Raw genomic sequence first — 50,081 nt, 5'->3', positions numbered from 1 at the left:
GTCTGGACCGGGGCGGGAGCGGCCGTGCGTACCGTGATGTCGGCGCTGACCGGGGCGGGCAGCCAGTCCTCGGGGCGGCGCAGCACCGTCTCCGCGTTCGCGGACCGGCACAGCTCGATGACCTCGGCGATCGACGGCCTGACCGCGGGATCCTTGTCGAGACAGCGGCCGACCAGCTCCCTCAGCCGCTCCGGGACGCGGCCGAGGTCGGGCTCCTCGTGGACGATCCGGTAGAGCACGCCGTGCGAGGTGCCCTCGCCGAAGGCGGGGGACCCCGTCGCCGCGTACACCGCCACCTGGCCGAGCGCGAAGACGTCGGTGGCCGGGGTCACCCGGTTCCCCGCGGCCTGCTCCGGCGCCATGAACGAGAGCGTGCCGATGGTGACGCCGCTGCCGGTGAGCGAGGTCGCGTCGGCGGCGTGGGCGATGCCGAAGTCGATGACCCGGGGACCGTCGGCCGCGAGCAGCACGTTGGACGGCTTGAGGTCGCGGTGCACGATGCCCGCCCCGTGGATGACGTGCAGCGCCTCGGCCATGCCCGCGATCAGCAGCACCACCGTCTCGACGGGCAGTGCTCCGTGCGCGACGACGGCGTCGGCGAGCGACGGTCCGGGCACGTAGGCGGTGGCCAGCCACGGCTGCGCGGCATCGGTGGATGCGTCGATGACCGGCGCCGTGAACAGGCCCTGCACACGCTGCGCGGAGCGCACCTCCTGGGCGAACCGGCGGCGGAACTCGGCGTCCTCCCCGAATTCGGGGCGGATCACCTTGATCGCGACGGGCCGTCCGCCCGGCGTGTACGACAGATACACCTTGCCCATGCCGCCGGCGCCCGGTCTGGCCGCCAACCGGTATCCGGCGATTGTGGTCGGGTCGTCTCCGGCGAGCGGCTGGAAGACCTGGGGGGTGCCTCCAGAGGCCGGTTGCTGACCACTCATCACTTACGTCTCCCCTGTGGAACACCGATATCGAACGGCACCCTGTACAAGGACGGGCCGTGGAAGCGTGTTCCGGTGCGGGGGACAACCACCGCGGGAGCGGGAGGCGCCGGGGGAGGGATCAGTCCCAGAGCTGGTGCGTCACGACCCGGCCGGTCCGGTCCGGAGTGCCGTCGGTGTAGACGAGTTCGAGCTGGGTGAACTGTTTCAGCTCCGGCTGTTTCTGCCAGGTCCTGGGATGGTCCAGTCGTACGACGACCGGATAGGAGTGGAACTTGCCTGCGGCGCAATAGGGCTGACAGTCGTTCACCACGTCGAGCGCACGGCCCACGGCGGACGTCGGACCCCAGGAGTACCAGTGGATGTCGATGAGCCGGTTGTTGCCGTCCCCGCAGGCGAGCAGGAATTCGCCGGGGCGCACCTGCGGGTTCCAGGTGCAGTCGACGGCCACCACGCGCGCGGACGGGCGGGGGGCCGCGGCGGGGGAGGTCGCCGCGGAGGCCGGTACCGGTGCGGCAGCCGCGAGGGCTGTGGCGGCACACAGCATGAGACCTGTCCTGAGCTTGCGTCTTTGCATGTCGGCTCCTCGGCCGCCTCGCTTCGGGACCGCGCCGTCGTCGTGCGTGCCCGAGGGCCCCGTGTGCTCCGGGACCGCCCGGCAGGAGCAGCCGTCGGTCGCGGCCCCCTTCTTCCAGCCGTCGTTCCTGAATCGACCATAGGGCCCCACCCGGGGATGCACCACCCGTATGGGTGATAAAAGAGTGAAACGGGTGTGAATGGCACTCGATCGGTGGAAGTAGGGGTGCCGCGCGTGGCGTGGCGGTGCCGGCGCACCCCTTCGCGGCCCCGGGGCGGGTTCAGCCGTGTTCCACCAGCCGTGCGGTCGCCGACAGGGCCGTGCGGAGCGCGCTCCCGCGGTCCGCGCCGTGCTGGCCCAGAACGACCCGGGTGCTCAACCCGTCGAGCAGGGCGAGGAGTTCGGAGGCGCGCGCCGCCGCGTCGAGGTCCGCGGCGAAGTGGCCCCGGCGCGCCCCCTCGGTGAGGAGCGTCGCCAGGTCCTCCTGCCAGCCGAGGTCGATCTCGGCCTGGGCCTGTCGCAGCGGTTCGTTCGACGCCGTGCGCGCCCACAGCTCGATCCACAGCGTCCAGCGGGGGTCGCGCGGCCCGCGGGGAAGGTAGAGCGCCAGGAAGAGTTCCAGTGCGCGCTCCGGGTCGGCCGGATCGGACAGCAGTTCCCGGCGCTCCTCGGCGAGCGCGTCCTCGCTCCAGCGCAGCACCTCCAGGAGCAGCCGGTCCTTGCTGCCGAAGTAGTAGAGGATGTGGCCGCCACTGGTGCCGAGGCGCTTGGCCAGCGCCGACATGGTGAGCGCGGCGAGGCCGTCCTCGGCGATGGCCGTCATCGCCTCCTCCAGCATGCGCTCCCGGGCCAGGTGTCCGTCACGTCGTCGCGCCGTCGCCGCCACGCCACGTCTCCTCTCGGGTCGGCCAGGTGACGACCTTAGCGGCCGATTTCGGCGGAGGTCTTGACGGGCTCCCGGAATCACATCTTGAATGCCGTTCTAAATTAGAACGCCATTCAAAGTACTGTTCCGATTCCCCCGGAGCACGCATGGACGAGGGGCAGAGCGCATGACGCGACAGGACACGGCCGCGAGAGCGCCCGGCGTGCCGGACGCCGCCGACCAGGTCTTCCAGGTCGAGACGCACGGGATCGACCCGATCCCCGACGAGGACCGCCACGGCAGCGCGAAAGACCTGTTCTGGCTCTGGTTCGGGTCCAACCTCACCTTCACCTACGTCATCAACGGAGCCCTGGCCGTCGCCTTCGGCCTGTCCTTCTGGCAGGCCACCGGCGTCGTCGTCATCGGCGGACTGGCGTTCTTCGCCATCAGCGCCGCAGGACTGAGCGGGGTCCGTACCGGCACCGCGACCCTGGTGATCTCCCGGGCCCCCTTCGGCGTACGGGGAAACTGGCCCGCCGGGATGCTGAACTGGGTGGTCAGCATCGGCTACACCATCCTCAACACCGTCGTCGGCACCCTCGCCCTCGAAGCGTTCTTCACCGACCTGGGCTGGGAGTCCGGCCGCACCGGACGGGCCCTCGCCCTGCTGGTCACGCTCACGCTGACCTTCGCCGTCGCCCTGTGGGGCCACGCCACCGTCCAGTTCGCCGAACGCTGGATCGCGTACGTCCTCGCCGTCGGGTTCGCCGCGCTCCTGGTGTTCCTGCTGCCGGGCGCCGACACGGGCGGGGGCGCCGCACATCCCGGGGCGTCCGGATGGAGCCTGGCCCTCGTCGTGATGCTGGCCGGCCCGTTCTCGTACGTCCCGATGCCCGCCGACTACACCCGCTACCTCCCCAGGACGACCTCGATGAAGTCGCTGACCTGGTACGGGGCCCTCGGCGGCTTCATCTCGTCGGTCGCCCTGGGGGTGGCCGGGGTGGCCGCGGCGACCCGGACGGACATGACCGACGCGGTGGCGGGCACCGAGCGGCTGCTGCCGGGATGGTTCCAGACGCTCTTCCTGGCCCTCGTCCTCGGCGGCTCGGTCACCAACTCGATCGTCACGCTCTACTCGTCGAGCCTGAACCTCCAGGTCCTCGGCGTCCCCTGGAGCCGCTCCAAGGCCATCGTCATCAGCGCGGCCGTCACCGCGGCGGGCTCGCTCTGCGCGCTCTTCCTCGCCGACTTCACCAGCTCGCTGCTGTCCTTCCTCTCCCTGCTGATCATCGTGTTCGCACCCTGGGGCGGTGTGTTCCTCACGGACATGCTGATGCGCCGCTGCCGCTACGACGCACCGTCGCTGCACGCCGGACCGGACGGCGCCTACTGGTACCGGTCCGGCTACCACCCCGCCGGCCTGGCCGCGCTGCTCGCCGGCATGCTCTTCGCCGCCCTCACCTGCGATTCCGAACTGTGGACCGGACCGCTGGTCGCCCCGCTGGGCGGCGCCGACCTGACCCTGCTCGGCTCCGTCGTCTCGGGGCTCGTCTACTGGCTGCTCGCCCGCCGCACCGTCGCACCGCACACCGGCCGCCCCGACGCGGCCTGAACGGCCGCGCCCCTCCCCGAAGACCCGCACCGACCGGGCGACGGAATCCGTCCGCCTCCCCACGCACCACCGATCCGACAGCACCACCGCACCAGGAGGAGCCACCTCACATGGCCGTCCCCGCACACCTCGTCCTGCGCAACGCCCGCATCCACACCGTCGACCCGGCACTTCCCGAGGCACAGGCCCTGGCGGTGGTGGACGGCCGCATCGCCTGGCTCGGACCCGACACGGACGCCGGGGAGTGGACCGGCCCGGACACCCGGGTGATCGACGCGGGCGGGAAGCTGGTCCTCCCGGGCTTCATCGACGCCCACAACCACGTCCGGCTCGGCTCCGACGACGCCTGCGTCCAGCTGTCCGGCGCCCATGCCCTGGACGAGGTCCACGCCCGCATCCGCGCCTGGCACGCCGCCCACCCCGACGCCGAATGGATCGAGGCCGAGGCATTCGACTACTCGGCGATCCCGGACGGCCGGATGCCGGCCGCCGCCGACCTCGACCCGGCCACCGGCGACGTGCCCGCCTTCGTCCTGAGCTACGACGTGCACACCGCCTGGGTCAACACCGCGGGGCTGCGCCGGCTCGGCATCGACCGCGACCACACCCACCTTCCCTTCGGACGGGCCGTCACCGACCCGGCCACCGGCGAACCCACCGGATTCATCAAGGACTTCGCGATCAAGGGGCTCTCCCGCGACGGCCACCGCGCCCTGCGGGAACTGGGCCTGCCGTGGGCCTCTCCCGACCGGCAGTACGGACGCCTCGCCAAGTCCCTGGACGACGCCATCGGCTTCGGCATCACCACGGTCGTCGAACCCCAGAACTCGCTCGACGACCTCGCCCTCTTCGACCGGGCACGCGCCGAGGGCCGGCTCAGGTCCCGGATCGTCGCCGCGCTCTTCCACCCGCGCGGCACCACGGACGCCGACCTCGACGACTTCGCCGCCGCCGCCCGTCGCCACGACGACGACCGCGTCCGGGTCGGACCGCTCAAGCTCTACATCGACGACGTCGTCGAGCCGCGCACCGCGGCCCTCCTCGAACCCTACGCGGGCTGCCGCCACCACCGGGGCGAGACCTTCTACCCGCCCGAGGAGTTCGCGGGCCTGCTGGCGAAGCTGGACGCCCGCGGCTTCCAGTGCTTCGTCCACGCGACCGGCGACCGCGGCATCCGCACCGTGCTCGACGCCGTCGAACACGCCCGCGCCGCCAACGGGCCCCGGGACGCCCGCCACCAGATCGTCCACGTCGAATGCCTCGACCCCGAGGACACCCCGCGCTTCGCCGAACTGGGCGTGGTGGCGTGCATGCAGCCCCGGCACAGCGCCCCGGAGGTCGCCGGCCCCGGCAAGGACTGGGCGCGGAACGTCGGGGCCGACCGCTGGCACAAGGCATGGCCCCTGCGCAGCCTGCACGCGGCCGGGGCCGTCCTCGCCCTCTCCAGCGACTGGAACGTGGCCGAGATGGACCCGATGATCGGCATTCACACCGCCGTCACCCGACGCCCGCTGGGCGGTGGCGAACCCTGGATGCCGCAGGAGACGATCAGCGTGGAGGCCGCGGTCCACGGCTACACGATGGGCTCGGCGTACGCCAACTTCCTGGAGGACGAACGCGGTTCGCTCACCGTGGGCAAGGCCGCCGACTTCGTGGTCCTCTCCCGCGACATCCTGCGCGCCGATCCCGAGGACATCCCCGGTACCGTCGCCCTGACCGTCGTGGTCGCGGGCGTCGTCGAGCACGAGGCCTGACCGTCCGGCCCCGTCCCTCTCCGCGCACCGGTGCGGGACGGGGCCGGACCGTACGAAACGGGTCGGTCCGCACGGCCCGGGGAGCCGCGCGGACCGCCCCGCAGGTCAGGCGGTCCGGATCTCGTAGACCGCGAAGTTGCCCCACTGGAGGTGGGCGTCACGGACCGTCAGGCGCAGGCGCTCGGTCGTCACCCGCTGCGGCAGGGTGATCGTGCGCTGCTCGACGGCCGAGGTGTTGCCGGACCAGGCCAGTTGCTGCCCGGCCGCCTGCGTCACCCATGACGAGCCGTTCCACGTCTGCACGTCGACCTGCCTGACGCCCTGGCCGGTGGCGAAGGCGGTGTGCAGGGTGACGGAACCGATGCTGACGGGCTGCCGGTAGTCCACGTCGATGGTGCCGGGGAAGGCGACCTTGTCGGCCACGCTGCTCCACGCGGTCGAGGTGTCGCCGTCGGTCATCCGGTAGGGGTGGCTGTTGCCGAGCGTGGCGTACGAGGTGGTGACGACCGGGAGGTACGGCGCCCCGGTGAACTGGTGGAAGCCGCGGTCGGGAGCGGTGCCCGGGACCGGGTTGCCGAAGTAGTCCTTCAGCCCCTGTGCCACCGCCGCGCCGCGCCCCCGCGCGGGGGAGTCGGCCCGGAGCGTGTAGCCCGCCGGGTCGGTGCCGACGGAGACCAGTTTCGGGTCGGCCTTGATCGCGTTGATGTCGCCGGAGGGGGCGACGGGCGCGTCGGTGCCCCAGTAGAGGTTGGAGTCGTAGACGGTGTTGTTGGCGGTGTCGTAGCCGGCTGTGGTCCGGTTGCGGAAGATGTTGTTGCGGACCTCGATGCCGCTCGCGTTGTTGTAGATGTGCACGATCCTGCCGAGCGGATAGTCACCGGCCCCGGCGTAGGGCGGGTGGACGGTGACGACCCGGCCGCTCGCGTCGACGGTGTTGTTGTGGATGACGGTGCCCGAGGTCTCGGTGGAGAGGCTGAAGACCTCGTAGCCGTCGTCCTTGCTCAGGTTGTACCGGACCACGGTGTCCTTGGTCGGCGCGCCCTTGAAGGAGACGGTGATGAAGAACCCGCCGTCGTTGTCGTGGCTGTAGTTGTACTGGACGACGCTGCGGTTGTTGTCGGCGTCCGCGTCGAAGCCGTGGCCGTCGGTGCCCGGTCCGTTGAAGCCGGTGCCCGACACCTCGTTGCGCTGCACGAGCAGGTCGTCGTTGCCCTGCCACCAGATGCCGACGTTGCCGCCCTTGAGGTTGAGCCGGCCGGTGGCGGCCCGGTGGACGCGGTTGCCCTCGACGACGGCCCCCCTGGTGTGCATGGGGGTGATGCCGCCGGCCGTCACGTCGTGGACGGAGTTGTCGCGGATCCGGACGCCGGTGCTGGGCGTCCAGGTGACGACCTCGCTGTCGGGGATGCCGGTCTCCACCGGGTACAGGCTCGTCATGCCGTTGCGCCGGGACCAGGTGGACCAGGTGATGATGCCGTACGAACGGACCTTGCTGACCTCGTTCTTCTCCACCACCAGGTTGTCGAAGTAGGTGGGCGTCAGGTTGCCGCGGATGGAGACCAGCAGCCCGGCCGAGCTGACGGTGCTGCCGCCGGGGCCGTCGATGTCATGGATGTTCAGGTTGCGCAGGGTGACGTTGGACAACTTGCCCGCGTCCTTGGCGAAGAGGTTCACACCGGAGCGGGGAGTGGTGCTGTCGCTCCAGTTGGTCACCTCCAGCCCGTCGAGGGTGAGGTCGTGGACGTTCTCGAGCCTGACCGCGACGTCGGTCGTGCCGCCGCCCTCGATCAGGGGCTTCGCGCCGCTGCCGTACGAGCCGACGAACGCGGGGTTGCCCACGGCGCCCGCCCCTCGCACGCCCAGCCGGCCCTTCCACCGCTGACCGGCCTTGAACAGCAGCCGGTCACCGGGGCCCAGCGTCAATCGGCTCGCCCTGGCCAGGGACTTCCAGGCGGCCGCCTCGTTCCGGCCCGACGCGTCGTCGTCGCCGGACGCGGCGTCCACGTAGTACGTGGTGCCCACCGCCCGGTCGCGGTGCGGGACGGGGGCCGCCTGCGCGGGCCCCGCAGCCACCGCGGGGAGCGGGAGCGCGAGAGCGGCCAGGAGCACCCCTATGAGGCTCCTGCGCCGGGTGCGCGGGGCACCCGGGACGTGCGGTGTGTGCGAAGTACGCAAGGCTCGGTCCTTCCGGATGGATTGCCGGTCTCTGTATCTGCGTCACTTGCCGATTCCCGCAGTCATGCCCTCGACGATGCGGCGGCCCAGCCAGAGGTAGAGCACGATCATGGGATAGACCAGGATCACGATTCCGGCGAACAGGGCGCCCCAGTCGGAGCTGTACTGCATGGAGCCGTAGAGGCTGAGGAGGGCCGCGGGCAGCGTGCGCTCCTCAGGGGTGGGGGTGATCAACAGGGCGAGCAGCGTCTCGTTCCACAGCCCGATGACGTTGAGGACCAGTACGGTCATCACGCCCGGCCTGGCCACCGGCAGCACGACCTGGACGAAGGCGCGCAGCGGGCCCGCGCCGTCCAGCTCGGCGGCCTCCTCGATCTCGTGCGGCAGCGAGCGCATGTAGCCGGTGAGGACGAACACGGCGAACGGGAGCGACAGCACCACCTGGAAGACCAGGAGCGTGATGCGGTTGTCCCACCAGCCGGTCACCCAGTCGATCATGAAGGTGGACACGGACAGTTTGATCACGACGATGGGGATCACGATCGTCTGGACCGGGATGCTCAGCCCCATCGCGAAGTACCCGGTGAGCCGGCCCGCGGCGCGCCGGTCGGAGCGGGCCAGGACGTATGCGGCGGGGGCCGACAGCGCGACGATCAGCAGGGCCCCGACCACCGTCAGGACGGTGCTGTTGAGCGCGGCGGCGGAGAATCCGGCCGCCTTCCACGCGGCGGAGTAGTTGCCCCATTCGAGACTGTCCGGCAGCGCGAACGGCGAGAGCCAGACCTGCCCGGGGTCCTTGAGCGACTGGACGCCGACCCAGGCGACCAGCGCGAGGTTGAAGGCGACCCAGGCCCAGAGCGCGACGGTCGTCGCACGCGGCACCAGGATGTCGCCGAACAGGCGCCTCATGACAGCTCCACACGTTCGCGGCGGGTGACACGCCGGGTCAGTACGATGAGGACCGCCGTGACGATCAGGATCACGACGCCCATGGCGGCGCCCGAGCCCAGTTCGGGCACGCCGTTGCCGGCCACGCTGGCGTACTGCTGGACCGCCACCGTGCGGGCCTGGATCGGCGGGCTGGCCGGGGTGCCGGCCGTGGTGAAGGCGATCACGATCTCGAACACCTTCAGGCTGTTGACCACCCACAGCACGGCCGACACCGCGAACACGTCCCAGGTCAGCGGCAGCGTGATGTGCCGGAACTGCTCCCACTTGGTGGCGCCGACCAGCTTGGCGTCCTCGTACAGGTGGGGCGGGATGGAGTCGGCGGCCGACATCATCAGCGCCACGTAGAAGCCCGTGCTCGACCAGACGAGACCGGCCACGATGCACTTGAACACCATGTCCGGGCCCAGCCACGGCCGGGCCTCGACGCCGACCCAGCCCAGGACCGTGTTGACCGCGCCGTCGGGGTTGAGGAGGAAGCCGATCGCGACCCCGACCGCGATCACCGAGATGATCATCGGCAGGAAGATCACGGACCGGATGAACGCCCGGCCCCTGGCCTGCCGCAGCACCATCATGGACAGGAAGGTGAAGCCGAAGACGAGGACCCCGCCCCCGAAGGCCAGCACGAAGGTGTTGACGAAGGAGGTGCGGAAGGCCTCGCTGCGCGCCAGCTCCAGGTAGTTGCCCAGACCGTGCCACGTCATCGCGGAACCGGGGCCCGCCCACTTGTTGAAGCTGACCCAGACGCCGAACAGCGACGGCAGGACGAAGAGCGCGGAGTAGGCGATCAGCGCGGGCAGCAGGAAGGGCCAGAAGGCCCGTTCGCGCGCCGGCCGCACCCGTTGCCCCGGCTGCTTGCCCGCGGCGGGCCGGGCCGCTGCCGCGGGTGGGGTGAGCGTTGCCGTTCCCACCGGATCAGCCCTTGTCCGCGAGGTAGTCGGTGACCTTCTTCTTGCCGTCCCGCACGAAGGTCTCCGCGTCGATCTTCCCGGAGAGCAGCTGGTCGTCCAGCGGCAGGAAGACGTTGTTCCACCAGTTCTTGTCCGCGGCCATGTCGTCGTAGGTCCGGTGGGTGTGCTTCGCCCCGGCGACGTCCTTCTGGACACCCGCCAGGTGGTCGGGGGCGGGGACGTCCGGGCGCGCGGGGATGTTGTGCGCGACGGTGGAGATCTTCTCCCCGTACTTCTTCTGCAGCGCGAACGCGAGGAACTTCTTGGCCGCCCCGGTGTTGCGGCCCTTGGCGTTGACGCCCCAGCCGAGCGCGCCGACCTCCACGGAGTCCTTGCCGCCGGCCGGCAGCTGGAACGAGGCGACCTCGGTGCCCTCGGCCAGCTTCGCCCCGGTCTCGGCGGCCAGCCAGGTGCCGTTGAGGTTCAGGTCGTACTTGCCCTGGGCCCAGGCGTCCTGCGCGGCCGGGTACTTGGTGGCCATGAAGTCCTTCTGGAAGTAGCCGCCGTCGGCCAGCTGCTCCACCTTCCGGGCCGCCTCCAGCACCGCCGGACGGTCCCAGGCCGCCGGGTCCTTCGCCAGGGCGTTCAGGCTGCCGGCGCCCTCGGAGCGGACCAGGGCCGAGTAGAACCAGTACGCGTTGTAGAAGTTGACGGTGCCGTCCTGGCCGAGCGGTGTGCGGCCCTCCTTCTTCGCCTCGTCGAGCTGGGCGATGAACTCCTTCCACGTCCTGGGGGCGGGGCCCGGGTGCTTCGACGCGTCGTACCACACCGCCGTGGAGATCACGGTGTGGGCGATGAAGCGCACGTGGTCCTTGTCGCTCGACGCCTGCTGGACGGACTGCGGCAGCACGTCCCGCACCGACTTGCCCTCGCCCGGCACCTTCATGGCCAGGACGTCGTCGAGCGGAGCGGCGAGGTTCTGGGCCACGAAGGGGCCGACGCTGTCGGTGGAGGTGTCGAACAGGTCCGGTCCCTGGCCCGCGTTCATCTCGGTGGGGAGGGTGTCGGTGCCCTTGCGGCCGACGAACTTCAGATCCACCTCGATGCCGGTCGCCTCGGTGAAGTCGTCGGCCAGGGACTTGATGATCTTGCCCTGCGGCTCGTCGGCACCCCAGGAGGAGGTGTAGACGAGTTCCTTGTCCGAGGAGGCGGAACCGTTCTTCTTGCCGCAGGCGCCTACGCTCAGGGCGAGAGCTCCGACGGTGAGCACGGCTGTCAACTTGCGCACGGGGGTGTGCCTTTCATGAGGGGGACGGGTGGCTGCGGGGAGACCGCGGGAGTGTCGCGCCGGCCGGGGGTCAGGCCGGCGGGAGCGTGACGACGGTGCCGGTGCGGCGGGCCCGCTCGGCGGCCCAGACGACACGGTGCGTGGCCAGGCTCTCGGCGCCGTCGGTGAGCACCAGGGAAGGGGCGTCCTCGGCGATGGCGCCGACGAAGGCGTCGAACAGGGCCGCGTCGCCGCCGCCGTGCCCGGTGGCGGCCGTGGGGTCCTCGCACGCACCGGTGTCGATGACGGTGACCTCGTCGGTCAGGAAGTCGTGCACGCGCAGGACGACCCCGTCGCCCTCGATGGAGCCGCGGGTGCCGAAGATCCGGGTCTTGCGGTGCTCCAGGGCCGCGAACGCGGTGACCGTGCAGGTGGCCGAGGTGCCGTCGGCGAACTCCATGGTCACCACCTGGGTGTCCACCACGTCGTTGTCGCAGGTGTACGCGCACCGGCCGTACGGGCCCTCGCGCAGCGCCGCGAGCACGCCGCGCTCCGTGTGGTCGGAGGTGACCGCGGACAGCGGCCAGAACTCCTTCTCCGAGTCCCCCAGGCAGTCGAGGTAGATGCGCTTGGCGGAGTACGGGCAGGTGGACTCCACCGGGCACTCCACGCACCGGTCGGCCGCCCCGTCGGGCCTGTTCCCGGGCCGGAAGTGCACCAGGTTGCCGAACGAGGAGACCCGCGTGGGCAGCGCCCCCTTGACGTGGACGATCCAGTCGAGGTCGTGGCACGCCTTGGTCATCAGCATCGGACCGGACTCGTCCTGGCTGCGCCAGTTGCCCCGCACGAACGAGTGCGCCTGATGCCACCAGCCGACCTGCTCCAGGTGCTGGATGTTCATCACGTCGCCGATCCGTCCCTCACCCATGAGCTCCCTGAGCCTGATGGTGTAGGGGGTGTAGCGCATGACGTGGCAGACGGCGAGCAGGACGCCGTTGCGCTCGGCGGCCTCGGAGATCGCGGCGGCCTCCTCCTCGGTCTGCGCCATCGGCTTCTCCAGGAGCAGGTGGTAGCCCAGCTCCGCCGCCCGCACCGCCGGTTCCCGGTGCATGCTGTCCTGCGTCGAGATCACCGCCGCGTCGGCCAGCCGGTCCCGGGCGAGCAGTTCCCGCCAGTCGGCGAAGACGTTCTCGGGCGGTACGTCGTGCGCCGCGGCCATGTTCCGCCTGCGCTCCGGATCGGGTTCGGCCACGGCCACGACACGTGCCAGACCGGTCTCCAGGGCGCGTCGCGCATAACTCATGCCGCGCAGCCCCGCCCCGATGATGGCGACAGTGACCACAAATACCCCCTCGGTCTTGCGACTTACTAATGCAAGCTGTTTTTATTTCTCGTGTACAGAGTCTGTCAAGGGAGTTGACGGTGACGGTTTCCGGAGGCGACACCTCACGGCTGCGGCGCATCAACCTGGTCACGACGCTCCGCGCCCTGCGCGGCCAGGGTCCGCTGAGCCTCACCGAGGTGACCAGGCGCACGGGCCTGTCCCGCCCGACGGTGGAGAGCCTGACGGAGGAGCTGATCGGATCGGGCTGGTTGAAGGAACTGCCGCCGCAACCCGGCCACATGGGCCGTCCGGCGAGGCTGTTCAGTTTCCGTTCCACCGGCGCCCATGTGCTCGGGATCGACATCGGTTCGTACAGCATCAGGGCGGCCGTCGCCGATCTCGACGGCACCGCGGTGGCCACCCGCACCGAGCGGGTGAGCGCGGACGCGGGGCGCGCCGAGCGACTGGCCGCCGTGCGCGCGACCGCCGCGGGCGCGCTGGATTCGGCCGGGATCGGGCGGGAGGGGCTCGCCGCCGTCTGCGTCGGCACCACGGGCGTGGTCGGCCGCGACGGCCGGGTCAAGCGCTGCGTCGGCCTGCCCGAGTGGGACGGTCTGGACCTCGCCGGCGAGATGGGTGCCGACTTCGACTGCCCGGTCCTGGTGGAGAACGACTGCAATCTGGCCGCGCTCACCGAGGGCTGGATCGGCGAGGCCAGGGGCGTGGACGACGTGGCCTTCGTGCTGTCCGGGGTGCGGACCGGCGCCGGCCTGCTGATCGGCGGCCGGGTGCACCGGGGGCGCGGGGGAGCGGCCGGTGAGATAGGGGCACTGCCCCTGGTGGGCTGGCACCGGGCCACCACGCATCTGACCGGCTATCCGAAGATGCCGCCGGACGTCCTGCCCCAGGAGGCGGCCGAGTACGTCTTCGCCCAGGCCCGCACCGGCGAACCGGCCGCCCGCTGGGCCGTCGAGCAGTACGCCCACGACCTCGCCGAGGGCATCGCCGCCCTGGTCCTGGCCCTGGACCCGGAGCTCGTCGTGATCGGCGGCGGGGTCTCCCGCTCCGGCGACGTCCTGCTCGAACCGCTGCGGCGCCACCTCGACCCGCTGTGCCTGGAACCCCCGGCGCTCGCGGTCTCCTCCCTCTCCGACCGGGCCGTGGTGCTGGGAGCCGTGCGGCTCGCCCTCGACCACGTGGACGCCCGGCTGTACGACGTCGACACGCAGCTGCCCCGACCGTCGTCCTGACCCGGCCCGTCACGGCCGCCCGGCCTTAATAAAGCAATTTTTATATGTAAGGTCCGCGTCGCTCGGGATGCCGCCCCGGTCGAGAAGCCGAGACGCCGGGATGCCGAGAAGCCGAGAAGGAGAACAGCGGAAGTGACGTCCCTCAACGTGCTGCCCCGGCCCGTCACGGCCCGTACCGCCCCGGGGGAGTTCCTCCTCGACCGGGCCACCACGATCACGGCCCCCGACGCCCTCGCCGCGGCCGCCGCTTGGCTGCAGTCGGCCCTCCGCCCCGCGACCGGGCTGCCCCTGCCGGTCACCGCGGAGGCGTCCGGGCCCGGCATCGTCCTGACGCTGCGCCCGGAACTGGGGGCCGAGGCGTATCGCCTGGAGTCCGGCCCCATCGGCGTGCGCGTCGAGGGCGGGGACATCGGCGGGGTCCTCCACGGCTGCCAGACGCTGCTGCAACTGCTGCCGCCCCGGATCCACCGCCGTGCCCGGATCGCCGACGAGCGATGGGCCGTGCCCGGGGCGGTCGTCGAGGACGCGCCGCACTTCCGCTGGCGCGGCGTCATGCTGGACGTGGCCAGGCACTTCCTGCCCAAGCGGGAGGTGCTGCGCTTCATCGAACTGATGGCGATGCACCGCCTCAACACCCTCCACCTCCACCTCACCGACGACCAGGGCTGGCGCGTGGAGATCCTGAGCCGTCCGCGGCTCACCGGGACCGGCGGCTGGCGCAGGACGTCCCAACTGGGTTCCACGATCGACGACCTGACCGAGGACCGGCCGCACGGCGGCTTCTACACCCAGGACGACATCCGCGAGATCGTCGCCCGGGCGGCGGAGCTCGGCATCACGGTCGTGCCGGAGATCGACGTCCCCGGCCACTCCCAGGCGGCCATCGCGGCCTACCCCGAGCTGGGCGTGACGGGGGAACCGGTGGAGGTCATGACGCGCTGGGGCGTCAGTCCCCACGTACTGAACACGGAGGAGTCCACGATCGACTTCTTTTGCGACGTGTTCGACGAGGTGATGGCCCTCTTCCCCGGCACCTTCATCGGTGTGGGCGGCGACGAGTGCCCCAAGGAGCAGTGGCGGAACGATCCGCGCACCCGGCAGCTCATGGCCGAGCGCGGACTGGCCGACGAGAACGCCCTGCAGTCGTGGTTCGTCGCCCGTGTCGCCGCCCATGTCGCGGGGCGCGGACGACGGGTGTTCGGCTGGGACGAGATCCTGGAGGGGGAACTCCCGCCGGGAGCCGTGGTGGCCTCCTGGCGCGGGATGACCGGTGCCGTCACCGCCGCGCGCCGGGGCTGCGACGTGGTGTCCTGCCCGGACGACCAGGTCTATCTCGACTACCGGCAGTCGGAGCACCCCGACGAGCCGATCCCGGTCTCCGTCCCCGTGACGCTGGAGGACGCCTACGCCTTCGATCCGGTCCCGGCCGGGCTGAGCGAGGAACAGGCGGCGCGGGTGCTCGGCGGGCAGGCCAATCTGTGGACCGAGCACGTGGACACGCCCCGCATGGTGGACTACTACGCCTTCCCGCGCCTGTGCGCGGTCGCCGAGGCGCTGTGGTGCGGGCCCGGCCGCCGCGACTTCGACGAGTTCCGCACCCGGCTGTACGAGGCGCACCTGCCCCGGCTCGACGCGATCGGCGTGGAGTACCGGGCACGGACGGGCCCGCTGCCCTGGCAGACGCGCCCCGGTCTCGTGGGCGCGCCCGCGACCAGGGCCGAGCGCGAGGAGCACATGAGCCGACGGGTGGCGGCCATCCGCACCTGAGCCGCCGCCCGGCGCGCCCGTCCGCGCTCCGGTGCTCAGAGCGGCGGTTCCAGGTGTGCCCAGGGGCGCTCGGCCTCGATCCGGGCGGCGAGGGCGAGGAGCGTCCCCTCGCCGCCCAGCGGGCCGACGAACTGGACGCCGAGGGGCAGCCCCTCGGGGGTGCGGTGGGTGGGGACGCTCATCGCCGGGCGGCCGGTGATGTTCGCCAGCTGGGTGTACGGGGTCGCCGAGAGGTTGGCGATCACCGCCCGCTCCCACGCCCCGGTCCCGGCCAGGGCGCCCAGCAGTCCGAGGCGCATCAGGAACCGGGCCGCGACGCGCACCGGGCGCGGGGTGTCCAGCTCCCCGATCCGGACGGGCGGCCGGGCCAGGGTCGGGGTGAGGAGCAGGTCGTGGTCGGCGTGGAAGGCGGCGAGCTGCCGGCTGTAGACGTTCCAGCGGTCGTGGGCGGCGTAGTAGGCCGGGGCCTTCAGGCCGCGGCCGGCGGCGGCCAGGAGGTGGGTGTCGAGCTCGAAGTCCTCCGGCCCGGCGCCGGTGGCGTCGCGTATGCCGTCGACGGTGTGGGCGAGCTGGGTGGTCCACATGGCCAGGAAGTCGAGGGCGAGCTGCCGCTGGTCGATCCGTGGTTCGACGGGCTCGACGTCATGACCCATGCCGCGCAGCAGGGCGGCGACGTCCTCGACCGCGGCGACCGCCTGCGGGTCGACCTCGGTGTCGATGGGGGAGCGGGTGGTGAAACCGATCCTCAGCTTCCGAGGCCGGCGGGCGAGTTCGGCGTAGGGCGTCTCGGGGCGGGCGTGCAGGTACGGCCCGGCCGGGTCGGGGCGCGCGGTCAGCACGTCGAGCATCGCCGCGCTGTCGCGGACGCTGCGCGAGATGACGCCGTCGGTCGCGGCACCGTGCAGGTGCTCGGCGACGGCGGGCCCGGACGGTACCAGGCCGCGTCCCGGTTTCAGGCCGAACAGGCCGCAGCACGCGGCCGGGATGCGGATGGACCCGCCGCCGTCGTTGGCGCCGGCCACGGGCACGATGCCCGCCGCCACGGCCGCCGCCGTCCCTCCGGACGAGCCTCCCGGGGTTCGGGCGAGGTCCCAGGGGTTGCGGGTGGGGCCGTTCGCCTCCGGTTCGGTGATGCCCTTCGCGCCGAACTCGGGGGTGTTGGTCTTGCCGAAGATCACCAGCCCGGCGTCCAGCCACCGGCTGACCACCTCGCTGTGCCGCTCGACGGGGAGGCGGCGCAGGGCACGGTTCCCACTGCCGGTCGGCAGCCCGGCGTAGTCCTGCGACAAGTCCTTGATCAGGAACGGAACTCCGGCGAACGGCCCGGTCAGGGGCTCCTTCGCTCGTTCCCGGGCCAGGTCGTGCATCGGCCGGACGATCGCGTTGAGTTTGCCGTCGACCGCCTCGGCGCGGGCGACGGCCGCGTCGAGCAGCTCCGTCGGCGAGACCTCGCGGCGGGCGACCAGCTCCGCAAGGCCCACCGCGTCCTGGGCCCGGTACTCGGTGTAGTCCATCACAGCCTCCATAAAACTATAGGTCGTAGTTTTACGCGACCGAAACGTACACTGGCCGGTGCCCGCTGCCAAGCCCCGGTGGCCGGCGACGGACCCGACGCACACGGACGGACGGCCACCGGCGAGGGAAGGAGCAGGGGATGGGCAGGCCGCCGCGCCGACTGGTGACCCGCGAGGGCATCATGCGGACCGCGCTCGCACTGGTCGACGAGGAGGGCCCCGAGGCGCTCTCGGCCGCGCGGGTCGCCGCGCGGCTCGGCGTCAAGGGACCGTCGCTGTACAACTACGTCTCGGGGCGCGACGAGATCGTCGACGGGATCCACGAACTCATCGTCGGGGAGATGGAACTCGTCGCCGACGACCGGCCCTGGACGGACGTGATGGACCGGTGGGCCCGCTCCTGCCGCGTCGCCTTCGCCGCCCACCCGCGCGCGGTTCCGCTGATCGCCTCCAGACCGGTCCGCGCCCTGCCGGTGCTCGAAGGCTACGCGCGGGCGTTCGCCGTCCTGCGCGCCGCCGGCTGGCCGGAGGAACGCCTGCTGCCGGTGGTGCGCTCCGTCGAGTACTTCGTCATCGGCTCGGCCCTCGACCTCGACGCCTCGCCCCGGGCCGGGCTGCCGGCCGGGGAAGGGCCCGTACCGGGGCTGGAACCCCTGCTGGACGCTCCCCCCGACTACCGCGAACTGGCCTTCGAGACCGGCCTGGCCGCACTGGTACGGGGAATGCGGGACACCCTCGCGGACCTCCGGGCGGCCGGACCGTCATGAACGGCGCCGCCGCGCCGCACCCCCGTACCCCGGGCCAACCGGCTCCCGCGCGCCCCGAGCCGCACACACCGGGCGTGATCGCGGCGCCCCATCCGGTTCATCCCCGGGGCGCCGCCGAGAGGAGGGCCTCCCGCAGATCCGCGGCGCTGCGGAAGCCGATCTCCGGCTGCTCGCGCAACGCCTCGTCGACGACCGCGGCGAGGTCGGCCGGCACGCCCGGCTCCCGGCGCCGGATCGGGACGGCGGGCGACTGCAGGACGACCTGCCACGGGTCCTTGTCGCGCGGGAAGTCCCGCGGGGTGTGCCCGGTCAACAACTGGTAGAGGCAGGCGGCCAGGGCCCACACGTCCACGGCCGGAGGCGCCTTCTTGAAGTTCACGACCTGCTGACGGGGCATGAAATGCGGCTTCCCCGCGGTCGCTCCGGTACGGGTGAGACCGCTGAGCCCCGCCCCGTCGAAGGCCTTGGCGATGCCGAAGTCGCAGACCTTCGCCGTCGTGGAACCGTCCGCGTTCTCGTGCAGCAGGACGTTGGAGGGACTGAGATCGCGGTGCACCACACCCTGCCCGTGGGCGTGCTCCAGCCCCTCCAGCACCTGGACGGCGAAGCGGACGGCCTCCGCCACCGGGAGCCGGCCCCCGCTTCGCCGCAGCAGGCGGTCCAGACTGCCGCCGGCGCAGAACTCGGTGGTGAGGTAGAACATGCCGTCGGCGAAACCGGAGTCGTACAGCGCGGCGACGTTCGGATGCCGCAACGCCCCCGTGAGTTCCGCCTCGCGCAGGAAACGGGCCCGCGCGTCGGCGTTCGCCGCCACCTTCGGCAGCATCACCTTCAGCGCCACCTCCTTTCCCGCGGACTCGTGGCGGGCCAGGTACACCGCCCCCATCCCTCCCCGGCCCAGCTCCCGCAGCACCGTGTACCCGGCGATGGGGGCGAGTTCGCGACGCCCGCTGTGCGCGAGGTCCAGGAGGTGCCGGATCGCGGCCGACGGCTCGGACCGGCAGTCCTCGCACAGGTGGTCGCCCGACCGGTGCCCCGTCCCGCCGCCGACCGGGCGCCCGCACTTCGCGCACTCGGGGAGCGACAGCGTGCGCGACACCCGGACACCGACCCGCAGGACGGTGTCCCCGAGCCGGATCTCGTCACCGTCGACCAGGTCGTACTCCGGGAACACCCGCGCGGCACCCTCCTCCGGGGTCTGGTGCTTCTCGCGCTGGCCGATCTTCCGGCCGTTGACGTAGGTGCCGTTGAGGCTGCCGAAGTCGCGGATGCGTATGTCCGGCGGGTTGATGTCGAGCAGACAGTGATGGCGGGAGACCGTGCTGTGGTGGTCGTCGTTCGGCAGGCGCGGCGAGCAGTCCTTGCTGCGGCCGAGCACACAGGTGGTCCGCTCGTCGAACACGTACTCCGCGGGGTCGAGACGGCCCTTGACGAGCGAGAGGGTGACAGCGGCGGGAGGCGTCATCGGGCGGTGTCTCCTCGGCGGGGATCGTGGGATCCGGTGGGCGGACGGCCGACGGCGAGGCCGAGCACGTCCCCGTCGGCGTCGACCCGCACCTCGGCTCCGTCACCGAACCGGTCGGACAGTATCGCGTGCCCCAGCGGCTGTACGAGCAGCCGCTCGACGGCTGCCTCCAGCGCCCGGACGCCCGAACTCGCCCCGGTGGCCTGCCGCAGCAGCAGTTCGCGGGCGTCCCCGGTCAGGGAGACGGTGATCGAACGGGCGGCGAGCCGGTCGCGGACCCGGTCGATCAGCTTGTCGAGTATCCGATCCAGGGAGGCCCGGGTCAGCGGCTCGAAGACGACGACCCGCCCGATCCGGCCGAGCAGTTCGGGCCGCAGCTCCTTCGCCAGCGCCGACCTGACCCGGTCGACGTCGGCGGACCGGGCGGCCGCGGCGCCCGCGTCCGGCGGCACGGCGGGGGCGAAGCCCATCGGGCCCGGCCGGACGGACGTGGTCGCGCCGAGATTGGACGTCAGGATGACGACGCTCTCGGTGAAGGGGACGAGCCTGCCGTGGGAATCGGTGAGCCGCCCCTCGTCGAAGATCTGCAGGAAGATGTCCAGCACCTCCGGATGGGCTTTCTCCACCTCGTCGAAGAGCACGACACTGTGCGGGTGGTCGCGCAGCGGACCGCTGAGCCGGCCCTCGCGTTCGTGCCCGATGTACCCGGGCGGGGCGCCGAGCAGTCGGGACAGCGAGTGCCGCTCCTTGTACTCCGACATGTCGATCCGGATCAGCCGGCGCTCGTCGTCGAAGAGGAACTCCGCCAGCGCCTTGGCCAGTTCGGTCTTGCCCGTGCCGGTCGGACCGGCGAAGAGGAACACCCCGACGGGCCGGCGCGGGTCGCCGAGGCCCGCCCTGGCCACCCGGACCGCCTCGGCGACCGCCCCCACGGCCTCGTCCTGGCCGATCACCCGGCGCCGCAGCCGCTCCTCCATGGAGAGCAGCCGCTGAGCCTCGTGCACCGCCACGCGCTCCAGCGGGATCCTGGCGCGGGCCGCCACGGCAGCCGCCACCTCGTGCCGCCCCACCCGGATTGGTCCGTCGGTTCCCGGCACGGGGCTCAGCGTCCGGACGCGGGCGGCGGCACACGCCTGGTCGACCGCGTCGATCGCCTTGTCGGGCAGCCGCAGTTCGGGCAGATGACGGATGGTCAGATCGACGGCGGCCGACGGCACGTCCGCGTCGATCTCCACCCCGTGGTGCCGGGCCGTCGACCCGAGCAGCCGTTGAAGGATCTCCACCGCCTCCGCCCGGCCCGGCTCGTCGACCCAGATCACCCCGAAGCGGCGCTGGAGCGCCGGATCCGCCTCGACGTACCGGCGGTACTCGCCCGGTGTGGTGGCACCGACGCAGCGCAGGTCCCCGCGGGCCAGGGCGGGTTTGAGGATGTTGGCCGCATCGCTCGCCCCCTTGCCGCCGGCGCCGAGCACGGTGTGGAGCTCGTCGATGAACAGGATCAGCCCCGGGGTCCGGCGCGCCTCCGCCAGCACGGATTCGAGGCGCGCCTCGAAATCGCCCCGGTACGCCGCCCCGGCGACCAGCGAGGCCATCGACAGCTCCACCACGCGGGCCCCGGCCAGTCCGGCGGGCGCACCCGGTCCGGCGAGACGCACGGCGAGGCCCTCGACGATGTTGGTCTTGCCCACCCCGGCATCACCCACGAGCACGGCGTTGGCCTTGCGCTGCCGCACCAGTGCCTGGGCCAGGGCACGCAACTCCTCGCGCCGGCCGATCAGTTCCGGCAGCCGTCCCTCGCGGGCGAGCCGGGTCAGATCGCGGCCGTACCGGTCGAGGAACGGGGTATCGCCGGCCTCCCGCCGCGGCGCGCGGGGACGCCGGGGCGGTGCTTCCTCGCGTGGCTCCCGGGGCGGCCGGTCGGGCTCCGGGGGTTTCCGCGGGTCCTGCGGGCCCCGTGCCGCCCCGGGCCCCTCCGGCTTCCCGGGACCGGCGCCCGGCGGCCGACCGGGGTGCCGGGGGAAGAACGCGGCGAGGGGATCATCGACACCCAGCTCCGCGAACAGCTCCGCAGCCCCGGGCATCGGCGACTCCAGCACCGCCCGCAGCAGATCGACCGCACCGAACGCCCCGGACCCGGCCAGTTCGGCGGCCCGGACGAACACCCTTCGCGCCGCCCGGTCACGGGGCGGTACCGCGTCCGGCGCGGGTGCGGACAGGTCCGCGGGGGCCCCGGCCGCGAGCGCGGCGCGCAACCGGCGGCGGAAGGGGTGCGGATCGACACCGGCCAGTTCGAAGCGACGGCGCACGGCTCTCGCGTTCGTCTCCACCGCCTCGCGGTGCGCCGGGGTCAGCCCGGCGGCGTCGAGCACGCGGCCGAGGTCCTTGCGGCAGAGCTTGGCCAACCCCAGGAAGAGGTGTTCCGGGCCGACCCCGGCCGCCCGGCCGGCCCGCGCCTCGATCCTGGCGGTGCCGAGAACGATCGCCACGCTGTTGGTGTACGGCTTCATCCGGCCCCCCTCGCCGCCCGCCCACCGGCGGTCGGCTCCTCCGTTCGAGCTCCCCACCGTCGCATGATCCCCCGGCCGACAGCGGATACCGACAGTGCCCCGTACCCGTCATGTGTCGGACGGGTACGGGGCACTTGCCGGTGCTCCTCCCGGGGCGTCGCGCATCGGAGCGCGCCCCCGGGTGACGGGATCAGACCGCCGGGGCCGGGTAGGTCGGGTACTCCACGCCGGAGACGTGCTGGACGACGCGGATGACCTGGCACGAGTAGCCGAACTCGTTGTCGTACCACAGGTAGAGGATCGCGTTGTCGGCATCGACCTTGGTGGCGCCGGCGTCGACGATCGACGCGTGGCGCGAGCCGACGAAGTCCATGGACACGGCGTCGGGGGCGGTGGTGAAGTCGATCTGGCGCTTCAGCGGCGAGTTCAGCGAGACGTCGCGGAGGTACTCCAGGACCTCCTCGCGGGTGGTCTCACGGCCCAGGCGCAGGCTGAGGATCGCGATGGAGACGTCCGGGACCGGGACGCGGATCGAGCTGCCGGTGATCGGCGCCTTGAGCTCGGGCAGCGCCTTGGCGACGGCGGAGGCGGCACCGGTCTCGGTGATGACCATGTTGAGCGGCGCGGAGCGGCCGCGACGGTCGGCCTTGTGGTAGTTGTCCAGCAGGTTCTGGTCGTTCGTGAACGAGTGGACCGTCTCCACGTGACCGCGCAGGACGCCGAACTCGTCGTCCATGGCCTTCAGCGGCGGGACGATCGCGTTGGTGGTGCAGGAGGCGCAGGACAGGACCTGCTCGTCCGGCTTGATCGTGTGGTGGTTGACACCGTGCACGATGTTCGGGACGTCGCCCTTGCCCGGGGCCGTCAGGACGACCTTGTCGATACCGGGGCGCAGGTGCTTGGAGAGGCCCTCGCGGTCGCGCCACTTGCCGGTGTTGTCGATGAGGATGGCGTCCTTGATGCCGTACGCCGTGTAGTCGATCTCCGACGGGTCGTTGGCGTAGATCACCTTGATCACGTTGCCGTTGGCGACGATCGTGCTGCTCGCCTCGTCGACGGTGATCGTGCCGTTGAACTGGCCGTGGATCGAGTCGCGGCGCAGCAGCGAGGCGCGCTTGACGAGGTCCTGGTCGCCACCACCGCGGACGACGATGGCGCGCAGCCGCAGGCCGTTGCCGGAACCGGCCTTCTCGATCAGCAGGCGGGCCACGAGGCGGCCGATCCGGCCGAAGCCGTACAGGACGACGTCGCGTCCCTCACGGCGCTCGATCTTGTTGGCGCCGGTGGCCCCGGACACGGCCTCGGCGGTGAACTCCGCCACCGACAGACCGCGGTCGTCGGCGCCGTACGTCGCGGCGAGCATGCCGATGTCGATCTGGGAGGGACCGAGGTCGAGGGTGGTGAGGGCCTGCAGGAACGGCAGGGTGTCGGTGACCGAGAGCTCCTCACCGGCGATCTGCCGGGCGAATCGGTGGGTCTTGAGGATGCTGACCACCGACTTGTTCACCAGGGAGCGGCTGTGCAGCAGGACTGTCACGTCCCGCTCCCGGTGAAGTTTCCCGATGATCGGGATCATCGACTCCGCGATCTCCTCGCGGTTTTTCCAGCTGGTGAACGAGTCGTCATTGACAGTCACAGGTTTATCTTTCGAGCTAGGCGGCGCTCATATGGTAACCACACGGCGCTTTGATCATCCAGGTGGCCCCGTTCCGGGCCGTGTCGGGGGTGCGTCCGGGTGCCGCCGCCGGGTGGGGCGTGCGGGTCGGTGGCCCTCCCGTCGGCCGACCGGCGGAAGGCGTCCGGGATTTCCCGGATACCTGTCACAGATGCCGTCGCCTTCCTGTCATCCCCGGTGAGTGCAGAAACCACCCCGAGAGGATTCCCGACATGAAGGTCGTAGTGATCGGCGGCACCGGACTCATCGGTTCGAAGCTGGTGGCCCGGCTCGGCGAGCAGGGCCACGAGGCGGTGCCCGCCTCCCCCGGCACCGGCGTCGACACGCTGACGGGCAAGGGGCTGGCCGAGGTCCTGGAGGGGGCCTCGGTCGTGGTCGACGTCTCCAACTCCCCCTCGTTCGAGGACGACGCGGTCATGGAGTTCTTCCGGACCTCGACCGCCAATCTCCTCCGGGCAGGGGCAGAGGCCGGTGCGACCCACCACGTGGCGCTCTCCGTGGTCGGCACGGACCGGCTCCAGGAGAGCGGCTACTTCCGTGCCAAGCAGGTGCAGGAAGAGCTGATCAAGGACTCCGGGATGCCGTACTCCATCGTCCACGCCACGCAGTTCTTCGAGTTCGTGCAGGGCATCGCGGCCTCGGCGACCGACGGCGGCACCGTCCGGCTGGCGCCCGTCATGATCCGGCCCGTCCACTCCGACGACGTGGCCGCCGCCGTGGGCCGCACGGCAGTCGGCGCCCCCGTCGACGGGGTGGTGGAGGTGGCCGGTCCGGAGGTGTTCCGGCTGGACGAGCTCCTCCGCGAGGACCTCGCCGCCCGGAACGATCCGCGCGAGGTCGTCACCGACGCCCGGGCCCCTTATTTCGGCGCCAGGTTGCAGGAGTCCACGCTGCTTCCCGGCCCGGACGCGCACATCGCCGGGAACCGGTTCGCCGACTGGCTCGCGCGGCAGCGGTGAACCGTCGGGCGACCCCGGTGCCGGCGTTGCCGGCCGGACACCGGGCGCCCCCGTCGCACGGGCGCCCGGCCCGGGACCGTCCGGTGTCCGGCCGGGCCCTTCGGCATCGATCCTCGCGTTCCGGACCCAGCGGGGACGGATCCACGGGCCGGCTGCCGCCCTGGTCCCGGGCCCCGTGGAACAGTTCCGCGGGATCGGTGATCCCGTGGCCGTCGCGCAGCCCGGTCACCGCCATCGGCGCCGGCCGGTGGCCGGCCGCCGAGGACAGCGGCCGGGACAGCTCGCCCCACCAGTCGTGGGAGTGGTCGGCGTCGGGCTGCTCCCGGCCGGACGGACGTGCCCGGGTCAGCGGTCCGGGCCCTGCCCGGTGCCGTGCTCCGTCGTCATGTCCGTCCAGCCGAGCGGGTACAGGTCGTCGGCCCGGCCCTCCGGTGCGGGCGGTTCGCCACCCGCCTCGTTGAAGGCGGTCAGCGCCTCGACGAGGGCCGTCTGCTGCCCCGGGGCGAGCCGGGCGACGATCGCGGCGATCTCCCGGCGCCGGCTCGCGGTGACGTCCTCGACCGTGCGCCGCCCCTCCTCGGTGAGCCGGAGGAGGGTTTCACGACGGTTGCCGGGATTGGTCCGCCGGTCGACGAGGCCGGAGGAGATCAACCGGTCGACCATGCGCATCGCGGTCGAGGGGGCCACGCGCAACAGCTCCGCGAGCGTCACGAGTTTGGCCTCGCCCCGCGTCGAGAGCACCACCAGCATCCGGAACTGCGCCAGGGTCACCCGGTCCTCGACCTCGGCGAGCGAGTTCGCGGCGACCGCGACGAGTACCCGTGACGCCGTGAGGACGGCACGGGTCACCGCGTCGACACCGTCGACGCTCCCGGCCCGGTCCTTCTCCTCGGTCATGCACCCTTTCTACCGCGCTTCGGCGCGGCAGTGTTCACCCGTCCGCCGGTGCCCTCCGTCGCCGTCCTCCGCCGTTCCTCGTCCCGGGACCCTCGGCGGCGCAGCAGCAGCATCGCCGCGTCGTCGTGCAACGGACCGGCCACGTGCCGGACCACGTCCGCACGCAGCGCTTCGAGGGCGGCCTGTCCATCGGGGTCGCCGAGAAGGGCGGAGCGTTCGCCGAGCGGGTAGAAGGTGCCCGCGTCGTCGCGCGCCTCGGTCACCCCGTCCGTGTAGAGCAGCAGTTGCTCCCCCGGCGCGAAGCCCACCCGGTAGGGCCGGGGCGGTTTCCCGCCGTGCAGTCCCAGCCCCAGCGGCAGCGCGTGGGCGGGCGGCAGCGGGAAGTCGACCGTGCCGTCGCGCCGGACGAGCATCGGGGCCGGGTGCCCGTAGTTGAGGAGGACGGCCTCCTCGTCACGGCCCCGTACCTCCGCGAGGACGGCGGTCACGAACCTCTCGCCGTTCGCCTCCCTGGCCACGCTCCGCTCCAGGCGGGCGCCGAGGGCCGTCAGGTCCCGCGCGTCGTGCGCGGCCTCGCGGAACGCGCCGAGGACCACGGCTGCGGTCTCCACCGCGCCCAGCCCCTTGCCCTGCACGTCTCCGATGATCACCCGGGTTCCGTACGGGGACGCGACCACCTCGTACAGGTCGCCGCCGATCCGCGCCTCGGCCATCGCCGAGGTGTAGGAGACCGCGATCCGCAGCGGGCCCGTGCTGCGCGGCACCGGCCGCAGCAGCACCCGCTGCGCCACTTCCGCGATGGAGCGGACACTGGCCAGTTCCGCCTCCCGCCGGCCGCGCATCACGGCCCCGGCGACGCCCGCCGCGGTGACACCCACCACGGAACCCATCGCCGTGGAGCCGCGCCGGGTCTGGAAGAGCCCGTCGTACATGCCGAGGCCCACACAGAGCAGCAGTGCCACGGCGCCCGTCAGTACCGTGCGCCGCCACGTCCCGATCAGCCCGGCGAAGGCGGGACCGAGCGACACCAGGGGGAGGAATCCCACCCCGGGGCCCGCCATGACGTCCACGACGGCCACGACGGCCATCACCACGGCCGGCAGGCAGTACAGCACCACGGGGCCGTGCGGTCGCCCTGTACGGGACACGGCGCTCTCCACTCGTATCGCACTCGCCCGGCCGACCGGACCCCCCACCGTTTTAGACTATGCAATAGTTGCATCGACTAAGGGTCTTCGGCGGGTTCTCGTTACGCAATCGAGGCCGTCGGCCCGGCCGCTCCGAGCCCGGGAAAGGTGCGTGTCGACGATGACTCCGCGACGTACGACAGAGGGCCGTCCCCGGCTTCCGTCCGGCTGGCGGCGACGGCTGACCCGGCTCCCGATCGGCCTGTACCGGGTGGGCCTGGGCCCGTTGTTCGGCAAGCGCCTCCTGCTGCTGCACCACAAGGGGCGCACCAGCGGTCTCGACCGGAAGGCGGTCCTGGAGGTCGTCGCCCGCGAGCGCGGCAGCTGGACCCTGGCCGCGGGCTTCGGCCCGGAGTCCGCCTGGTACCGGAACCTCCGCCACACCCCTCGGACGACGATCCAGTCCGGCCGCCGCTACTACGCGGTCACCGCCCACTTCCTCACCCCGGAGGAGGGCGGCGAGATCAYGGCCCGCTACGCCCCCGCCCACCCCCGCGTCGCCCGCCGCCTCTGCGCCTTCATGGGCCTCGACGTCGACGGCAGCGAGGAGTCCTTCCGCCGGGCCGGACGACAGATCCCGTTCGTACGCCTCGACGCCGCGGCGGGGCAGCGCCTGCCCTGAACCCCGGGGCCGGTGTGCCGCGCGGTCCCGCCGGGTCAGGCGTCGCGGGCGCCGGTGGTGTCCGGAGCGATGTCCAGGTCATGGAGGAACGTCAGCGTGCGGTCGAGGAACAGCGCGGTGGCGTCGGCGTCGTAGGACGACAGGGAGCTGTCGGCGAACAGGTGCCGGTCGCCGGGGTACAGGTGCAGTTCGCCGTCGGGGACCTCGGCGACGAGGTCGCGGGCGGCGTCCGCGTCGCCGTCCTCGGTGAACAGGCGGTCCGCCTCCATGGCGTGGACGCGGACCGGGAGCCGCGACGGCCACGTCCCGAAGAAGGAGGCCGGCACGCACGAGTGGACGAGTACGGCACCGAGGGCACCCGGCCGGGTCTGGGCCAGTTTCTGCGCGGGGAGCACGCCGAGGGAGAAACCGATGTACACCTGCTCGGCGGGCGAGCCGTCCACCGAGCGGACGCCGCGTTCGAGCAGTTCGCCGCTGCCGACCTCGGCCATGTACTCGACCCCCTCGTCCAGGGTGTCGAAGGTGCGGCCCTCGTACAGGTCGGGCGTGTGCACGCGGTGTCCCCGGCCGCGCAGTTCGTCGGCGAACGCCTTCACCCCGGGAGTGAGGCCCTGGGCATGATGGAAAACGGTCACTTCGGCCATCGTGGACCTCCAGCGGTATCGGGACGGCTTCCGGTCCCGGATCGGAATTCGGAATGACGGGCACGGGCGCCGTCATGTGACAGCGATGGCACCCGGCCCGGAGGTCGTCACCGTACCCGTGCGCACTGACACACGATCGCTGCCGCCCGGCCCGCCACCGTACGCGGCTCCGCCCCGCCGTCGTGGGCGAGTTGACCCCACCGCCGCGTGCGACCCGGTCCCGCCGTCCTCGTGTGCGGGCAGCGCCGGAGCACGACCGCTCCCGGCCCGCGAACCGTGGGTGGCAGGGGGTCGGAAGGGGGAGAGATGGAGCGGATTCCTCACGAGGGGTAGGCCGACACGGCACTCTTGCTATACGTTCCGTCTAACAGCTTGCTAGACACGACGTCTAACAAGCCGCGAGGGAGGCACCGGGCGACCACGGCCCCGCCGGGCGGACACGGGGCGGGCCGATGGGCCGGCGTCGGGGCGATCTGTCGATTCAAGGAGCCGCATCATGGCAAGCAGCACCGTTCGGCCGGAGGACCGGGACCGGCTCGACGAGCACGACGTCGCACGACGCCTGCTCGAATCGTCGGCGAAGCTTTCGTACGACCCGGCCACCGAGGTGGACTGGGACACCCCGCTGGACAAGGACTTCCACGGCGCCAGCCCCGAGTGGAGCACGCTCTACGGCACGGCGTACTGGAACGAGCTGACCGACGCGCAGCGCAAGGAGCTGACGCGGCAGGAGGCCGCCTCGGTGGCCAGTACCGGCATCTGGTTCGAGATGATCCTGCAGCAGATGGTGCTGCGCGACATCTACACGACGGACGCGACGGACCCGCGGTTCCAGTGGGCCCTCACCGAGATAGCCGACGAGTGCCGGCACTCCATCATGTTCGCCCGCGGCGCCGCGAAGCTGGGCGCCCCCGCGTACCGGCCGCGCCGCGCGGTGGTCGAACTGGGCCGGGCGTTCAAGACCCTGGCGTTCGGCGAGGCCGCGTACGCCGCGATCCTGGTCGCCGAGGAAGTGCTCGACGTCATGCAGCGCGACTGGATGCGGGACGAGCGGGTCGTACCGTTCGTGCGCACCATCAACAACATCCATGTCGTGGAGGAGTCCCGGCACATGAAGTTCGCGCGCGACGAGACCCGCAGGCGCCTGCGGAGCGCGGGCCCCGTGCGCCGGCAGCTCAACGCGTTCGTGATCGCGGTCGCGTCCTACTTCATCGTCACCAGCATGGTGAACCGGGAGGTCTACGCGAACGCCGGGCTCGACACCCGGCGCGCGCTCGCCGAGGCCGGGGCCAACGAGCACCACAAGTCCCTCATGCGGTCCAGCTGTTCGGGCCTGATGGAGTTCCTGGCCTCGGCCCGTCTCCTCACCGGGCCCGCGCTGGCCCTCTACAGGCGCGCCAACCTGATCTGACCCGAGCACCCGAGCACCCGAGCACCCGAGCACCCGAACATCCGAGCATCCGAGCCGAGCGACCCGAGCTGACGAGATGACCTACGCCATCACCCAGACCTGTTGCAGCGACGCCACCTGCGTCGCCGTGTGCCCCGTCAACTGCATCCATCCGACGCCGCAGGAAAGGGCGTTCGGGAGCACGGAGATGCTGTACGTCGACCCGAGGGCCTGCATCGACTGCGGCGCCTGCGCCGACGCCTGCCCGGTCGACGCGATCTTCCCGGTGGACGGTCTGCCCGAGGGGCAGGAGGAGTACGCCGCGATCAACGCGGCGTACTTCGCCGGCCGGGAACCCGCGTCGGGTGACACGGGACCCAACTTCCACCACTGGGACGCGCCTTCGTTCGAGCGCAGCCTGCCGGCCGACTTCGCCCCGATCCGGGTCGCGGTCGTCGGCACGGGACCCGCGGGCATGTACGCCGCGGAGGACCTGCTGCTGCACACCAACGCCGAGGTGACCCTGGTCGACCGGCTGCCGGTGGCCGGCGGGCTCGTCCGGTACGGCGTGGCGCCCGACCATCCCGCGACCAGGAAGGTGGGCGACACCTTCGCGCGCTTCCACACCCATCCCCGGGTGCGGATGCACCTGGGGGTCGAGATCGGCAAGGACGTCACGGCGGAGGAGCTCGCCGCCCATCACGACGCGGTGATCTACGCCGTCGGCGCCTCCGCCGACCGCCGCATCGGCATCCCGGGCGAGGAGTTGCCCGGCAGCATCTCGGCGACCTCGTTCGTGGCCTGGTACAACGCCCATCCCGAGGTCGCGCCGGACGCCGTCGACCTGTCCTCGGAGCGGGTGGTCGTGGCCGGCAACGGCAATGTCGCGCTCGACGTGGCCCGCATCCTCGTCACGGACCCGTCGGCGCTGGCCGGCACGGACATCGCCGATCACGCCCTCGCCGCCCTGCGCGCCTCGAAGGTGCGCGAGGTGGTGCTGCTGGGGCGGCGCGGTCCCGAGCACGCGGCGTACAGCGCCTCCGAGTTGCTCGCGCTGAAGCACCTGCCGGGCGTGGAGCTGGTCGTGGACGACCACGACCCGCGGACCGGCGCGGCCGTCGACGGCGCGGCGGCGGACGGGAAGGCCGCGCTGCTGCGGGACGTCGCGCGCGAAACGGTGGACTGGTCGCAGGCCCCGGCGCCGGGGCCGGGGCGGCGCATCGTGTTCCGGTTCCGCTCCGCGCCCGTCCGGGTGCTGGGCGACGACGCCGTGCGGGGTGTGCGCGTGACGGGGGACGCGGGCGAACTGGACGTCCCGGCCGGGGTGTTGCTGCGGGCGGTCGGCTATCGCGGCGTCCCGGTGGCGGGGCTGCCCTTCGACGGGACGACCGGCACCGTGCCGCACGAGGGCGGGCGCGTGACGGGGCGGTCCGGGACGTACGTCGTCGGCTGGATCAAGCGCGGGCCCTCGGGCGGGATCGGCGCCAACCGCGCCTGCGCCGCGGAAACCGTCGGCACGCTCCTGGCCGATGCCGTCGCGGGCGCCCTGCCCGCTCCGGCGCCCGCCCCCAAGGCGTTCGCGCGCCTGGCCCGGAGCCGCAGCCGTCATGTCGTCGACGCCAAGGGACTGGCCGCCATCGAACGGGCCGAACTCGCGCGGGGCCGCGACGGCGGACGCCCGCGGGTCAAGTTCGGCACGGTGCCGGAGCTGGTGGCGGCGGCGCGGGGCGGTCGCTGGAAGCCGTAGCGCCGGGGCCGGGTCCGCCGTGCCCGGCCGCCCCGCTCCCCGGCCGCGTCACCGGCCCCGCGCGCACGGCGCGTGCCCGGGGCCGGGCGGCTCCCTCCCTTCGGTGCCGCCCGGTCCCTGGGCACCCCCGGGGTCCCGTCCCGCCGTCCGGTGGTCCCGACGGCCCCCGGTCCGCTGCCGGGATTCCGTACGCCGGGCCACCGGGCCACCGCCGGGAAGCACGGGATCGCCGTCCGGGCCGCACCGGTCCCGTCGGGCCGCCGGGCCGTGAAATCGTCAGGCCGTCAGGTCGTGTCGGGGTCGATCTCGACGCGGCCCCTGGCTCGCTTGCCGACCACGGCCGCCGCCGCGACCGCGCTGCCCGCGAAGGCCAGCGCGACCATCCACGGCCGGTCGAAGACGTGCCGGGTCGCGTGGTCGACGGAGTACCGGCCCGGCCCGGTCAGACCGATCGCCGCGGCGGTGAAGCCGAGGAACGCCGAATACTCGTAGCCCCCGCCCTGCGCGAAGAACCCGGCGGGCGCGTGGACGGCCACGGCGCCCGCCATCGCCCCGGCCGCGGCCGCTCCGGCCGCCGGGGTGGCGAGGCCGAGTGCCAGCAGCACCCCGCCGCCCGCCTCGCCGAGCCCGGCGGCGACCGCGCTGTGCTTCGGCGGGTGGAAGCCCATCGCCTCCATCGCGGCGGTGGTTCCTTCGATCCCTCCGCCGCCGAACCAGCCGGCCAGTTTCTGGGTGCCGTGCGCGGCCAGTACCGCGCCGGTGCCGACGCGCAGGACGAGCAGGCCGAGGTCACGCCTGTTGAGGCAGGCCATGGGGGTCTCCACAGGAATCCGGGTCGGGTGATGGTGCGCCATCTGCCCCGTACCGGACGGATGCCGCTGTTCCACTTTCCGGCGCTCAGGGTGTCGGCGTACCCCGCTGCTACGCCGTCCGGGGGACGGTCCGACCCTCGGCGCTGCGACGCATCTCATTATGCAACTTGTTGCACATCGGTATTTCGCTGGTCTACAACTGGCGGAACGACACTGCGCGAGGAGTCACCGCATGAGCCCGTACCCGAATCTGCTGAGCCCGCTCGACCTCGGGTTCACCACCCTCCCCAACCGGGTGCTGATGGGGTCGATGCACATCGGTCTGGAGGAGGTCGAGCACGGCTTCGAACGGATGGCCGCCTTCTACGCGGAACGCGCCCGGGGCGGCGTCGGCCTGATGGTCACCGGCGGCATCGCCCCGAGCGCCCGCGCCTGTTCGCTGCCCGGCGGGGCGAAGATGACCACCGGGGCGGAGGCCGAGCAGCACGCCCTCGTCACCCGGGCCGTCCACGAGGCGGGCGGCCGGATCGCCATGCAGATCCTGCACTTCGGCAGGTACGCGCACCACCCGGACCTGGTCGCGCCGAGCGCGATCCAGGCACCGATCAGCGCCTTCACCCCGCACGCCCTGGACGACGACGAGGTCGAGGAGACCATCGAGGACTTCGTCCGGGCGGCAGGGCTCGCGCAGCGGGCCGGGTACGACGGCGTCGAGATCATGGGATCCGAGGGCTACCTGATCAACGAGTTCATCGCCGCCGCCACCAACCACCGCACCGACCGCTGGGGCGGCTCGTACGAGAACCGCATCCGGTTCCCCGTCGAGATCGTGCGCCGGGTCCGCGAGCGGGTCGGCGACGACTTCATCCTGATCTACCGGCTGTCGATGCTGGACCTGGTGCCCGGCGGTTCCTCGCTGGAGGAGGTCGTGCACCTGGCCCGCGAGATCGAGGCGGCCGGTGCGACGATCATCAACACCGGGATCGGCTGGCACGAGGCCCGCATCCCCACCATCGCCACCTCGGTGCCGCGCGGCGCCTACACCTGGGTCACGGAGAAGGTGCGCGACGCCGTCTCCGTCCCCCTGGTGACGAGCAACCGCATCAACACGCCCGAGGTCGCCGAGGAGGTACTCGCCTCGGGCCGGGCGGACATGGTCTCGATGGCCCGGCCGTTCCTCGCCGATCCCGACTTCGTCACCAAGGCCGCCGAGGACCGCGCCGACGCGATCAACACCTGCATCGGCTGCAACCAGGCCTGCCTGGACCACATCTTCAGCGGCAAGGTCACCTCCTGCCTGGTCAACCCGCGCGCCTGCCACGAGACCGAACTCGTCCTGTCGCCCACCCGCACCGTGAAGCGGGTGGCGGTCGTGGGCGCCGGGCCCGCCGGTCTCGCGTGCGCCGTCTCGGCGGCCGAACGCGGGCACCGGGTGACGCTCTTCGACGCGGCCGAGGAGATCGGCGGCCAGCTGAACGTGGCGCGCAAGGTCCCCGGCAAGGAGGAGTTCGACGAGACGCTCCGCCACTTCCGCACCCGGCTGCGGGAGGAGCGGGTCGAACTGAGGCTCGGTACGCGAGTCACCGCCGACGCGCTCGACGACTTCGACGAGATCGTCCTCGCCACCGGCGTCACGCCCCGCTCCCCCGCGATACCGGGCCTGGACCACCCCAGCGTGGTCGGCTACCTCGACGTGCTGCGCGACGGGGCACCGGTCGGCGAGCGGGTCGCGATCATCGGGGCGGGCGGCATCGGCTTCGACGTCGCCGAGTTCCTGACCGACCCGGGCGAATCGGCGAGCCTCGACCCCGAGGTGTTCTTCCGCCAGTGGGGCGTCGACACCGACTACCGCGAGCGGGGCGGGCTCCGCGCCCCGGAGCGGACGAAGGCGCCCCGCAGCGTCCATCTGCTCCAGCGCGGAACCGGCAAGGTCGGCGCGGGGCTGGGGAAGACGACCGGCTGGATCCACCGCACCGAGCTGCGGCACCGCGGGGTCACGACGGTCGCGGGCGCCACGTACGACCGGATCGACGACGACGGGCTGCACCTCACGGTCGACGGCCGGCAGCACCTCCTGCCGGTCGACACGGTCGTGATCTGCGCGGGCCAGGAACCGAACCGCGCACTGTACGAGGAGCTGCTCGCCGCGGGCCGGCCCGCGCGTCTGATCGGCGGCGCCGACGTGGCGGCCGAGCTCGACGCCAAGCGGGCGATCCGCCAGGGCACGGAGCTGGCGGCCTCCCTCTGACGGGGCCGGGCGCTTCGGGCAGGGCCGGGGGCTTCGAGCGGGGCCGGGGTCGGCATGCTTCGGGCGGGGCCGGGAACACCGGCCCCGGCCCGCCCGGCCGTCCCTAGGATGCACTCCATGTCACTCCCGCACGCGATCCTCACCGCCCTGCTCGAAAAGCCGTCGTCGGGGCTGGAGCTGACCCGCAGGTTCGACCGGTCGATCGGCTACTTCTGGTCCGCCACGCACCAGCAGATCTACCGGGAGCTGGGAAAACTGGAGCGGAGCGGCCGCATCCGGGAGCTGCCGTCGCAGCAGCCCGCCCGTGGCCGGAAGAAGGAGTACGAGGTGCTGCCCGCGGGCCGCGAGGAACTCTCCGCGTGGGTGGCCCGTCCCGAGGACCCGCGGCAGATCCGCGATCCGCTCCTGCTGCGGATGCGGGCGGCGGCGGTCGTGGGGGCGCCCGGTCTGGACGCGGAGCTCCGCCGCCACCTCGAACTGCACCGCCGGCAGCTGGCGGAGTACCTGGAGATCGAGGAGCGGGACTTCCCGCCCGGCCGGAACTCCGAGGAGGACCGGCTGCGCCACCTGGTGCTGCGCGGCGGCATCGATCTGGAGAACTTCTGGGTCGGCTGGCTCACCCGGGCCCTGGACACCGCACCCGACGCACCGGGGGCCGCGGAACGGCTCCCGGGCGAGGAGCCGGAGCCGGGTCGGCCGACCGGCTGACGGCGGGCACCGCCCCACCACCCGTCGCGCCCCACCCCCTCCCACCCCGCCGACCGGCGTACGGTCGAGTTCCGGCCGGAGTGCCGACGTGTTTTCGGCAGGGCGTTCGAGGGCCACTCGGGCAGTGGCTTCGGGCGCCCCGTTGCTCCGATCATGAACCGTGTGGACCTGACCGGTTCATGATCGGCAACCGGGTCGGGACCGCCTCTGCCGGATGACGTCGCCGATTGATTCGGGTGCCGTCGTGGTGACCGGTCGGCGGGTGGTCGGCACGCTGTCCCTTCCGGGCCCTCGTGGTTCGTGTCCCCGACAGGCATGGCCCTCGGAGATCCGGTTCCCGGCACACGGAAGGGGGAGCTCCGCCGTGCGGCGCTCCCCCTTCCTCCTTGCGGTGGGGCTCTGGTCACGTACTGAAGGTCTCCGGTGGTCAGGCGACGGTGGTCAGGGTCTTCCCGGTTTTGCCGGCCGGGGCCGGGGCGACGCGCCCGGGGATGCGACGGCTGTAGAGGTTGTTGGCGACGCCGGCGGCGAGGGTGAGGGCGACGCCGGTGATTTCGGCGGTGGTGGGCCGGTGGCCGCGGACGGCCTCGATGGCGAAGGAGGTGAGGGGGACGAGGTTGATGAACAGGACGCCGTTGGCGGGGCCGAGGGTGTGGGTGGCGTGGTTGAGGGCGAGGACCGCGATGGCCGTGGCCGGGACGGCCATGTAGAGGATCTGCCACCAGCCGGCCGCGCAGTCGGCGGCGCCCGGGGTGGGGATGGCGCCGAGGGCGCCGGAGGCGAGGGTGACGACCGCGATGGTGACGGCGCCCAGGACACTGGTGACGGTGGTGTAGCGCAGGACGGAGAAGGCCGGGAAACCGGCTGCGCCGGTGGTGCAGACGACCCAGCCGACGACTCCGGCCAGGATGCAGAGTCCTCCGGAACCGATGCCGCCGGTGAGGACGACGAGCGGGTTGCCGTGAACTCGACGCCCGCTTCCCCGGCCTGCTCGGCTCCGTCCTCGACGCGGTCGAGCGGACCGAGCCGGCTCTTCCGTCCGTCCGAGCCCTTCGGGGCACCGCGCTCGTGGTGGTCACCGGCTTCAGCAACCGGTCGCACCCGCCCATGTCCGGCGGGCCCGGCCGCGGATCGGTCGGCAGCCGCCCGGTGTGCGGGGAGATCGCCTTCGCCCCGCCCCCACCGGCTCCGGCGCACTCGGCCGCGGCGGCGGGCTCACGCCCGGGCGGCACCGGATGCGCCGGCGCCTTCACCGCCGCCTTCCGCGGCATCTCGTACCGCCGGGCCCTTCCGGCGGTCACGACGGATCCGCCCGAAGACCCACTCATGCGATCCGTGCGCGAAAAGGTCTCCCGACCCGGCCTCGGTCAACGCACACGGCGTGAACGGCCGAACGGCCCGCACCACCGATCACGCCGGCAGCGGCATGTCACGCGCCTCGGACGGACTGGTAACCGAGCCCGTTGCCCAGACGGTGGCCGCCGTCCCCGCTGCCCGACCGGTCCCCCGGGAAGCTGTCGAGAACAGCAGGCGGGTCCAGCGGGCCCCGGCTCCCGATGACGACGCGCGAGGGCGTTACCGCCCGCGCCGCCGCGGCGTCCCGGTCGTCGGCGGCCGGTGCCTGCGCCTGGGCGCGACTGAGCAGGAACACCCCGCGCGCCGCCGCCGCCGTCCCGAGCAGTGCCGGGAGCAGGCCGATCGTCCCGCCCCGGAGGTGTTCCCCCAGCAGGGCCAGCCCGATGACCGCGGCGGCCATCGGGTTGGCGAGCGTGACGACCGCCAGTGGTGCGCCCAGGCCGTCCCGGTAGGCGGTCTGGGAGAGCAGCAGCCCGACCGCCGCGAACGCGGAGACGAGCAGGGCGACGACCACCACGCGCCCGCTGAGCAGTGGGCCCGTGCGGTCGGTGACGGAGACGGTCAGTGTCTGGGTGAGCGCGGAGGCGACCCCGGAGGTGATGCCGGAGGCGGCGGCGTGCCGCAGGCCGGGGCGGGCTCCCGGGCGGCCGAGCCCAGCGACGACGGCCACGGTCCCGGCCGCGACGGCCAGGGCCTCGGGGAGACCGAGCGTCTCGTGCGGGGCGGCGCCGCCCGTGGTCATGAGCAGGGCGCCGAGGCCGAGCAGGGTGAGGGCCGTACCGCGCCACTCGGCCGTGGTGACCCGGCGTCCCGCGGCCCTGGCGCCCATCGGCACGGCGGCGACCAGGGTGAGGGCGCCGAGCGGCTGCACCAGGGTGAGCGGACCGTACTTGAGCGCCGCGACGTGCAGCAGCGCGCCGCCGGCGTTCAGTCCGACCGACGCCCACCAGGCGCCCCGCCCGAGCAGCCTCAGCACACCGGCGTCCGGGTCGGTCCGTCCGGCGAGCCGGGCCTGTGCCACCGCGGCCGCGGCGTAGGCGACGGCCGAGACCAGGGACAGCGCGACGGCCGCCGCGGTGGCGCTCACCGCCGGGTCCCGGGGGCCATGGAGGTCCCGGCGGCCCCCGGGATCTCGGCGGTTGCGGCGGTCCCGGCCGTTCCCGGCGGGGCGTACGAGGAGGACGGACGCGGCCGGGGGCCGGGGAGAACGCCCGGTCCGACGGCCCCGGACACGGCTGCCGCCACCGGCACGCCCGTCGCGGACGACCACGGGAGGTGGGCGCGCACCGGCTCCGCGCCCGGCAGCCGCAGCGCCGCGAGGGCCACCGCGAGCAGCGCGGAGACCACGATCGAGTCGAGCCAGTAGTGGTTGGCCGTGCCGACTATCACCAGCAGGGTGACGGCCGGGTGCAGCAGCCACAGCCAGCGCCACCGGCTCCGGGTCGCGACGATCAGCCCGACGGCGACCATCACCGCCCAACCGAAGTGCAGTGACGGCATGGCGGCGAACTGGTTGGCCATCGAGTCGGTCGACGGCGTCGCCCCGTACACCGTCGGCCCGTACACCTGGCCGGTGTCGATCAGCCCGGTGGCGGCCAGCAGGCGCGGCGGGGCGAGCGGGAAGAGCAGGTGGAGCACGAGGGCCGCGCCGGTGAGCGCGGCGAGGACCCGGCGCGACCAGACGTAGTGGCGCGGGCGGCGCCAGTAGAGCCACACGAGGAAGAGCGCCGTGGCCGGGAAGTGCACGGTCGCGTAGTAGGTGTTCGCGAGGTGGACCAGGGTCTCGTCGCGCAGCAGCAGGTCCTGCACCGCGCCCTCGGCGGGCAGGTGCACGGAACGTTCGAGGTCCCAGACGTGCCCGGCGTTGGCGTACGCCTCGTCGACGTGGCCGTTGGCGGCCTGTCGGCCGAGTTTGTAGACCACGAAGAGTCCCACGACGAGAAGCAGCTCGCGGATGAGGGGCGGTCGGGCAGAACTGTCCGGCTCCCGGTCCGCTGGCTCGTTACCGGCGTACATCACCCGGTGCCCCTTTGCTGACGAAGCGGTGTTGCGGCGGCATGGTCTGGACCACGCCTTATCGATACGCCAGTGTACCGATACGGTCGCGTATCGGTACACGCACGTATCGGTACACTGGCGTATCGGATGACCTCGTCGCAGATTCGCCGAGAGGGAACACGCATGTCGCCGCAGGAAACCGCCCCGGAGCCGACCCACACCGCACGCCGCTCGAAGATCACGCCGGAGCGGGCGCAGGAGTTCTACACGGCCGTGCTCGACATGCTGCGGGAGTCCGGTTACGAGTCGCTGACCATGGAGGGGGTCGCCTCGCGGACCCGTTGCGGCAAGTCCACGCTCTACCGGCAGTGGGGCTCCAAGCCCGAACTGGTGGTGGCCGCGCTGCACGGCACCCGGCAGGCCCTGCTCCCGCACATCGACACCGGCACACTCGCCGGCGATCTGCGCGAGGCGGCACGGGCGATCGGCGCGGGTTCGGGGCGGGACACCCCGCTGATGCACGCGCTGAGCCATGCCGCGCTGCAGAGCCCCGAGCTGCTGTGCGCGCTGCGCGAGTCGCTGATCGCACCCGCCGTCTCGGCGATCGACGCCATGGTCCGGCGGGGCGCCGAACGCGGCGAGTTCCCGGTGGACGCCCCCGCGGCGGAGTTCGTCTCCGCGCAGCTGCTGGGCGTGCTGCGCGCCCGGCCGCTGCTGGAGGGGAAGTACGCGGACGAGAGTTATCTCACCCGCTTCGTGGAGAACGCGATCCTTCCCGCACTCGGGCTGGGCGCTTCCGCGACCTAGCCTTTCAGTCGTGGGCCGTCCGTCCGAGCGGATGACGGCGGCCCGCAGGCGCCGCACCGTGGGGACGGGGGCGGCGCACCATCCGGGCGGCCGGTGACTCCTCGGGGAGCCACCGGCCGCCCGCGGTTCCGCACCTCCTCGCCATCCGGCACCTGTTGTACCAAACAAACGCTCGGTAGATTGTCCGGACCGGTCGGCGCGACCTCGGCCGCACGCGCACTTCGAGGACAGTGGGGCGGACGATGGACATCGGCGATCCGATCGACTTCACCGGGCGGGCGGTGCTCGTCACCGGTGGCACGAAGGGCATCGGCGCCGCGATCGCCGGGGCCTTCCTGGCCGCCGGGGCGGAGGTACTGGTCTGCGGGCGGAACGAGCCTCCGGAGCCGCCCGGAAGCGGTCCGCGCCGGGCGCACTTCCGGGCGGCCGACGTCCGCGACCCGGTGGCGGCCGCCGCCCTGGTCGACGCGGCGGCGGAACGGTTCGGACGGCTGGACGTGCTCGTCAACAACGCGGGCGGCTCCCCGGACGCCGACGCGGCCACCATGTCGCCGCGCTTCTTCGAGAAGGTCGTCGCCCTGAACCTGCTGGCCCCGTTCCACCTGTCACAGGCCGCCAACCGGGTCATGCGGGAGCAGCCCGGGGGCGGCTCGATCATCAACATCGGCAGCGTCTCCGCGCACACCCCCCAGCCGGGCACGGCCGCCTACACGGCGGCGAAGGCCGGGCTGCTGGCCCTGACCCGGGCACTGGCCCTGGAATGGGCGCCGCGTGTGCGCGTCAACCACATCACGGCCGGCCCGGTCCGCACCGGGAGCGCGGCGTCGGTGTACGGCGAGGGCGGCACCGAGGCGGTGGCCGGGGTCATCCCGATGCGGCGGATGGCGGAACCGGACGACGTGGCGCGCGCCTGCCTGTACCTGGCGGGCGGGCTGGCCCGGTACGTCAACGGCGCCGATCTGGCCGTGCACGGCGGCGGCGAGGCGCCGGCCAGGTTCCTCGCCGTGCGGGACGGGCGGAGCGGGTCGCCGGGGGCGGAGCCCGGCGACCGATTATTTTCGTCCCCTTGACGATAATGAGCCATTCCTCTTATCGTCCCCATGACGAGAAAAAGGGGACCGACATGGCCGACATCACCAGGCGCTTCGGCTTGCGCCATCTGCGCTCCGCGCCCACCGCGCACATCCGCCACCACAAGCGGGGCCGGCTCGCCCACGACGGCCCCGGGCTGAGCTTCTGGTACCGCTCACTGACCGCGGCCCTCTCCGAGGTCCCGGTCAACGACCGCGAGCTGGCGATGGCCTTCCACGCCCGCACGTCCGACTTCCAGGACGTGACCGTGCAGGCCACCGTGACGTACCGGATCGACGACCCGGCCGAGGCCGCCGCCCGGCTGGACTTCTCGATCGACCCGGACACCGGGGCCTGGCGCGGCGCGCCGCTGGAACAGATCGCCACGCTGCTGACCGAGACCGCCCAGCAGCACACCCTGGACGTACTGGCCAGGACGGCGCTGGCCGAGGCCCTGGTGGACGGTGTCGCGGCGGTGCGCGACCGGGTCGCGGCGGGGCTCGCCGCCGAACCGCGGCTGCCCGCCACGGGCATCGACGTGGTGGCCGTGCGGGTGGTGGCCATCCGCCCCGAGGCCGAGGTGGAGCGCGCCCTGCGCACCCCGGCCCGCGAGCAGATCCAGCAGGAGGCCGACCGGGCCACCTACGAGCGCCGCGCCGTGGCCGTCGAACGGGAACGGGCCATCGCCGAGAACGAGCTCGCCAGCCAGATCGAACTGGCGCGCCGGGAGGAGCAGCTGGTCGAGCAGCGCGGCACCAACACCCGCCGCGAGGCCGAGGAGAACGCGGCGGCCGACAAGGTGCGCGCCGAGGCGGAGGCGGCCCGCAAGGTGCGCCTGGCGCGGGCCGAGGCCGAGGCGGCGCGCGAGGTCGGCGCCGCACGGGCCGAGGCCCAGGCCGCCTGGCTGCGGGTGCACGGCGAGGTGGACGACGCGACCCTGCACGCCCTGGCCGCGACCCGGCTCGCCGAGAACCTGCCGCGCATCGACAGCCTCACCCTCTCCCCCGACGTGCTCACCGGCCTGCTCAGCAAGCTCGGCCGGCCCGGCCCGGAGACCCGGGCATGAGCCTGGCACCGCGCGCGGTACTGGTCCACCGCACCACCGAGTACGAGGAGCTGCTGGCCCGCCACGGCACGCACGGCCAGGCCGCGTTCTTCCTCTCCAGCCGGGGCCGGTCCATCGACGAGGTGGCCCGGCGGCACCGGCGGACCCAGCAGGCGCTCGCCGACGTGGCGGCGGCCGTGCCGCTCCAGTGGCGCCATTCGCGGGTGGAACGCGCGGACCTGGACCGCTTCCTGTTCGGGCCCGAGGACGTGGTGGTCGTCGTCGGACAGGACGGGCTCGTGGCCAACGCCGCCAAGTACCTCTCCGGCCAGCCGGTCGTGGGCATCGACACCGACCCCGGGCGCAACCCGGGGGTGCTCGTCCGGCACCGGCCCTCCGACGCGGCCGCCCTGCTCAGGGCGGCCGCGGCCCCCGGCGGCGCGGCGGACGAACTCACCATGGTCGAGGCCGTGGCCGACGACACCCAGCGCCTGGTCGCCCTCAACGAGATCTACCTGGGGCCGCCCGGCCACCAGACCGCCCGCTACCGGATCGGCCCGGACGCCCCCGACGCCTCCGCCGAACCGCAGGCGTCCTCCGGCGTCCTGGTCGGCACGGGCACCGGCGCCACGGGCTGGCTCCGCTCGCTGTGGCAGGAACGGCACAGCGAGCTCCGCCTCCCGGCGCCCACCGACCCTCGCCTCCTCTGGTTCGTGCGGGAGGCCTGGCCGTCCCCGGCCACCGGCACCTCGCTGGTCGCGGGCGAACTGGGGCGCGGGCAGGGGCTGCGGCTCACCGTCGAGTCCGACCGGGTGGTGGCCTTCGGCGACGGGATGGAGGCGGACGCGCTGGAACTGACCTGGGGACAGACGGTGCGGCTCGGCATCTCGGCGACCTCGCTGCGACTGACCGTCTGACCACCCGGCCGGACGGCCGTCCGAACGACCTGGCGACCTGGCGACCGGGTGGGCACCGCCCCGGAGCAGGCCCCCTTCCTTGCCTCATTAACCATTTGCCTAGTGATCGTAGGCAGAGTTAGCGTCCCCGGCATGAAGCCCATGAGTGAACAGGACATCCGCACGTCGTTCGTCAACTGCTCCAAGGGGGAGGCCAAGCGCCTGCCGCTCCCCCGCGACCTGGACGAGCAGCCCTGGGACGACCTGGACTTCCTGGGGTGGCGCGACCTCTCCGCCCCCGGACGCAGCTACCTCGTCACCGAGTACGCCGGGAGGCTCACCGGCGTGGCGCTCCGGTTCCCCTCCCGGCAGCGCGGTTTCCTGCACCGGAGCATGTGCTCGCTCTGTCTGACCACGCACCCGGGCGACGGCGTCTCCCTGATGACCGCCCGGAGGACCGGGGCCGCGGGCCGGGAGGGGAACTCGGTCGGCCTGTACGTCTGCACCGACCTCGCCTGTTCGCTGTACGTGCGGGGCAAGAAGGCCGCCGCGCCGGGCGCCCGCTTCAAGGAGACCCTGACGACGGAGGAACAGGTGGAGCGGACCAGGGGCAACCTCGACGCGTTCCTGGCCAAGCTCATCGACTGAGTCCGGGACGGGACCGGTGGCCGGTGGCCGGTGGCCGCTCGGACGCCCCGGGCCGTCGTCGGGCCCTCACCGGGCGGCGCCCGGTACGCCGCCGGGAGCCGGGGCGTCGGCGGTGAAGGTGACGGGCAGCTGCTCGGGGCCGCGCAGACCTCCCGGCCGCCACCGCAGCGCCTCGGGCGGCACGGCCAGGGCGAGGCCGGGCAGCCGGCGCAGCGCGGTGCCGATGGCGACCTGGCCCTCCAACCGGGCCAGCGGAGCCCCCAGGCAGTAGTGGATGCCGTGCCCGAACGCGAGGTGGGCGTTGTCCTGCCGGGAGACGTCCAGGCGGTCGGGGTCGGGGAAGCGTTCCGGGTCCCGGTCGGCGATGGCGGACGCGATCAGCACCGTCGCGCCGCGCGGCACGGCCACGCCCGCGATGGTGACGTCCTCGCGCGCGAACCGGGCGATGCCCGGGCTGACCGGGCCGTCGTACCGCAGGAACTCCTCGATCGCGCCCGGCAGCAGCGCCGGGTCGTCCCGCAGCGCCCGCAGCTGGTCGGGGTGGGCGAGCAGGGCCGCGATGCCGCTGCCGATCAGGTTGACGGTGGTGATGTAGCCGGCCACCAGCAGCAGGAAGGCCATGGCGATCAGCTCGTCCTCGTCGAGCCGTCCCTCCTCGTCCCGGGCCGCGATCAGCGCGCTGAGCAGGTCGTCCTCGGGACGGGCCCGCTTCTGTGCGAGGAGCCCGGTCAGATAGCCCCGCATCCGTCGCCACGCCCGGTCCGTCCGGGCCGGGTCCGGCCGCTCGGCACCCCGCAGGATCATGTCGTCGGTCCATCGCCGGAAGTCGTCCCGGTCGGCGGCGGGCACGCCGAGCAGTTCGCCGATCACGGTGACCGGCAGCGGCAGGGCGAAGCTCTCGACGAGGTCGGCACGGCCGTCCGGCCCGATCGCGTCGAGCAGCCGGTCGGCGATCTCCTGGACGCGGGGCCGCAGCCCGGCCACCCTGCGCGCGGTGAACGCCCCGGAGACCAGGCGGCGCAGCCGGGTGTGGTCGGGAGGGTCGGAGCGGAGCATGTTGCGCAGCACCGACTCGCGGTCCGTGGCGGGCAGCAGTTCGACGAGCCGGGGGTCCGACGCGTCGCGGAGGTCGCTGCTCAGGCGCGGGTCGGACAGGGCCGCCAGGCCGTCCTCGTACCGGGTGACCAGCCATGCCTCCAGCCCGCCCGCGATGGCGGCGCGCCGTACCGGGCCGTCGTCGCGCAACCGCCGGTAGAGCGGGAAGGGGTCCGCCACGAAGGCCGGGTCGGTGTAGGGCAGGAGCACCGGCTGCTGGCTCATCATGCCTCCCGGAGGGCACGGGCCTTCGCACGGGCGCGAAGGGCTCCGGACCGCGTCGAGCTGCCGTGTCCAGTCCAGCGTAATGCGCCTCGAACACCGCCGAACGGCCGGACGGTGCCGCCGGGAGCCCGCCCGGCCCGCACCCGGGACACCGTCGGTATGATCATCGGCACTGTCCGGACGTAGCGCAGAGGCAGACGCGCCGACTTGCCAAGTCGTGAACACGTCGGTTCGAATCCGACCGTCCGGGCAGCCCGGTCCTTTAGCGCAGAGGCAGTCGCCCCCTCCTGCTCGGAGGGAACACGCCGGTTCGAATCCGGCCGGGACCACCGGGGCGGGCGACAACGGCACGGAGGCGGAGGGGCATGGCGCGGAGCGGTGACGAGGAGCGGCTCAGCGACGAGGAGCTGGCGGCCTTCGACCGCACGGTCGGGAAGCTGCGCGCCCTGCCCGTCGACGACCCGGTGCGCCTGCGCGCCGAACAGGTCGCCGCGTCCTTCACCCGCGACGGCCGCACGCGCCGCCGCAAGGCCCGCAGCGACGCCTGTGCCGAGGCCGACGCCGCGGTCGTCGCCGCCACCGCGACCGGTGCGCTCGCACGGCGCGAGGACGCACCGCTGTCCCGCGAGGACGCGACGGGCGGCGGGACCTTCCACCGGCCCCGGCGCTGTTACGTCTGCAAGTCGTTCTACCACCGGGCCGACACGTTCTACCACGCGCTCTGCCCGGACTGCGCCGCCGACAACACCGCCCGCCGCGCCCTGTCCACCGACCTCACCGGGCGCCGGGCGCTGCTCACCGGCGGCCGGGTCAAGATCGGCTTCCAGCTGGCGTTGATGATGCTCCGCGACGGCGCCGAACTCCTCGTCACCTCCCGCTTCCCGCAGGACACCCTGCGCCGGTTCCGCGCGGAGCCCGGCAGCGGGGCGTGGCTCGACCGGCTCACCGTCGTCGCCGTCGACCTGCGCGACCCGCGCCAGGTCCTGGGGCTGTGCGAACGACTCCACCGGGACGGCGAGCCGTTGGACATCCTCGTCAACAACGCCGCCCAGACCGTGCGCCGCCCGCCCGAGTCGTACGCGCTGCTCGCCGCCGGTGAGACCGACGCGCTCCCCGAGGGCGCCTGGGCCGCCCCCGGCTACGCGCCGATGCGGGCCCTGGCGGCCCCCGCCGCCTCGGGGGCGCTCGCACTGGTCCTCGCGGAGGCGGACGCGGCGGGGCTGCTGCCCGACCGCGCCCCGGTGAACTCCTGGTCCGCCCGGATCGGTGAGCTGGACCCGGCCGAACTGCTGGAGACCCAGCTCGTCAACGCACTCGCGCCCGCCCTGCTGGTGGACCGGCTGCTGCCGCTGCTGCTCGCCTCGCCCCGGCCGAACCGGTACGTCGTCAACGTCACGGCCGTGGAGGGCCGTTTCGCCGTGCGACGCAAGACCGCCGGGCATCCGCACACCAACATGGCGAAGGCTGCGCTCAACATGCTCACCCGTACCAGCGGGCCCGAACTCGCCGCGCGGGGCGTCCACATGTGCAGCGTCGACACCGGCTGGATCACCGACGAGAACCCGCTGCCGAAGAAGAACCGGATCGCCGCCGAGGGTTTCCGCACCCCGCTGGACATCGTGGACGGGGCGGCGCGGGTGTACGACCCGATCGTGCGGGGCGAGGCGGGCTCGCCCGTGTCGGGCGTCTTCCTCAAGGACTACCGGGAGGCGGCGTGGTGACCGGTCCCACCGGGCCGGAAGGCCCCGCCGGGGACGCGTCCTTCGCGGGTGTCCCCCACGTCCTGCCCCGTTCGATCGCCGACCTCGGCCCGCTGATCGACTGGCTGCGCGGCGGCGCGGCCACCGACCGGCGGCTCGACTTCCCGGCCGGGACCGCGATGCCCGACGGCCGGCTCGACCTGTGCAAGCAGGCCCTCGGCCCCGAGGGAGCCGCCCTGGTCGCCGAGGCCCTCGGTGACGCCGCGGCCCCGGCCCGGGTCCGGCACCTGCTCCTGGGCACCGACGGGCTCGGCGACGACGGGGCCACGGACGTCGCCGAACGGACCGTCGGGGCGGGCGTCGAGACCCTCTACCTGGGCTGCAACGGCATCACCGCGGGCGGCGCGTGCCGGATCGCGGACAGTCTGCGCGCCTCCGAACACGTCGTCAGCGGGGTCTGGCTCAAGCGCAATCCGCTGGGCACGGGCGGCGGGCGGGCCGCGGCGGACCTCGTCGCCGCCGCGGCCGGACTGCGCACCCTCGACCTGGTGCAGACCGGCCTGGACCCGGCGGGCCTCGCGGTACTCGCCGAGGCGCTGCTCGGGGCCGCCGCCTCCGGGCGCCGGGTGGAGCGGCTCTTCGTCGGCGGGAACCCGCTCGGCCGTACCGGGGCGGCCCCGCTCGCCGCGCTGCTCGCCGCCGGGGCGGTCGGCGAACTGTACGTGTCCGCGGCCCGGTTGGGCGACGACGGGGCGCTGCTCCTGGCCGACGCCCTGGAGCGCGCGCCGTACGGCCGTACCGCCCGGCTCTCCGTCGCCAGCAACGGTGTCGGGCCGCGGGCCGCCGCCCGGCTCGTCGCCGCGGCGGCCGGCGCGGGCGTCGAGCTCCTGGACCTCGGCAGGGTCCGGGCCGCCGGGACCCTCGGCGCGGCGGACAACCGCCTCGACCTCGCCGCCGCGACCGCGATCGGCGAGAGCCTGGCGGCCCGTGAGCACCGCCTCACCCATCTCGTCCTCTCCCACACCGGGCTGCGCAGCCGCGAGGCGCACCGGCTCCTGGACGCCGCGCCCCGGGCCACCACCGCGACCCGCTTCGTCCTCGGCAAGGGCATCGCGACCAGTGTCCGGCACCGGCTGGACGCGTTCAGCGCGCATCTGCCCAGGCCCGCGGTCTCCGCGGACGTCGAGGCGGTCCGCAGCGTCCACCGGACGCCCCCGCCCCGGGACCGGTAGCTCCGGAGCCGTGGTCCGGCACGCCCCTTCGGGCCCGCCGGATCACGGGGGGGCACGGGCGGACCTCAGCGGGGCATCGCGGCGAACACCTCGATCCAGAACCGCTGGTACGGCTCCGGGGCGCCGACCAGGTAGGTCGAGCGCAGCTTCGGCGGCAGCAGCGCCACCAGCCTGGTCACCGCCCTGCGGTGCTTCTTCAGCTGCGACAGCTCGGCGTTGGCGATGATCTGGTGCACCACGTCGCTGTCGTCGCCGCCCTCCGACGACCGGTCCGCGGCCCGCCGCAGCCGCCGTTCCCAGGCGTCCACCTGCCGGGCCAGCTCCCGCAGCCCGGTCACCGGCCGGTCGTTCAGCCGCTCGACGAGACTGGTCAGCTGCACCGGGGCGTACTCGCCGTCCCCGAGGTACACCGTGCCCATCTCCAGCGGAAGCCCCCGCTGGTGGAGCTTGATCAGCCGCTCGATGGTCCGCTTGGTGATCCAGGCCCGGCCGTCCTCGTCGATGTCGTGCTTCCACCAGTCGAGCACGGTCTCGGCCACCGCCCCGTACTTCTCGATCAGCCACTCGTTGGCCGGGATGTCGCCGGGACCCACCATCAGCGAGGCCGTGAACCGGGTCGCCTGGGCGATGTTGTTCCGCGCCACGAGCAGTTTGCGGCCCAGGTGGTACGGCGGGTTCTGCACCGCGATCTGTGCCCGCAGCCCGTCGATCGGCCGGCCCGCCAGCGACCACTCCTGCGTGATCTCCATCAGCTTGGCGAACGCCGCCCGGTCCTTGGGGCGGTTGTACTCGTCCCAGACGATCGCCTTCGGCCCCGCGTCCGTGAACACGGCCGCCAGCAGGTTCTCCAGGGACCCGTCGGGGGTCGGGATCGGCGCGCAGAGGTCCTCGACGTTGGTCACCGGGAGCGAGAAGTACAGTGGCTCCCGCCCGTCCAGGCCCTCCCGGACCGTCTGCCGGACCAGTTCGGTCTTGCCGCATCCCGGCGGCCCCTGGAGCAGTACGGTCCACCGGTTGCGCAGCGCCGCCCGCACCACCCGGCGCACGGGGTCGGCGATCCGGGCCGGGTTCGGCACGCCCAGCTCGTGGGCGATCCGGTCCAGGATCTCCTGGGTGCGGTTCGGTCCCGGGCGGCCGTCGGGGAGCGGTTCGGAGAGCCTCAGCCGCTCCCCGTTGACCAGGGGCAGCCCCCAGCTCAGCGGGAAACCCTCCTGGGCGTTGGCGATGATGTGGTCCAGGGTGCGCGGCGACAGCAGCTCGCGCAGCGCGGAACTCAGCGACGCCCACAGCGAGAACACCCCGCCGAGGTCCCGGTCGCGGTATTTCGCGGCCAGTTTGAACCGCCAGGCCGTGTCGTTCGCGGTGATCCTGATGGTGACCATCCGGTCCAGGATCGCCAGGTCGCCGCGGCGGGCGGCGGTCTCGTTCAGCGACTCGTTGTCGGTGAGGAAGACGCCGACGCAGCCCAGTGCCCGCAGGTCGTATCCGCCGAGCGTCCAGTTGCAGGCGATCTGCATCAGCTGCGACTGGATCGACTCACCGGCCTGCAGCGAGTCGTCGATGAGCAGGACGAACGGCTTCCCCGGCCGCAGCCGGTCCATCACCAGCTGCCGCAGCACGAGTTCCCCGGTCCGCCCGTCCCGTACCGGGGCGTTGACCAGCAGGTCGTCCGGGGTGAGGTTGGCGGCCGGGACGAAGACCAGTTCGGCGTCCGGGTACGCCTCGGCGACGTGCGAGAAGAACGTCGCCGTCTTGCCGACGCCGTGCTCGCCGAAGACCTGGCCCGTCTGCCCCATGTCGATCATCGCGTCGATGAAGGACGCCAGCCGGGACACCCCCGTCCAGCCCTCGGGCGGTTGCGGGTAGGTGGCGTTGGGCCGCCACGGAACGGTGCGGGGCGTGGTCATCTCGATCCTGTCGTGACGCGATGGCAGGCCATCGGGGGGTTGTGGGAGTCGGGCCAGTCGTCGCCGCCCTCGGTGATCAGCCAGATCCACTTGTCGGGTTCGGCCGGGGTGATGGGGGGCGCGTGGCCGTCGGTGAGCACCACGACGGCGTCCGGGGTCTCCTCGAAGGGCCGGCCGTCGACGAGCGTCCGCCCCTCCACGTAGTCGGCGACGGCCCGGAAGCTCGTGCCCCCGCCTCCGTACACCCGCTCGCCGGGGCGGAACGGCATCACCACGGCGTCGAAGGAGAGCCAGTGCGCCTCCACCCCGTCGATCCCGCCGACCAGTTCGGTCAGCCAGTGGACCACGCGGTCCGGCATCGACCCCGAGGTGTCGTACGCGATGACGAGCACCTTGTCCCGCACCGGGCCGCGCCGCGAGAGGAGCGGGTCGTGCCCGAGCGCGGCGAGCAGCGCGCCCCGCTTCTTCGGGTACACCAGCCGCTCGCCGTCCCGCAGTTTCGAGGCGACGACGTCCACCAGCCACCGCTGCCACCAGTCGACCCGCCCGGTGCCCGGGGTCCGCCCGCGCAGCAGGCCCGCGCCGAGCCTGCCCCACATCCGGCTCACCCGTTCCGACGCCCCGTCCGTGCGGTCCACCAGGTCGCCGAGTTCCGCCTCCGCCACCGCGTGGCCGCGGCGGGCCGCGAGCAGCGAGTTGAGCAGTACGGAGGACACCATGGTGTCGACGGTCTCCTGGTCGGCGGGCACCTGGGTGTGCGAGAGCCGGACGCACAGCGCGGGTGCCGGTACCGGCGGGTGCGCCATCCGCTTCAGTTCGCCGTACACCGACATGTCCGTGGCGACGAAGACCGAGTGGTCCACCGGGTCCAGGCCGTGCGCCAGCAGGTCCTCCCGGTAGGCCGTGTGGATCTCGCGCGGATCGATGCCCACCGGTCTGCCGTCCCGGAGCGGAAGTTCCCCCATGCCGAGCCGGACCATCGCCACGTGGTTGATGGAGACCTCCGCCGCCAGGGTGAACACCGGGTCGTCCCGCAGTTCCTCCTCCACGAACAGGTGCCGGTGGACCAGGTGCCGCGCCTCGTGGAACAGGACGAACTTCACCCCGTCGAGGCCGAGGGCGACGAAGAAGTCCGGGTTGTACAGGAGCAGGCAGGTTCCGTCGCCGCTCGCCACCACCGCGGCGGTCTCCACCGCCGTGGTCGGTATCTGGTGGCGGCACTTGGCGTGGATCCAGGAGGCCACCACCGAACCGGACAGTCCGAGGTCCAGCAGCGCGGCCTCCTTGAGCCGCCGCGCCTCCTCGATCACCGCCCCGTCGGCCGGCCGCCACCGCTCCAGCGCGTGCCGGTCCGTCAGGTCGATCACATGGCGCGGCCGTTCCCCGCGCTCCCCGTACGCCATCCCGAATACCCCCTACATGTCCCGTCGCCCCTGCCCATCGGGAGTGCCCGTTCACGGGCGACGGTGTTCTCGTCCCGGCGGGACAGCCCTTAGGATCGGCGGCAGGGCGGGGTCGTAGCGCAGGGGCAGTCGCACCGGTCTCCAGAACCGGAACACGCTGGTTCGACTCCAGCCGCCCCGCCTCCC

The 50,081-nt window shown here is 72.8% G+C and carries 40 protein-coding genes and 3 tRNA genes; 21 read left to right on the top strand and 22 right to left on the bottom strand.

Features of this window, described 5'->3' with window-relative positions; genetic code table 11:
• The 3 genes from EAO76_RS02400 to EAO76_RS02390 all read right to left on the bottom strand — a co-directional run.
• Positions 1 to 938 (bottom strand): serine/threonine-protein kinase (locus tag EAO76_RS02400; RefSeq protein WP_148832810.1); only part of this gene is annotated, 938 nt, incomplete at its 3' end.
• Between the two features lie 121 nt (positions 939 to 1,059).
• The gene (locus tag EAO76_RS02395; protein ID WP_262375236.1) at positions 1,060 to 1,515 is read right to left on the bottom strand and encodes a hypothetical protein; all 456 of its coding nucleotides are present in this window, start codon (positions 1,513 to 1,515) and stop codon (positions 1,060 to 1,062) included.
• Between the two features lie 280 nt (positions 1,516 to 1,795).
• Positions 1,796 to 2,401, bottom strand: a complete 606-nt coding sequence (locus EAO76_RS02390; RefSeq protein ID WP_148832808.1) for a TetR/AcrR family transcriptional regulator — start codon at positions 2,399 to 2,401, stop codon at positions 1,796 to 1,798.
• Between the two features lie 166 nt (positions 2,402 to 2,567).
• Here EAO76_RS02390 and EAO76_RS02385 point away from each other — a divergent pair, with 166 nt between their 5' ends.
• Together EAO76_RS02385 and EAO76_RS02380 are read left to right on the top strand one after the other, a co-directional pair.
• Positions 2,568 to 3,992, top strand: a complete 1,425-nt coding sequence (locus tag EAO76_RS02385) for a cytosine permease (RefSeq protein ID WP_148832805.1) — start codon at positions 2,568 to 2,570, stop codon at positions 3,990 to 3,992.
• 110 nt (positions 3,993 to 4,102) lie between these two features.
• Positions 4,103 to 5,746, top strand: coding sequence for an amidohydrolase (locus EAO76_RS02380; RefSeq protein WP_148832804.1), 1,644 nt, complete (start codon positions 4,103 to 4,105; stop codon positions 5,744 to 5,746).
• 105 nt (positions 5,747 to 5,851) lie between these two features.
• Here the strand turns inward: EAO76_RS02380 and EAO76_RS02375 are convergent, their stop codons facing one another.
• The 5 genes from EAO76_RS02375 to EAO76_RS02355 all read right to left on the bottom strand — a co-directional run bounded on the left by EAO76_RS02375 (position 5,852) and on the right by EAO76_RS02355 (position 12,371).
• Positions 5,852 to 7,921, bottom strand: coding sequence for a right-handed parallel beta-helix repeat-containing protein (locus EAO76_RS02375; protein WP_148832802.1), 2,070 nt, complete (start codon positions 7,919 to 7,921; stop codon positions 5,852 to 5,854).
• Between the two features lie 42 nt (positions 7,922 to 7,963).
• Complete coding sequence (locus tag EAO76_RS02370) at positions 7,964 to 8,830, bottom strand: carbohydrate ABC transporter permease (RefSeq protein ID WP_148832799.1); 867 nt, start codon at positions 8,828 to 8,830, stop codon at positions 7,964 to 7,966.
• Entirely contained in the window at positions 8,827 to 9,783 is a 957-nt protein-coding gene (locus EAO76_RS02365; RefSeq protein ID WP_148832797.1) for a carbohydrate ABC transporter permease, read from the bottom strand. Before EAO76_RS02365 ends, EAO76_RS02370 begins: the two co-directional genes overlap by 4 nt.
• A 4-nt stretch (positions 9,784 to 9,787) precedes the next feature.
• Positions 9,788 to 11,050 (bottom strand): extracellular solute-binding protein, encoded by a 1,263-nt coding sequence (locus EAO76_RS02360; protein ID WP_187438435.1) that lies wholly within the window; start codon positions 11,048 to 11,050, stop codon positions 9,788 to 9,790.
• Positions 11,051 to 11,120: 70 nt separating this feature from the next.
• Positions 11,121 to 12,371: a Gfo/Idh/MocA family protein gene (locus EAO76_RS02355; RefSeq protein ID WP_148832793.1), complete on the bottom strand. Its 1,251-nt coding sequence runs from the start codon at positions 12,369 to 12,371 to the stop codon at positions 11,121 to 11,123.
• An 80-nt stretch (positions 12,372 to 12,451) separates the two neighbouring features.
• On the opposite strand from EAO76_RS02355, the gene EAO76_RS02350 reads away from it, so the two are divergent.
• A complete protein-coding gene (locus EAO76_RS02350; RefSeq protein ID WP_148832791.1) occupies positions 12,452 to 13,603 on the top strand; it encodes an ROK family transcriptional regulator in 1,152 nt (383 codons plus the stop codon).
• Between the two features lie 132 nt (positions 13,604 to 13,735).
• Entirely contained in the window at positions 13,736 to 15,370 is a 1,635-nt protein-coding gene (locus EAO76_RS02345; RefSeq protein WP_222872132.1) for a beta-N-acetylhexosaminidase, read from the top strand.
• 35 nt (positions 15,371 to 15,405) lie between these two features.
• Here EAO76_RS02345 and EAO76_RS02340 read toward each other — a convergent pair whose 3' ends face one another.
• Positions 15,406 to 16,884, bottom strand: coding sequence for an amidase (locus EAO76_RS02340; RefSeq protein ID WP_148832789.1), 1,479 nt, complete (start codon positions 16,882 to 16,884; stop codon positions 15,406 to 15,408).
• A gap of 140 nt (positions 16,885 to 17,024) precedes the next feature.
• Between EAO76_RS02340 and EAO76_RS02335 the strand changes: the two genes are divergently transcribed.
• A complete protein-coding gene (locus tag EAO76_RS02335; RefSeq protein ID WP_148832787.1) occupies positions 17,025 to 17,651 on the top strand; it encodes a TetR/AcrR family transcriptional regulator in 627 nt (208 codons plus the stop codon).
• Positions 17,652 to 17,748: 97 nt separating this feature from the next.
• Here the strand turns inward: EAO76_RS02335 and EAO76_RS02330 are convergent, their stop codons facing one another.
• From EAO76_RS02330 to EAO76_RS02320, 3 genes are all read right to left on the bottom strand, one after another.
• Positions 17,749 to 19,116 (bottom strand): protein kinase domain-containing protein, encoded by a 1,368-nt coding sequence (locus EAO76_RS02330; RefSeq protein WP_148832785.1) that lies wholly within the window; start codon positions 19,114 to 19,116, stop codon positions 17,749 to 17,751.
• Complete coding sequence (locus EAO76_RS02325) at positions 19,113 to 21,623, bottom strand: AAA family ATPase (RefSeq protein ID WP_148832783.1); 2,511 nt, start codon at positions 21,621 to 21,623, stop codon at positions 19,113 to 19,115. Before EAO76_RS02325 ends, EAO76_RS02330 begins: the two co-directional genes overlap by 4 nt.
• A 190-nt stretch (positions 21,624 to 21,813) precedes the next feature.
• Positions 21,814 to 23,259: a glyceraldehyde-3-phosphate dehydrogenase gene (locus EAO76_RS02320; protein WP_148832781.1), complete on the bottom strand. Its 1,446-nt coding sequence runs from the start codon at positions 23,257 to 23,259 to the stop codon at positions 21,814 to 21,816.
• Positions 23,260 to 23,510: 251 nt separating this feature from the next.
• Here EAO76_RS02320 and EAO76_RS02315 point away from each other — a divergent pair, with 251 nt between their 5' ends.
• The gene (locus tag EAO76_RS02315) at positions 23,511 to 24,257 is read left to right on the top strand and encodes an SDR family oxidoreductase (RefSeq protein WP_148832779.1); all 747 of its coding nucleotides are present in this window, start codon (positions 23,511 to 23,513) and stop codon (positions 24,255 to 24,257) included.
• 345 nt (positions 24,258 to 24,602) lie between these two features.
• Here the strand turns inward: EAO76_RS02315 and EAO76_RS02310 are convergent, their stop codons facing one another.
• Together EAO76_RS02310 and EAO76_RS02305 are read right to left on the bottom strand one after the other, a co-directional pair.
• Positions 24,603 to 25,154: a MarR family winged helix-turn-helix transcriptional regulator gene (locus EAO76_RS02310; protein WP_148832777.1), complete on the bottom strand. Its 552-nt coding sequence runs from the start codon at positions 25,152 to 25,154 to the stop codon at positions 24,603 to 24,605.
• Entirely contained in the window at positions 25,151 to 26,242 is a 1,092-nt protein-coding gene (locus tag EAO76_RS02305) for a PP2C family protein-serine/threonine phosphatase (RefSeq protein ID WP_148832814.1), read from the bottom strand. Before EAO76_RS02305 ends, EAO76_RS02310 begins: the two co-directional genes overlap by 4 nt.
• 220 nt (positions 26,243 to 26,462) lie before the next feature.
• Between EAO76_RS02305 and EAO76_RS02300 the strand changes: the two genes are divergently transcribed.
• Positions 26,463 to 26,963 carry a nitroreductase family deazaflavin-dependent oxidoreductase gene (locus tag EAO76_RS02300; protein ID WP_148832774.1) on the top strand — a complete coding sequence of 167 codons (501 nt, stop codon included), beginning with the start codon at positions 26,463 to 26,465 and terminating at the stop codon, positions 26,961 to 26,963.
• Positions 26,964 to 26,998: 35 nt separating this feature from the next.
• Here EAO76_RS02300 and EAO76_RS02295 read toward each other — a convergent pair whose 3' ends face one another.
• Complete coding sequence (locus tag EAO76_RS02295) at positions 26,999 to 27,607, bottom strand: dienelactone hydrolase family protein (protein ID WP_148832772.1); 609 nt, start codon at positions 27,605 to 27,607, stop codon at positions 26,999 to 27,001.
• Positions 27,608 to 28,103: 496 nt separating this feature from the next.
• Here EAO76_RS02295 and EAO76_RS02290 point away from each other — a divergent pair, with 496 nt between their 5' ends.
• Both EAO76_RS02290 and EAO76_RS02285 read left to right on the top strand, forming a co-directional pair.
• A complete protein-coding gene (locus EAO76_RS02290) occupies positions 28,104 to 29,018 on the top strand; it encodes a diiron oxygenase (RefSeq protein WP_148832770.1) in 915 nt (304 codons plus the stop codon).
• A gap of 76 nt (positions 29,019 to 29,094) precedes the next feature.
• Positions 29,095 to 30,744, top strand: a complete 1,650-nt coding sequence (locus tag EAO76_RS02285) for an FAD-dependent oxidoreductase (RefSeq protein ID WP_148832768.1) — start codon at positions 29,095 to 29,097, stop codon at positions 30,742 to 30,744.
• A gap of 284 nt (positions 30,745 to 31,028) precedes the next feature.
• On the opposite strand, the gene EAO76_RS02280 is transcribed toward EAO76_RS02285, so the two are convergent.
• Positions 31,029 to 31,556 (bottom strand): DoxX family protein, encoded by a 528-nt coding sequence (locus EAO76_RS02280; protein WP_148832765.1) that lies wholly within the window; start codon positions 31,554 to 31,556, stop codon positions 31,029 to 31,031.
• A gap of 232 nt (positions 31,557 to 31,788) precedes the next feature.
• On the opposite strand from EAO76_RS02280, the gene EAO76_RS02275 reads away from it, so the two are divergent.
• Both EAO76_RS02275 and EAO76_RS02270 read left to right on the top strand, forming a co-directional pair.
• A complete protein-coding gene (locus EAO76_RS02275; protein WP_148832763.1) occupies positions 31,789 to 33,804 on the top strand; it encodes an NADPH-dependent 2,4-dienoyl-CoA reductase in 2,016 nt (671 codons plus the stop codon).
• Between the two features lie 117 nt (positions 33,805 to 33,921).
• A complete protein-coding gene (locus EAO76_RS02270; protein WP_148832761.1) occupies positions 33,922 to 34,512 on the top strand; it encodes a PadR family transcriptional regulator in 591 nt (196 codons plus the stop codon).
• 427 nt (positions 34,513 to 34,939) lie between these two features.
• On the opposite strand, the gene EAO76_RS47465 is transcribed toward EAO76_RS02270, so the two are convergent.
• The 3 genes from EAO76_RS47465 to EAO76_RS02255 form a co-directional block, all read right to left on the bottom strand.
• Positions 34,940 to 35,218, bottom strand: a complete 279-nt coding sequence (locus EAO76_RS47465) for a hypothetical protein (protein WP_399461341.1) — start codon at positions 35,216 to 35,218, stop codon at positions 34,940 to 34,942.
• 723 nt (positions 35,219 to 35,941) lie between these two features.
• Positions 35,942 to 36,955, bottom strand: coding sequence for a hypothetical protein (locus EAO76_RS02260; protein ID WP_262375234.1), 1,014 nt, complete (start codon positions 36,953 to 36,955; stop codon positions 35,942 to 35,944).
• The gene (locus EAO76_RS02255; protein WP_376296874.1) at positions 36,952 to 37,884 is read right to left on the bottom strand and encodes a phosphatase PAP2 family protein; all 933 of its coding nucleotides are present in this window, start codon (positions 37,882 to 37,884) and stop codon (positions 36,952 to 36,954) included. The genes EAO76_RS02260 and EAO76_RS02255 overlap by 4 nt, the downstream gene beginning before the upstream one ends.
• A gap of 165 nt (positions 37,885 to 38,049) precedes the next feature.
• Here EAO76_RS02255 and EAO76_RS02250 point away from each other — a divergent pair, with 165 nt between their 5' ends.
• The 5 genes from EAO76_RS02250 (at position 38,050) to EAO76_RS02230 (ending at position 42,333) form a co-directional block, all read left to right on the top strand.
• On the top strand, positions 38,050 to 38,673 hold the full coding sequence (locus tag EAO76_RS02250) for a TetR/AcrR family transcriptional regulator (protein ID WP_148832755.1): 624 nt from the start codon (positions 38,050 to 38,052) through the stop codon (positions 38,671 to 38,673).
• A 242-nt stretch (positions 38,674 to 38,915) separates the two neighbouring features.
• Entirely contained in the window at positions 38,916 to 39,743 is an 828-nt protein-coding gene (locus tag EAO76_RS02245) for an SDR family oxidoreductase (protein ID WP_148832752.1), read from the top strand.
• Positions 39,744 to 39,796: 53 nt separating this feature from the next.
• Complete coding sequence (locus EAO76_RS02240; RefSeq protein WP_148832750.1) at positions 39,797 to 40,810, top strand: SPFH domain-containing protein; 1,014 nt, start codon at positions 39,797 to 39,799, stop codon at positions 40,808 to 40,810.
• Positions 40,807 to 41,706, top strand: a complete 900-nt coding sequence (locus tag EAO76_RS02235) for a hypothetical protein (protein ID WP_148832748.1) — start codon at positions 40,807 to 40,809, stop codon at positions 41,704 to 41,706. Before EAO76_RS02240 ends, EAO76_RS02235 begins: the two co-directional genes overlap by 4 nt.
• 132 nt (positions 41,707 to 41,838) lie before the next feature.
• Entirely contained in the window at positions 41,839 to 42,333 is a 495-nt protein-coding gene (locus tag EAO76_RS02230) for an FBP domain-containing protein (RefSeq protein WP_148832746.1), read from the top strand.
• 66 nt (positions 42,334 to 42,399) lie between these two features.
• On the opposite strand, the gene EAO76_RS02225 is transcribed toward EAO76_RS02230, so the two are convergent.
• The gene (locus EAO76_RS02225; protein ID WP_148832744.1) at positions 42,400 to 43,653 is read right to left on the bottom strand and encodes a cytochrome P450; all 1,254 of its coding nucleotides are present in this window, start codon (positions 43,651 to 43,653) and stop codon (positions 42,400 to 42,402) included.
• A gap of 176 nt (positions 43,654 to 43,829) precedes the next feature.
• Between EAO76_RS02225 and EAO76_RS02220 the strand changes: the two genes are divergently transcribed.
• From EAO76_RS02220 to EAO76_RS02205, 4 genes are all read left to right on the top strand, one after another.
• A tRNA-Gly gene (locus EAO76_RS02220) sits at positions 43,830 to 43,903 on the top strand.
• Positions 43,904 to 43,909: 6 nt separating this feature from the next.
• Positions 43,910 to 43,982 (top strand) — tRNA-Ser (locus EAO76_RS02215).
• A 36-nt stretch (positions 43,983 to 44,018) separates the two neighbouring features.
• Positions 44,019 to 45,374, top strand: a complete 1,356-nt coding sequence (locus tag EAO76_RS02210; RefSeq protein WP_148832742.1) for an SDR family NAD(P)-dependent oxidoreductase — start codon at positions 44,019 to 44,021, stop codon at positions 45,372 to 45,374.
• The gene (locus EAO76_RS02205; RefSeq protein ID WP_148832740.1) at positions 45,371 to 46,585 is read left to right on the top strand and encodes a ribonuclease inhibitor; all 1,215 of its coding nucleotides are present in this window, start codon (positions 45,371 to 45,373) and stop codon (positions 46,583 to 46,585) included. The genes EAO76_RS02210 and EAO76_RS02205 overlap by 4 nt, the downstream gene beginning before the upstream one ends.
• A 65-nt stretch (positions 46,586 to 46,650) precedes the next feature.
• On the opposite strand, the gene EAO76_RS02200 is transcribed toward EAO76_RS02205, so the two are convergent.
• Both EAO76_RS02200 and EAO76_RS02195 read right to left on the bottom strand, forming a co-directional pair.
• On the bottom strand, positions 46,651 to 48,492 hold the full coding sequence (locus EAO76_RS02200) for an AAA family ATPase (protein WP_187438434.1): 1,842 nt from the start codon (positions 48,490 to 48,492) through the stop codon (positions 46,651 to 46,653).
• Positions 48,489 to 49,895 (bottom strand): DUF2201 family putative metallopeptidase, encoded by a 1,407-nt coding sequence (locus EAO76_RS02195; protein ID WP_148832738.1) that lies wholly within the window; start codon positions 49,893 to 49,895, stop codon positions 48,489 to 48,491. The genes EAO76_RS02200 and EAO76_RS02195 overlap by 4 nt, the downstream gene beginning before the upstream one ends.
• Before the next feature lie 106 nt (positions 49,896 to 50,001).
• Here EAO76_RS02195 and EAO76_RS02190 point away from each other — a divergent pair.
• Positions 50,002 to 50,077 (top strand) — tRNA-Trp (locus EAO76_RS02190).
• Positions 50,078 to 50,081: the final 4 nt, after the last annotated feature.

Origin of the sequence: Streptomyces sp. sk2.1 (genome assembly GCF_008120935.1) — a bacterium.
Taxonomy (GTDB): domain Bacteria; phylum Actinomycetota; class Actinomycetes; order Streptomycetales; family Streptomycetaceae; genus Streptomyces.
This window is presented reverse-complemented; position numbering and strand designations above follow the sequence as displayed.

Excerpts from the sequence above, each read along its gene's own strand:
- EAO76_RS02395 (WP_262375236.1), bottom strand. The coding sequence starts at position 1,515 with ATGCAAAGACGCAAGCTCAGGACAGGTCTCATGCTGTGTGCCGCCACA.
- EAO76_RS02385 (WP_148832805.1), top strand. The coding sequence starts at position 2,568 with ATGACGCGACAGGACACGGCCGCGAGAGCGCCCGGCGTGCCGGACGCC.
- EAO76_RS02380 (WP_148832804.1), top strand. The coding sequence starts at position 4,103 with ATGGCCGTCCCCGCACACCTCGTCCTGCGCAACGCCCGCATCCACACC.
- EAO76_RS02370 (WP_148832799.1), bottom strand. The coding sequence starts at position 8,830 with ATGAGGCGCCTGTTCGGCGACATCCTGGTGCCGCGTGCGACGACCGTC.
- EAO76_RS02340 (WP_148832789.1), bottom strand. The coding sequence starts at position 16,884 with ATGGACTACACCGAGTACCGGGCCCAGGACGCGGTGGGCCTTGCGGAG.
- EAO76_RS02335 (WP_148832787.1), top strand. The coding sequence starts at position 17,025 with ATGGGCAGGCCGCCGCGCCGACTGGTGACCCGCGAGGGCATCATGCGG.
- EAO76_RS02330 (WP_148832785.1), bottom strand. The coding sequence starts at position 19,116 with ATGACGCCTCCCGCCGCTGTCACCCTCTCGCTCGTCAAGGGCCGTCTC.
- EAO76_RS02325 (WP_148832783.1), bottom strand. The coding sequence starts at position 21,623 with ATGAAGCCGTACACCAACAGCGTGGCGATCGTTCTCGGCACCGCCAGG.
- EAO76_RS02315 (WP_148832779.1), top strand. The coding sequence starts at position 23,511 with ATGAAGGTCGTAGTGATCGGCGGCACCGGACTCATCGGTTCGAAGCTG.
- EAO76_RS02310 (WP_148832777.1), bottom strand. The coding sequence starts at position 25,154 with ATGACCGAGGAGAAGGACCGGGCCGGGAGCGTCGACGGTGTCGACGCG.
- EAO76_RS02305 (WP_148832814.1), bottom strand. The coding sequence starts at position 26,242 with ATGGCCGTCGTGGCCGTCGTGGACGTCATGGCGGGCCCCGGGGTGGGA.
- EAO76_RS02295 (WP_148832772.1), bottom strand. The coding sequence starts at position 27,607 with ATGGCCGAAGTGACCGTTTTCCATCATGCCCAGGGCCTCACTCCCGGG.
- EAO76_RS02290 (WP_148832770.1), top strand. The coding sequence starts at position 28,104 with ATGGCAAGCAGCACCGTTCGGCCGGAGGACCGGGACCGGCTCGACGAG.
- EAO76_RS02285 (WP_148832768.1), top strand. The coding sequence starts at position 29,095 with ATGACCTACGCCATCACCCAGACCTGTTGCAGCGACGCCACCTGCGTC.
- EAO76_RS02280 (WP_148832765.1), bottom strand. The coding sequence starts at position 31,556 with ATGGCCTGCCTCAACAGGCGTGACCTCGGCCTGCTCGTCCTGCGCGTC.
- EAO76_RS02275 (WP_148832763.1), top strand. The coding sequence starts at position 31,789 with ATGAGCCCGTACCCGAATCTGCTGAGCCCGCTCGACCTCGGGTTCACC.
- EAO76_RS02270 (WP_148832761.1), top strand. The coding sequence starts at position 33,922 with ATGTCACTCCCGCACGCGATCCTCACCGCCCTGCTCGAAAAGCCGTCG.
- EAO76_RS47465 (WP_399461341.1), bottom strand. The coding sequence starts at position 35,218 with ATGGCCGTCCCGGCCACGGCCATCGCGGTCCTCGCCCTCAACCACGCC.
- EAO76_RS02255 (WP_376296874.1), bottom strand. The coding sequence starts at position 37,884 with ATGTACGCCGGTAACGAGCCAGCGGACCGGGAGCCGGACAGTTCTGCC.
- EAO76_RS02250 (WP_148832755.1), top strand. The coding sequence starts at position 38,050 with ATGTCGCCGCAGGAAACCGCCCCGGAGCCGACCCACACCGCACGCCGC.
- EAO76_RS02245 (WP_148832752.1), top strand. The coding sequence starts at position 38,916 with ATGGACATCGGCGATCCGATCGACTTCACCGGGCGGGCGGTGCTCGTC.
- EAO76_RS02240 (WP_148832750.1), top strand. The coding sequence starts at position 39,797 with ATGGCCGACATCACCAGGCGCTTCGGCTTGCGCCATCTGCGCTCCGCG.
- EAO76_RS02235 (WP_148832748.1), top strand. The coding sequence starts at position 40,807 with ATGAGCCTGGCACCGCGCGCGGTACTGGTCCACCGCACCACCGAGTAC.
- EAO76_RS02230 (WP_148832746.1), top strand. The coding sequence starts at position 41,839 with ATGAAGCCCATGAGTGAACAGGACATCCGCACGTCGTTCGTCAACTGC.
- EAO76_RS02225 (WP_148832744.1), bottom strand. The coding sequence starts at position 43,653 with ATGAGCCAGCAGCCGGTGCTCCTGCCCTACACCGACCCGGCCTTCGTG.
- EAO76_RS02210 (WP_148832742.1), top strand. The coding sequence starts at position 44,019 with ATGGCGCGGAGCGGTGACGAGGAGCGGCTCAGCGACGAGGAGCTGGCG.
- EAO76_RS02200 (WP_187438434.1), bottom strand. The coding sequence starts at position 48,492 with ATGACCACGCCCCGCACCGTTCCGTGGCGGCCCAACGCCACCTACCCG.
- EAO76_RS02195 (WP_148832738.1), bottom strand. The coding sequence starts at position 49,895 with ATGGCGTACGGGGAGCGCGGGGAACGGCCGCGCCATGTGATCGACCTG.